Annotated in this window: 56 protein-coding genes, 1 tRNA gene and 1 riboswitch (2 of these 58 only partly in view); of the genes, 43 read left to right on the top strand and 14 right to left on the bottom strand. The window is 39.7% G+C overall.

The window, feature by feature from the left end; translation table 11 throughout:
* The 4 genes from atpA to HMPREF1125_RS09665 form a co-directional block, all read left to right on the top strand.
* On the top strand, window positions 1-515 hold the end of the coding sequence (atpA, locus tag HMPREF1125_RS09680) for a F0F1 ATP synthase subunit alpha (protein WP_000996624.1). The gene continues 991 nt to the left of window position 1, outside the view; only the last 515 of its 1506 coding nucleotides appear in the window; its start codon lies off the left edge, out of view; it ends in the stop codon at window positions 513-515.
* Window positions 516-530: 15 nt separating this feature from the next.
* The gene (locus HMPREF1125_RS09675) at window positions 531-1409 is read left to right on the top strand and encodes a F0F1 ATP synthase subunit gamma (protein WP_000301231.1); all 879 of its coding nucleotides are present in this window, start codon (window positions 531-533) and stop codon (window positions 1407-1409) included.
* Window positions 1410-1494: 85 nt separating this feature from the next.
* Window positions 1495-2901 carry a F0F1 ATP synthase subunit beta gene (gene atpD, locus HMPREF1125_RS09670; RefSeq protein WP_000094369.1) on the top strand — a complete coding sequence of 469 codons (1407 nt, stop codon included), beginning with the start codon at window positions 1495-1497 and terminating at the stop codon, window positions 2899-2901.
* 10 nt (window positions 2902-2911) lie between these two features.
* Window positions 2912-3331 carry a F0F1 ATP synthase subunit epsilon gene (locus HMPREF1125_RS09665; protein ID WP_000940837.1) on the top strand — a complete coding sequence of 140 codons (420 nt, stop codon included), beginning with the start codon at window positions 2912-2914 and terminating at the stop codon, window positions 3329-3331.
* A 43-nt stretch (window positions 3332-3374) separates the two neighbouring features.
* On the opposite strand, the gene HMPREF1125_RS09660 is transcribed toward HMPREF1125_RS09665, so the two are convergent.
* The gene (locus tag HMPREF1125_RS09660; protein ID WP_000665610.1) at window positions 3375-4388 is read right to left on the bottom strand and encodes a lactonase family protein; all 1014 of its coding nucleotides are present in this window, start codon (window positions 4386-4388) and stop codon (window positions 3375-3377) included.
* Window positions 4389-4532: 144 nt separating this feature from the next.
* Between HMPREF1125_RS09660 and HMPREF1125_RS09655 the strand changes: the two genes are divergently transcribed.
* The 5 genes from HMPREF1125_RS09655 to HMPREF1125_RS09635 all read left to right on the top strand — a co-directional run bounded on the left by HMPREF1125_RS09655 (window position 4533) and on the right by HMPREF1125_RS09635 (window position 9191).
* Window positions 4533-5699: an AI-2E family transporter gene (locus HMPREF1125_RS09655; protein WP_000400300.1), complete on the top strand. Its 1167-nt coding sequence runs from the start codon at window positions 4533-4535 to the stop codon at window positions 5697-5699.
* Window positions 5689-6918, top strand: coding sequence for a tetratricopeptide repeat protein (locus HMPREF1125_RS09650; protein WP_001065982.1), 1230 nt, complete (start codon window positions 5689-5691; stop codon window positions 6916-6918). The genes HMPREF1125_RS09655 and HMPREF1125_RS09650 overlap by 11 nt, the downstream gene beginning before the upstream one ends.
* Before the next feature lie 136 nt (window positions 6919-7054).
* A complete protein-coding gene (locus HMPREF1125_RS09645; protein ID WP_000121159.1) occupies window positions 7055-7696 on the top strand; it encodes an amino acid ABC transporter permease in 642 nt (213 codons plus the stop codon).
* A 10-nt stretch (window positions 7697-7706) separates the two neighbouring features.
* Entirely contained in the window at window positions 7707-8336 is a 630-nt protein-coding gene (locus tag HMPREF1125_RS09640) for an amino acid ABC transporter ATP-binding protein (protein ID WP_000891741.1), read from the top strand.
* Between the two features lie 15 nt (window positions 8337-8351).
* Window positions 8352-9191 (top strand): amino acid ABC transporter substrate-binding protein, encoded by an 840-nt coding sequence (locus HMPREF1125_RS09635; RefSeq protein ID WP_000823412.1) that lies wholly within the window; start codon window positions 8352-8354, stop codon window positions 9189-9191.
* A 75-nt stretch (window positions 9192-9266) separates the two neighbouring features.
* Here the strand turns inward: HMPREF1125_RS09635 and lysS are convergent, their stop codons facing one another.
* From lysS to HMPREF1125_RS09610, 5 genes are all read right to left on the bottom strand, one after another.
* Window positions 9267-10757 (bottom strand): lysine--tRNA ligase, encoded by a 1491-nt coding sequence (gene lysS / locus HMPREF1125_RS09630; protein ID WP_000102429.1) that lies wholly within the window; start codon window positions 10755-10757, stop codon window positions 9267-9269.
* 139 nt (window positions 10758-10896) lie between these two features.
* Entirely contained in the window at window positions 10897-11514 is a 618-nt protein-coding gene (locus HMPREF1125_RS09625) for a histidine phosphatase family protein (protein ID WP_000780794.1), read from the bottom strand.
* Window positions 11514-11996: an aminoacyl-tRNA deacylase gene (locus HMPREF1125_RS09620; protein ID WP_001085914.1), complete on the bottom strand. Its 483-nt coding sequence runs from the start codon at window positions 11994-11996 to the stop codon at window positions 11514-11516. Before HMPREF1125_RS09620 ends, HMPREF1125_RS09625 begins: the two co-directional genes overlap by 1 nt.
* A complete protein-coding gene (locus HMPREF1125_RS09615) occupies window positions 11996-12838 on the bottom strand; it encodes a DUF368 domain-containing protein (protein ID WP_000493301.1) in 843 nt (280 codons plus the stop codon). Before HMPREF1125_RS09615 ends, HMPREF1125_RS09620 begins: the two co-directional genes overlap by 1 nt.
* A gap of 105 nt (window positions 12839-12943) precedes the next feature.
* Complete coding sequence (locus HMPREF1125_RS09610) at window positions 12944-13744, bottom strand: glycoside hydrolase family 25 protein (RefSeq protein ID WP_001224381.1); 801 nt, start codon at window positions 13742-13744, stop codon at window positions 12944-12946.
* Window positions 13745-13899: 155 nt separating this feature from the next.
* Between HMPREF1125_RS09610 and glmU the strand changes: the two genes are divergently transcribed.
* From glmU to HMPREF1125_RS09575, 7 genes are all read left to right on the top strand, one after another.
* Window positions 13900-15279, top strand: a complete 1380-nt coding sequence (glmU, locus tag HMPREF1125_RS09605) for a bifunctional UDP-N-acetylglucosamine diphosphorylase/glucosamine-1-phosphate N-acetyltransferase GlmU (RefSeq protein ID WP_000073739.1) — start codon at window positions 13900-13902, stop codon at window positions 15277-15279.
* 9 nt (window positions 15280-15288) lie between these two features.
* Entirely contained in the window at window positions 15289-15834 is a 546-nt protein-coding gene (locus HMPREF1125_RS09600) for an NUDIX hydrolase (RefSeq protein ID WP_000393801.1), read from the top strand.
* 11 nt (window positions 15835-15845) lie between these two features.
* A complete protein-coding gene (macP, locus tag HMPREF1125_RS09595) occupies window positions 15846-16157 on the top strand; it encodes a cell wall synthase accessory phosphoprotein MacP (protein ID WP_000517855.1) in 312 nt (103 codons plus the stop codon).
* Window positions 16158-16173: 16 nt separating this feature from the next.
* Window positions 16174-16866, top strand: coding sequence for a 5'-methylthioadenosine/adenosylhomocysteine nucleosidase (locus tag HMPREF1125_RS09590; RefSeq protein ID WP_000689805.1), 693 nt, complete (start codon window positions 16174-16176; stop codon window positions 16864-16866).
* Between the two features lie 76 nt (window positions 16867-16942).
* Window positions 16943-17437 carry a chromosome segregation protein RocS gene (rocS, locus tag HMPREF1125_RS09585; RefSeq protein WP_000021251.1) on the top strand — a complete coding sequence of 165 codons (495 nt, stop codon included), beginning with the start codon at window positions 16943-16945 and terminating at the stop codon, window positions 17435-17437.
* Window positions 17438-17518: 81 nt separating this feature from the next.
* Window positions 17519-18112, top strand: coding sequence for a 3'-5' exonuclease (locus tag HMPREF1125_RS09580; RefSeq protein ID WP_000413634.1), 594 nt, complete (start codon window positions 17519-17521; stop codon window positions 18110-18112).
* Window positions 18113-18120: 8 nt separating this feature from the next.
* Window positions 18121-19884 carry a glycerophosphoryl diester phosphodiesterase membrane domain-containing protein gene (locus HMPREF1125_RS09575; RefSeq protein WP_000801708.1) on the top strand — a complete coding sequence of 588 codons (1764 nt, stop codon included), beginning with the start codon at window positions 18121-18123 and terminating at the stop codon, window positions 19882-19884.
* A gap of 38 nt (window positions 19885-19922) precedes the next feature.
* On the opposite strand, the gene HMPREF1125_RS09570 is transcribed toward HMPREF1125_RS09575, so the two are convergent.
* The gene (locus HMPREF1125_RS09570) at window positions 19923-20222 is read right to left on the bottom strand and encodes a YbaB/EbfC family nucleoid-associated protein (RefSeq protein WP_000981516.1); all 300 of its coding nucleotides are present in this window, start codon (window positions 20220-20222) and stop codon (window positions 19923-19925) included.
* 423 nt (window positions 20223-20645) lie between these two features.
* On the opposite strand from HMPREF1125_RS09570, the gene HMPREF1125_RS09565 reads away from it, so the two are divergent.
* From HMPREF1125_RS09565 to lacG, 17 genes are all read left to right on the top strand, one after another.
* A complete protein-coding gene (locus HMPREF1125_RS09565; RefSeq protein ID WP_000638520.1) occupies window positions 20646-21353 on the top strand; it encodes a 2-C-methyl-D-erythritol 4-phosphate cytidylyltransferase in 708 nt (235 codons plus the stop codon).
* 4 nt (window positions 21354-21357) lie between these two features.
* Complete coding sequence (locus HMPREF1125_RS09560; protein WP_000609919.1) at window positions 21358-22380, top strand: ribitol-5-phosphate dehydrogenase; 1023 nt, start codon at window positions 21358-21360, stop codon at window positions 22378-22380.
* Between the two features lie 16 nt (window positions 22381-22396).
* A complete protein-coding gene (locus HMPREF1125_RS09555; RefSeq protein ID WP_000413079.1) occupies window positions 22397-23254 on the top strand; it encodes a phosphotransferase family protein in 858 nt (285 codons plus the stop codon).
* A 1-nt stretch (window position 23255) separates the two neighbouring features.
* The gene (locus tag HMPREF1125_RS09550) at window positions 23256-24134 is read left to right on the top strand and encodes a DMT family transporter (RefSeq protein WP_000791838.1); all 879 of its coding nucleotides are present in this window, start codon (window positions 23256-23258) and stop codon (window positions 24132-24134) included.
* An 11-nt stretch (window positions 24135-24145) separates the two neighbouring features.
* A complete protein-coding gene (locus HMPREF1125_RS09545; RefSeq protein WP_000643949.1) occupies window positions 24146-24835 on the top strand; it encodes a sugar phosphate nucleotidyltransferase in 690 nt (229 codons plus the stop codon).
* Between the two features lie 190 nt (window positions 24836-25025).
* Entirely contained in the window at window positions 25026-25502 is a 477-nt protein-coding gene (locus HMPREF1125_RS09540; RefSeq protein ID WP_000521984.1) for a PTS sugar transporter subunit IIA, read from the top strand.
* A gap of 37 nt (window positions 25503-25539) precedes the next feature.
* Window positions 25540-25845 carry a PTS sugar transporter subunit IIB gene (locus tag HMPREF1125_RS09535; protein WP_000590551.1) on the top strand — a complete coding sequence of 102 codons (306 nt, stop codon included), beginning with the start codon at window positions 25540-25542 and terminating at the stop codon, window positions 25843-25845.
* Window positions 25846-25900: 55 nt separating this feature from the next.
* Window positions 25901-27376, top strand: a complete 1476-nt coding sequence (locus HMPREF1125_RS09530; RefSeq protein ID WP_000382524.1) for a PTS galactitol transporter subunit IIC — start codon at window positions 25901-25903, stop codon at window positions 27374-27376.
* A 102-nt stretch (window positions 27377-27478) separates the two neighbouring features.
* Window positions 27479-28375 (top strand): aldose 1-epimerase family protein, encoded by an 897-nt coding sequence (locus HMPREF1125_RS12640; RefSeq protein WP_000234164.1) that lies wholly within the window; start codon window positions 27479-27481, stop codon window positions 28373-28375.
* 283 nt (window positions 28376-28658) lie between these two features.
* Window positions 28659-29084: a galactose-6-phosphate isomerase subunit LacA gene (gene lacA / locus HMPREF1125_RS09520; RefSeq protein ID WP_000029277.1), complete on the top strand. Its 426-nt coding sequence runs from the start codon at window positions 28659-28661 to the stop codon at window positions 29082-29084.
* 30 nt (window positions 29085-29114) lie between these two features.
* On the top strand, window positions 29115-29630 hold the full coding sequence (lacB, locus tag HMPREF1125_RS09515; protein WP_001216921.1) for a galactose-6-phosphate isomerase subunit LacB: 516 nt from the start codon (window positions 29115-29117) through the stop codon (window positions 29628-29630).
* A gap of 10 nt (window positions 29631-29640) precedes the next feature.
* The gene (locus HMPREF1125_RS09510; protein ID WP_000604297.1) at window positions 29641-30570 is read left to right on the top strand and encodes a tagatose-6-phosphate kinase; all 930 of its coding nucleotides are present in this window, start codon (window positions 29641-29643) and stop codon (window positions 30568-30570) included.
* Between the two features lies 1 nt (window position 30571).
* The gene (lacD, locus tag HMPREF1125_RS09505) at window positions 30572-31552 is read left to right on the top strand and encodes a tagatose-bisphosphate aldolase (RefSeq protein ID WP_000244539.1); all 981 of its coding nucleotides are present in this window, start codon (window positions 30572-30574) and stop codon (window positions 31550-31552) included.
* Between the two features lie 235 nt (window positions 31553-31787).
* Entirely contained in the window at window positions 31788-32624 is an 837-nt protein-coding gene (locus tag HMPREF1125_RS09500; RefSeq protein WP_000285742.1) for a PRD domain-containing protein, read from the top strand.
* Window positions 32625-32659: 35 nt separating this feature from the next.
* Window positions 32660-32977, top strand: coding sequence for a PTS lactose/cellobiose transporter subunit IIA (locus HMPREF1125_RS09495; RefSeq protein ID WP_001078328.1), 318 nt, complete (start codon window positions 32660-32662; stop codon window positions 32975-32977).
* Entirely contained in the window at window positions 32977-34671 is a 1695-nt protein-coding gene (locus HMPREF1125_RS09490) for a lactose-specific PTS transporter subunit EIIC (RefSeq protein ID WP_001037312.1), read from the top strand. Before HMPREF1125_RS09495 ends, HMPREF1125_RS09490 begins: the two co-directional genes overlap by 1 nt.
* A gap of 84 nt (window positions 34672-34755) precedes the next feature.
* A complete protein-coding gene (gene lacG, locus HMPREF1125_RS09485) occupies window positions 34756-36162 on the top strand; it encodes a 6-phospho-beta-galactosidase (RefSeq protein WP_000169299.1) in 1407 nt (468 codons plus the stop codon).
* Between the two features lie 41 nt (window positions 36163-36203).
* On the opposite strand, the gene HMPREF1125_RS09480 is transcribed toward lacG, so the two are convergent.
* The 4 genes from HMPREF1125_RS09480 to nrdH all read right to left on the bottom strand — a co-directional run bounded on the left by HMPREF1125_RS09480 (window position 36204) and on the right by nrdH (window position 40729).
* Complete coding sequence (locus tag HMPREF1125_RS09480; protein WP_000917584.1) at window positions 36204-36971, bottom strand: DeoR/GlpR family DNA-binding transcription regulator; 768 nt, start codon at window positions 36969-36971, stop codon at window positions 36204-36206.
* Between the two features lie 139 nt (window positions 36972-37110).
* Window positions 37111-38073 carry a class 1b ribonucleoside-diphosphate reductase subunit beta gene (gene nrdF / locus HMPREF1125_RS09475; protein ID WP_000451378.1) on the bottom strand — a complete coding sequence of 321 codons (963 nt, stop codon included), beginning with the start codon at window positions 38071-38073 and terminating at the stop codon, window positions 37111-37113.
* A gap of 192 nt (window positions 38074-38265) precedes the next feature.
* Window positions 38266-40425 (bottom strand): class 1b ribonucleoside-diphosphate reductase subunit alpha, encoded by a 2160-nt coding sequence (gene nrdE, locus HMPREF1125_RS09470; protein WP_000523280.1) that lies wholly within the window; start codon window positions 40423-40425, stop codon window positions 38266-38268.
* Window positions 40426-40510: 85 nt separating this feature from the next.
* Entirely contained in the window at window positions 40511-40729 is a 219-nt protein-coding gene (nrdH, locus tag HMPREF1125_RS09465) for a glutaredoxin-like protein NrdH (RefSeq protein WP_000259240.1), read from the bottom strand.
* A gap of 651 nt (window positions 40730-41380) precedes the next feature.
* On the opposite strand from nrdH, the gene HMPREF1125_RS09460 reads away from it, so the two are divergent.
* From HMPREF1125_RS09460 to HMPREF1125_RS09435, 6 genes are all read left to right on the top strand, one after another.
* On the top strand, window positions 41381-42601 hold the full coding sequence (locus HMPREF1125_RS09460; RefSeq protein ID WP_000661900.1) for an alpha/beta hydrolase family protein: 1221 nt from the start codon (window positions 41381-41383) through the stop codon (window positions 42599-42601).
* A 454-nt stretch (window positions 42602-43055) separates the two neighbouring features.
* A complete protein-coding gene (locus HMPREF1125_RS09455) occupies window positions 43056-43319 on the top strand; it encodes a phosphocarrier protein HPr (RefSeq protein ID WP_000146948.1) in 264 nt (87 codons plus the stop codon).
* Between the two features lie 5 nt (window positions 43320-43324).
* On the top strand, window positions 43325-45058 hold the full coding sequence (gene ptsP / locus HMPREF1125_RS09450) for a phosphoenolpyruvate--protein phosphotransferase (protein ID WP_025172356.1): 1734 nt from the start codon (window positions 43325-43327) through the stop codon (window positions 45056-45058).
* 246 nt (window positions 45059-45304) lie between these two features.
* Complete coding sequence (locus HMPREF1125_RS09445) at window positions 45305-47872, top strand: pneumococcal-type histidine triad protein (RefSeq protein WP_000700231.1); 2568 nt, start codon at window positions 45305-45307, stop codon at window positions 47870-47872.
* A 196-nt stretch (window positions 47873-48068) separates the two neighbouring features.
* Window positions 48069-48986 carry a metal ABC transporter substrate-binding protein gene (locus tag HMPREF1125_RS09440; RefSeq protein WP_000747421.1) on the top strand — a complete coding sequence of 306 codons (918 nt, stop codon included), beginning with the start codon at window positions 48069-48071 and terminating at the stop codon, window positions 48984-48986.
* Window positions 48987-48999: 13 nt separating this feature from the next.
* Window positions 49000-52047 carry a pneumococcal-type histidine triad protein gene (locus HMPREF1125_RS09435; protein ID WP_000731462.1) on the top strand — a complete coding sequence of 1016 codons (3048 nt, stop codon included), beginning with the start codon at window positions 49000-49002 and terminating at the stop codon, window positions 52045-52047.
* A gap of 36 nt (window positions 52048-52083) precedes the next feature.
* Here the strand turns inward: HMPREF1125_RS09435 and pepT are convergent, their stop codons facing one another.
* Entirely contained in the window at window positions 52084-53307 is a 1224-nt protein-coding gene (gene pepT, locus HMPREF1125_RS09430) for a peptidase T (RefSeq protein ID WP_000121375.1), read from the bottom strand.
* Window positions 53308-53459: 152 nt separating this feature from the next.
* On the opposite strand from pepT, the gene hemH reads away from it, so the two are divergent.
* Window positions 53460-54554 (top strand): ferrochelatase, encoded by a 1095-nt coding sequence (hemH, locus tag HMPREF1125_RS09425; protein ID WP_000709265.1) that lies wholly within the window; start codon window positions 53460-53462, stop codon window positions 54552-54554.
* Between the two features lie 47 nt (window positions 54555-54601).
* Here hemH and mscL read toward each other — a convergent pair whose 3' ends face one another.
* Together mscL and HMPREF1125_RS09415 are read right to left on the bottom strand one after the other, a co-directional pair.
* Window positions 54602-54982, bottom strand: a complete 381-nt coding sequence (gene mscL, locus HMPREF1125_RS09420; protein WP_000910209.1) for a large conductance mechanosensitive channel protein MscL — start codon at window positions 54980-54982, stop codon at window positions 54602-54604.
* Between the two features lie 79 nt (window positions 54983-55061).
* Complete coding sequence (locus HMPREF1125_RS09415) at window positions 55062-55499, bottom strand: GtrA family protein (RefSeq protein WP_002883226.1); 438 nt, start codon at window positions 55497-55499, stop codon at window positions 55062-55064.
* 28 nt (window positions 55500-55527) lie between these two features.
* Window positions 55528-55624: riboswitch (PreQ1 riboswitch) on the top strand.
* Between HMPREF1125_RS09415 and HMPREF1125_RS09410 the strand changes: the two genes are divergently transcribed.
* The 3 genes from HMPREF1125_RS09410 to HMPREF1125_RS09400 all read left to right on the top strand — a co-directional run.
* Entirely contained in the window at window positions 55622-56131 is a 510-nt protein-coding gene (locus HMPREF1125_RS09410; RefSeq protein WP_000737307.1) for a QueT transporter family protein, read from the top strand. It overlaps the preceding riboswitch by 3 nt.
* Before the next feature lie 105 nt (window positions 56132-56236).
* Window positions 56237-56309 (top strand) — tRNA-Thr (locus HMPREF1125_RS09405).
* A 357-nt stretch (window positions 56310-56666) separates the two neighbouring features.
* Window positions 56667-57671: the 5' portion of an aspartate-semialdehyde dehydrogenase gene (locus tag HMPREF1125_RS09400; protein ID WP_000542486.1), read on the top strand. The gene runs 72 nt beyond the window's last position; only the first 1005 of its 1077 coding nucleotides appear in the window; its start codon is at window positions 56667-56669; its stop codon lies off the right edge, out of view.

Below are 57671 nucleotides of genomic sequence, written 5' to 3'. Positions count from 1 at the left end.
CAACCAACGTGATTTCAATCACAGATGGTCAAATCTTCCTTGGCGATGGTCTCTTCAATGCGGGTATTCGTCCAGCTATTGATGCGGGTTCATCTGTATCTCGTGTAGGTGGTTCTGCACAAATCAAAGCTATGAAGAAGGTTGCTGGTACACTTCGTATCGACCTTGCTTCATATCGTGAGTTGGAAGCCTTCACTAAGTTTGGTTCTGATTTGGATGCGGCTACTCAAGCTAAGTTAAATCGTGGACGTCGTACCGTTGAAGTTCTGAAACAACCAGTTCATAAACCATTACCTGTTGAGAAACAAGTAACCATTCTTTATGCTTTGACACATGGTTTCTTGGATACGATTCCTGTAGATGACATTGTTCGTTTTGAGGAAGAGTTTCATGATTTCTTTGATGCACAACATCCAGAGATTTTGGAAACTATTCGTGAAACAAAAGACTTGCCAGAAGAAGCAGTCTTGGATGCTGCGATTACAGAGTTTCTCAATCAATCCAGCTTCCAATAAGAATAGAGGTGTCAAATGGCAGTATCTCTAAATGATATTAAAACAAAAATCGCCTCAACAAAAAATACTAGTCAAATCACCAATGCCATGCAAATGGTATCGGCTGCCAAGTTAGGTCGCTCTGAAGAAGCAGCACGTAACTTTCAAGTTTATGCTCAGAAGGTTCGTAAGCTTTTGACGGATATTCTGCATGGTAACGGATCTGGTGGTTCTACCAATCCGATGCTCATTAGTCGCCCAGTTAAGAAAACAGGCTATATCGTTATTACTTCAGACCGTGGCTTGGTTGGAGGTTATAATGCTTCCATCCTTAAAGCTGTGATGGAGTTGAAAGAAGAATACCATCCAGATGGTACAGGTTTTGAGATAATCTGTATTGGTGGTATGGGAGCTGATTTCTTTAAGGCTCGTGGCATTCAACCAATCTATGAACTACGTGGCTTGGCTGACCAACCAAGTTTTGATGAAGTTCGTAAAATTATTTCAAAAACGATTGAAATGTATCAAAATGAACTTTTTGATGAACTCTATGTTTGTTACAACCATCATGTCAATACTCTCACAAGTCAAATGCGTGTGGAACAAATGCTGCCGATTGTTGACTTAGATCCAAATGAAGCGGATGAAGAGTATAGCTTGACATTTGAGTTGGAAACGAGTCGTGATGAGATTCTAGAGCAGTTGTTACCTCAGTTTGCAGAAAGTATGATATATGGGGCTATTATCGATGCCAAGACAGCTGAGAATGCTGCAGGTATGACAGCCATGCAAACGGCGACTGATAATGCCAAGAAAGTCATCAATGATTTGACAATCCAGTATAACCGTGCCAGACAGGCGGCGATTACACAAGAAATTACAGAAATTGTAGCGGGGGCTAGTGCCTTAGAATAAGGCTTTGCCTCCCTCATATCAAAATGAACTTAGGCCCTAGGTGAACTAGGAACCGACAGTATCTTATATAGAATAGGAGAAGGAGATGAGTTCAGGTAAAATTGCTCAGGTTATTGGACCCGTTGTCGACGTCTTGTTCGCAGCAGGGGAAACACTTCCTGAGATTAATAATGCACTTGTCGTCTACAAAAATGACGAAAGAAAAACAAAAATCGTCCTTGAAGTAGCCTTGGAGTTGGGTGATGGTATGGTTCGTACGATCGCCATGGAATCAACAGATGGTTTGACTCGTGAAATGGAAGTTTTGGACACAGGCCGTCCAATCTCTGTTCCAGTAGGTAAAGAAACTTTGGGACGTGTCTTCAATGTTTTGGGAGATACCATCGACTTGGATGCTCCTTTCGCTGAAGACGCTGAGCGTCAGCCGATTCATAAGAAAGCTCCAACTTTTGATGAATTGTCTACCTCATCTGAAATCTTGGAAACAGGGATCAAGGTTATCGACCTTCTTGCCCCTTACCTAAAAGGTGGTAAAGTTGGACTTTTCGGTGGTGCCGGAGTTGGTAAAACTGTCTTGATCCAAGAATTGATTCACAATATTGCCCAAGAACACGGTGGTATTTCAGTATTTACTGGTGTTGGGGAACGTACTCGTGAAGGGAACGACCTTTACTGGGAAATGAAAGAATCAGGTGTTATCGAGAAAACAGCCATGGTATTTGGTCAGATGAATGAACCACCTGGAGCACGTATGCGTGTTGCCCTTACTGGTTTGACAATTGCTGAATACTTCCGTGATGTAGAAGGCCAAGATGTGCTTCTCTTTATCGATAATATCTTCCGTTTTACTCAAGCTGGTTCAGAAGTATCTGCCCTTTTGGGTCGGATGCCTTCAGCCGTTGGTTACCAACCAACCCTTGCTACGGAAATGGGTCAATTGCAAGAGCGTATCACTTCAACTAAGAAGGGTTCTGTAACTTCTATCCAGGCTATCTATGTGCCAGCGGATGACTATACTGACCCTGCGCCAGCAACGGCCTTCGCTCACTTGGATTCAACAACTAACTTGGAACGTAAGTTGGTACAGTTGGGGATTTACCCAGCCGTTGACCCACTTGCTTCAAGCTCTCGTGCCTTGGCACCTGAGATTGTTGGTGAGGAGCACTATGCAGTTGCTGCTGAAGTCAAACGTGTCCTTCAACGTTACCATGAATTACAAGATATCATTGCTATCCTTGGTATGGATGAACTCTCTGATGAAGAAAAGACTTTGGTTGCTCGTGCCCGTCGTATCCAGTTCTTCTTGTCTCAAAACTTCAACGTTGCCGAACAATTTACTGGTCAACCTGGTTCTTATGTACCAGTAGCGGAAACAGTTCGCGGCTTTAAGGAAATCCTTGAAGGAAAACATGACCATCTACCGGAAGATGCCTTCCGTGGTGTCGGTTCAATCGAAGACGTCATTGCTAAGGCTGAGAAAATGGGATTTTAAGAGGTGATCTATGGCTCATTTAACTGTCCAGATCGTGACACCAGATGGCCTCGTCTATGATCACCATGCCAGCTTTGTATCGGTACGAACTCTGGATGGTGAGATGGGGATCTTGCCACGACATGAAAATATGATTGCGGTTTTAGCGGTTGATGAAGTAAAGGTAAAACGAATCGATGACGATACTCATGTGAACTGGATTGCAGTGAACGGAGGAATTATCGAGATTGCCAATGACATCATTACTATTGTAGCAGACTCAGCAGAACGTGCTCGTGATATCGATATTAGCCGTGCCCAACGTGCTAAACTTCGTGCTGAACGTGAGATTGAAGAAGCACAAGATAAACACTTGATTGACCAAGAACGGCGAGCTAAGGTTGCTTTGCAACGTGCCATTAACCGTATCAATGTCGGAAATAAATTATAAAATAAAAATGAACTTGCTTAAGCAAGTTCATTTTTATTTTATATTAATGTTTAAATGTGATGCAAACGGCTTCGGGAACTCGGAAATCGTTAGAAAGCTCAGCTAATCGACCAGTTTCAGGATTACGTTTAAAGACGGTTGCATTATCTGAATCTTGGTGAACTGCAATTAGAAATTCTTGGTCAGGAGTTAGGTCGAAATCACGTGGTGTTTTACCATGACTTGGAACAATCTCTAATAATTCCAAACTACCATCAGCTAGGATGCTAAATACAGCAATGGAATCATGACCTCGGTTGGATGCATAGAGGTATTTGCCGTCTTTTGAAAGACGAATGGCAGCAGTAGCATTAAATTCCTCATATCCATCTGGCAAAGTCGAAATGACTTGCATGCGTTCAAATTCACCAACACCATCGTAAATCAAGACTTCAATGGTACTGTTGAGTTCACAGATGAGGTAGGCAATCTTATAATGATGATGGAAAACGATGTGGCGAGCACCTGCTCCAGCTTGGCTGTGATAAGTGTAGAGTTTACTTAGTTTTCCTTCGGGGCTAACATCGTAGGTCGTTACTTCATCCGTTCCTAGATCACATGTGACGAGATACTGGTCAGGTGTTAGATCCGTAAAGTGTACATGTGGGGAAGATTGGTTTTCATGAGGACCTTGTCCGCTATGCTGATCTAGATCTGTTTGGATGAGGCTACCATCCGATTGACGTTTATAAACTAGAACTTGACCTTTATGATAGTTGGCCCCATAAACGAGACCACGTTTTTCATCTACTGCCACATAACAATGAGGAGCGCCTTCTTCCACCACATGATTTAACAAAGTGCCGTCGGTCTTGTAAGCAGCGATTCCACCTAAGCCATCCTGGCTCCCTACGGTGTATAAGTGTTGCTGTTGGTCAAAGGCAAGGTAGGTCGGACTTGGTTCAGCAGCAAAGAGTTCAAGATTTGTAAGCTGGCCTGTTTCTGTATTAAAATCAGCTTTGTAAATCCCTTTAGATAAGCGACGAGTGTAAGTTCCAAAATAAACAGTTTCTTTCATGTCCATACCTCTTAATAATGATAAATTTATTATACCACAAAATGTCAGTCAGGAAGTGTTCATTTAATCTATGTAAGCACTTTAAAAAAGAGTTATTTTAGTCTAAAAATGGTATAATGAGAGAATGACAGAAAGGATGTATTTATGGAACATAAAGAGAAACATTTTAGCCTATCTTGGTTTTTTAAGTGGTTTTTAGATAACAAAGCTATCACTGTATTTTTAGTGACCTTGTTACTGGGCTTGAACCTTTTCATTCTAAGTAAGATTAGTTTTATCTTTTTACCAGTTTTGGATTTTCTAGGAGTTGTCATGTTGCCAGTTATTTTATCTGGTTTACTTTATTACCTCCTCAATCCGATTGTGGACTGGATGGAGAAGCACAAGATCAATCGTGTCCTTGCCATTAGTATTGTTTTTGTTATTATTGGACTCTTTATCATTTGGGGATTGGCAGTCGCAATTCCTAATCTGCAACGTCAAGTCTTAAATTTTGCGAAGAATGTGCCGACATACCTGGAAGATGCTGATAAGGTGATCAATGATCTTGTAACCAAACGTTTGCCCGATGATTTTAGACCACAGTTGGAGCAGGTTCTTTCCAATGTTTCTAGTGAGGCGACTATGTGGGCCAGCAAAATCTCTTCTCAAGCTGTTAACTGGGTTAGCGCCTTTATCAGTAGCGTTTCCCAGGTCATTGTAGCGGTTATTATCGTACCATTCATGCTCTTTTATCTTTTGAGAGATGGGAAAGGCTTGCGGGATTACCTAACTAAATTCATCCCAAACAAGTTAAAAGAACCTGTCGGACAAGTTTTGTCAGATGTTAATAAACAGTTATCAAACTATGTTAGAGGCCAGGTTACAGTTGCTATTATCGTGGCAATTATGTTTATTATCTTCTTTAAGATTATTGGTCTCAGATATGCTGTGACTCTTGGTATCACGGCTGGTATCCTCAATCTAGTACCTTACCTGGGTAGTTTTCTAGCGATGTTGCCTGCTCTGGTTTTGGGCTTAATAGCGGGGCCTGTCATGCTTTTAAAAGTAATTATTGTCTTTATTGTTGAACAAACGATTGAAGGTCGCTTCGTTTCTCCGCTTATTTTAGGTAGTCAGCTAAACATCCATCCGATCAATGTCCTCTTTGTTCTCCTAACTTCAGGTTCTATGTTTGGTATTTGGGGAGTCTTGCTGGGAATTCCTGTCTATGCTTCTGCCAAGGTCGTTATCTCAGCTATCTTTAACTGGTATAAAAAAGTCAGCGGTCTGTATGAAGAAGAAGGGGAGGAAATCAAGAGTGAACAATAGTCAACGCATGCTCCAGGCTCTGGATGAACAGGATTTAACCAAGGCGGATCAGTATTATCACAAAGCCCTCGAAACAGATTCAAGTGAAGTTCTTTACGAACTAGCAAGCTATCTAGAGGGAATTGGCTTTTATCCTCAAGCAAAAGAAATTTACCAAGATATCGTTACAGAATTCCCAGAAGTGAATCTGAATTTAGCAAGCATTGCTAGTGAGGATGGCAATGTTGAGGAAGCCTTTGCTTACCTTGAGGAAATCACACCCGAAAGTGACTGGTACGTATCGGCCTTGGCCTTGAAGGCAGACCTCTATCAGTTGGAAGGATTGACAGATGTTTCGCGTGAAAAGTTACTGGAAGCCCTAAACTACTCAGACGATCCCTTATTAGTTTTTGGTTTGGCTGAGTTGGATAGCGAGTTAGGGAATTATCAGGAAGCCATTCAGGGCTATGCTCAGTTAGACAATCGCTCTATCTATGAGCAAACGGGTGTCTCAACCTATCAACGAATTGGTTATGCTTATGCCCAGTTAGGTAAGTTTGAAGCTGCAACTGAATTCTTAGAAAAAGCTTTAGAATTAGAATACGATGACCAAACTGCCTTTGAACTGGCTAGTCTTTACTTTGATCAAGAAGAGTATCAAAAATCTGTTCTTTACTTTAAGCAGATTGATACCATTTCACCAGATTTTGAAGGATATAAGTATGGTTATAGTCAAGCCTTGCATAAGGAACATCAGGTGGAAGAGGCCCTTCGTATCGTTAAAAAAGGACTGCAGAAAAATCCATTTGAAACCCGTCTCTTGCTAGCTGCTTCTCAGTTTTCGTATGAATTGCATGATCCTAGTGGTGCAGAGCAGTTTCTCCTTACTGCTAAAGAAGATGCAGAGGATACAGAAGAAATTTTTCTTCGCCTCGCAACCATTTATATGGAACAAGAGCGGTATGAAGATATCATCGCTCTCCAAAGTCAAGAACCTGAAAACCTCTTGACCAAGTGGATGATTGCACGCTCTTACCAGGAAATTGAGGATTTAGATAAGGCCTATGAGCTCTATCAGGAACTATCGTCTGACCTCAAGGATAATCCTGAATTTCTGGAGCAGTATACTTATCTTTTGCGTGAATTAGGATATTTTGAAGAGACCAAGATACAAGCTGAAGCCTATTTAAAACTCGTTCCAGATGATGTTCAGATGCAAGAACTCTTAGAAACACTTTAAAAGTTATCTCTCTAAAAACGTATCCGTCAATTTGGCAGATACGTTTTTTTGGAAGAAATAGAATTTTTTTACAATTACTCTTGCTAAATTGTTTATTTATGCTATAATAGGAACAATTATTTTTAGGAGGTGCAGTATGTCTTATATGTTTGAGATATTACCAAGTTTATTGAACGGTGCAAGTATGACTCTTCAAGTCTTTGCTCTGGTCTTGATCTTTTCAATTCCTTTAGGTATTGTCGTTGCCTTTGCTTTGCAAGTCCGTTGGAAACCCCTCCATTATCTGATTGACCTTTATATTTGGGTGATGCGAGGGACTCCTTTGCTCTTGCAATTAATCTTTATTTACTATGTTCTTCCTAGCATTGGGATACGTTTAGATCGTTTGCCTGCTGCTGTGATCGCTTTTGTATTGAACTATGCAGCCTACTTTGCAGAAATCTTTCGTGGTGGGATTGAAACCATTCCAAAAGGGCAGTATGAGGCTGCAAAAGTGTTAAAATTTAGCTCCTTTGATACAGTTCGCTATATCATCCTTCCTCAGGTTACAAAGATTGTCTTACCGAGTGTTTTTAATGAAATTATGAGTTTGGTCAAGGATACTTCTTTGGTCTATGCTTTGGGGATTTCAGATTTGATTTTGGCTAGTAGGACTGCAGCCAATCGAGATGCCAGTCTTGTTCCTATGTTTTTAGCTGGAGCGATTTATTTGATTATGATCGGTCTTGTAACCATTGTAGCGAAAAAACTTGAGAAGAAGTACAGTTATTACAGATAGGAGGATTGCTATGTTAGAATTACGAAACATCAACAAGGCCTTTGGTGGCAAACAAATCTTAACCAATTTCAGCCTATCAATTCCTGAAAAGCAAATCCTCGCAATCGTAGGTCCTTCAGGAGGAGGCAAGACCACCTTGTTACGTATGCTAGCTGGACTGGAAACCATCGATTCTGGAGAAATCTACTATAACGGCGAATCGTTAGCTATAGACGAACTAGAAAAGCGTAATTTTCTGGGATTTGTTTTCCAAGATTTTCAACTCTTTCCGCATTTGTCAGTTCTAGAAAACTTAACTCTGTCTCCCATAAAAACCATGAGCATGGAGAAGGAAGTTGCTGAGAAGAAGGCGCGTGGTTTGTTAGAACAACTTGGGTTAGCTGGGCATGCAGATGCCTTTCCTTTCTCATTATCTGGTGGGCAAAAACAACGGGTGGCCTTAGCACGCGCCATGATGATAAACCCAGAAATTATTGGATATGATGAACCTACATCGGCCTTAGACCCAGAATTGCGATTAGAAGTAGAAAAACTTATCCTTCAAAATAAAGAGCGTGGGATGACCCAGATTGTTGTGACGCACGACCTTCAGTTTGCAGAAAATATTGCTGATCAGATCCTTAAGGTTGATCCAAAGTAGGAGTAGGAGGTGCCTATGAAGAGAAAGAAAATTGCCCTTGTACTTGCTCTGTTCTTTAGCTTCTTCCTGACGGCTTGTACTCAGAAGGCAAGTGATCCAAATCAGGATAACTGGGCCAAATATCAAAAGCAGGGTAGCATTACTATTGGATTTGACAATACCTTTGTTCCCATGGGATTTGAGGAAAAGAATGGCCAGTATGCGGGCTTTGATATTGACCTAGCCCAAGCTGTCTCTGAAAAGCTAGGGATTCAGATTAAATTTCAACCCATCGACTGGGATATGAAAGAAACCGAACTACAAAATGGTACCATTGATGCCATCTGGAATGGCTATACAGCTACAGATGAACGGAAAGAGAAGGTTGCCTTTACTATTCCTTACATGGAAAATCAACAAGTTTTGGTCTCTAAAAAGTCTCAAAATATCCACTCAATTCAGGATATGACAGACAAAATTTTAGGGGCCCAGGCTGGATCTTCTGGCTATTTGAATTTTGAAGGACAACCAGAACTACTCAAGAACCGAGTGAAAGACCAGAAGGCTAATCAATACCAAAGTTTCAATGAAGCCTTAATTGATTTGAAAAATGACCGGATTGATGCCTTGTTGATTGACCGGGTATATGCTAATTATTATCTCCAGTCTGAAGGGATATTAAGTGACTACAATGTCTTTTCAGCTGAATTTGAAAGTGAAGCTTTTGCAGTGGGTGTTAGACCTGCTGATAAAACTTTGTTAGCCGCTTTGAACCAAGCCTTTATCTCACTATACCAAGAAGGAAAATTCCAGGAAATCAGCCAGAAATGGTTTGGAGAAGATGTAGCCACCAGTCAAGTTAAAAATCAAGAATAAGAAAAGAGATTGAGTTTTTCCTCAATCTCTTTTTGCATCAAAAAATCCTCTGGCAAGTACCAGAGGATAAGAGTATTATTTCATTGTTGGGAAGAGCAATACATCACGGATAGTAGTTGTATCAGTGAGGAGCATGCAGAGACGGTCGATACCGATACCCAAACCACCTGTTGGTGGCATACCGTATTCAAGAGCCTCGATGTAGTCGTAATCGATACCTGTTGCTTCATCGTCCCCAAGTTCTTTAGCTTTGGCTTGAGCTTCGAAACGGCTAAGTTGATCGATTGGATCATTCAACTCAGAATAGGCATTTCCGTATTCTTTGGTCATAATGAAGAGCTCGAAACGGTCAGTAAAGCGTTCATCTTCAGGGTTTTTCTTAGCGAGTGGAGATACAGCTACTGGATGTCCATAAACGAAGGTTGGTTGGATCAATGTTTCTTCGACAAATTCTTCAAAGAAGGCATTGATGATGTGACCAACTTCAGTGTAATGCTTTTCAACAGGTACATGTTTTTCATTGGCAAGAGCTACGGCTTCTTCGAAAGTCAAATCTTGCCAGAAGTCAACACCAGTAATTTCCTTGATAGCATCCACCATGTGAACACGTTTAAATGGTTCATTAATCTTGATTTCAGTGCCTTGATAGTTTACTGGACCATCTCCTTTGACAGCCTTTGCAGCATGCTGGATAATACCTTCTGTCAAATCCATAATATCATGGAAATCGGCATAAGCTTGGTAAACCTCAATCATAGTAAATTCAGGATTATGAGTTGCATCCATTCCTTCGTTACGGAAGATACGGCCAATCTCATAGACGCGTTCCATACCACCGACAATTAGACGTTTGAGATGAAGTTCTAGAGCTATCCGAAGCACCATATCAATATTTTGAGCATTGTGGTGTGTAATAAATGGTTTGGCAGCAGCACCACCGGCCTCGTTGTGAAGTACAGGTGTTTCCACTTCAAGAAAATCATGTCCATCTAGATAACGACGAATTTCAGAGATGATTTTTGAACGAGTGACAAAGCGTTCAAAACTTTCGCGATTTGAAATTAAATCAAGGTAACGTTTACGGTAGATAGTTTCAACGTCAGTCAAACCATGGAATTTCTCTGGAAGTGGGCGAAGTGCTTTAGACAAGTGTGTAATATGAGTTGCCTTGATAGAGAGCTCTCCCATATCTGTCCGCATGACTTCACCTTCGACACCGAGGAAGTCTCCTAGGTCAGCCTTCTTAAAGATTTCGTAGTTTTCTTCACCCACAGCATCTTTACGAACATAGATTTGGATTTGGCCATCACGGTCTTGTAAATGAGCAAAGCCGACTTTCCCTTTCCCACGTTTACTAACTAAACGTCCAGCGATAGTAGCAGTTTCGTTTAATTCATGTAGTTGTTCTTTATCAAGGTCAGCAAATTTATCTTTTAGTTCTTGAGAGTTAGCAGTACGTTCAAAACGTTTTCCGAAGGGATCGATTCCTTGTTCACGGAGCGCAGCCATTTTTTCACGGCGAACGATCTGCTGGTCATTTAGTTCTTCCATATGTTCTGTAGACATGGGTTCCTCCTAATTTTTAATCAAATTTTGAAATAATAAATCAATTTTTCACGATACTCCCATTTTATCATAAATAGTCAAGAAATTCACGGATATTCTATAAAAACTAAAAAGAACTTGACCATTAAGATCAAGTTCTTTATTGATAAGAGGTATCATTCCAAGTATCAAGAGTGAATGTTTCAAAATCATGGGTTTCAAGAATTGTCAGGCTGGCATTTGCTAGACCGCCATCTTTACGAAGAAGAGGTTCTTTATAGCCTAGAAGAGTACGAAGACTGGCAGTAAGATTAGCTCCATGGCCAATAATTAGAACTCTCTCAGCCTGACTCCTCTTCAGAGATTTGATAAATTGAATGGTACGTTGAGTTGTACTGTAGAGGGATTCCGCTTCAAACATTCTTGTATCAAACTTAGCTAAGTTTGTACGAAAAGCCTTGATTTGTTGTGGGTAGATGGCCTCTAATGTTGCAATTTTTAATCCCTCTAGTTTTCCGAGATGCCATTCACGCAGGTCAGGAATAGTCTCTAAAGGACATTGCGTTTGGAGTTGACTTTGGATAATTTCAGCAGATTTGACCGCTCTTGGTAAATCACTTGAATAAATCTCATCGAAAGGAATATTGCTGAGATATTGACCGAGAGCCTTTAAGGTATCAATAGACTCAGGAAGAAGAGGTGAGTCCCCTCCGGCACCTTGGAAACGTCCTTCAAGATTCCAGATAGTTCGGCCATGACGCACAAAATAGAGTTTCATCAGTTGTTTTCCTCCAAGATATCTGCAAAATCTGCTTTCACAAAGCTAGCCAAGTCTTGTGGAGCAATAATGATACTATGCCCGACTTCCCCAGCAGAGACGATCATTTTGTCTAAATCTAAAGCTGTTTTATCAATAAAAATAGGATAGTTGTGTTTTTGGCGAATGCCGACGGGGTTATTAGCTCCATGAATGTAGCCTGTCGTTTTTTCTAGGTCTTTTTGTGGAATCATACTCACTTTTTTATTACCAGAAACCTTTGCTAATTTTTTTTCAGCGAGGTGTTCTGTTATGGGGACGATTCCGATAATTGGGCCTGTCTTGTCCCCCAGCAGAGCCAAGGTTTTAAAGATATGTGTTCGATCATATTCCGAAGGAAGTTCACCCTCAAGCGCATTGATTTGAATCCCTGTATGCTCAATTCCTGCTTTGGTTAAGATTTGCTCGACAAGAGTTTTTTTAATTTTTACTTTTTTTGCCATTATTTATACTTATCCTCCAATTGACTCATCCAGATACCAAGCCAAATGCCAAGTGCAAAGAAGAAGGCGATGAGAACATAGCTTACGATGGAAAGTCCAGTGTATTGGATACTTTCAGCACTTCCAGCATTTGGAATCAAAATCAAGAGGGTGCTTGATAGCACAATTCCAATAATAAAGTGATAAACACGGGAGTGGTAGTTGTTCAAGGCATGGTCCATTAATTTTGAAAAGATAATAAGAGTTGCTCCTGCACCAATCCCGATAGGAAGGAAGGTACCAAATAAATCAAAGGTCTTAAAGCCAGTTAGCATCGGAGCGTACAGTCCTAAAATCAAGAGTAGATTTGATGGACTTAAACCAGGCACCAAGACACCTAGAGCTAAAAGAACACCTGCCAAGATGAAACTAGCGAAACTGGCGCTGAGAGAACCAACAACAAAGTTTAGCGCGTAGAGCCCTAGACCTGAAAGGATAAAGGTAGTCCAGAACCAGACTAGGTCAACCTTGTCACGATCAGATTCTCGAGTAGATTCTCTAAGGAGGCTAGGAACTGTACCGATGATAGCTCCAGCAAAACTCCACAAAACATAGACTTGGTAATTTTCTAGCAAATACTCAATCGGATAAGAAAATAAACCAATACCTAGCAACATCCCGATGGCTACTGGGATAAAGTATAGGACATTCTCTTTAAAATCTTTAAAGGGATGAGCAAGAAAGCCAATCATTCGCTCGTAGATCCCCAAAATCGCTGCCAGAACACCGCCAGAAATTCCAGGTAGGATAAATCCTAAGGCGATGACGATTCCTTTAATAACTCGTGCAATCCATGAAAACATATTAGACTCCTCAATTTCATAAATTTCTTTCTCTGTCTTATCAATTATAACACAGACGGCAAAAAAATGAAAAAGCAAGTGAAAAAGTTGCGATTTTCACTTGCTTTATGGTCTTAAAAATAGCTTTCTGAAGGTTTCTTCTTTTTCCTTATCAGTAGAAATGAGATTGATATCTAGGTGATGTTCAAATCCTGCAATTTTTCCTTTGGAAGTATACTGATGGAGGTCATAGTCTAAATCAGTATTAGGCGTGGTTTCAAAGTAACCTGAATCCGTCCCATAAGATGGAATCCAGACAGCAGAGAACTTCTCTGTATTGATACTATGCTCTTGCATGAAATAAACACCAATGTAAATCCCGATATTTTTAGCGCCCAGCGATTCAAGTTTAGCCCGAAAAGCTTCGACTCCGTCATTCATATCGGCCATTGTTTTTTGCTCAACGTCAAGCCAGTAATAACTAGGATTGTATGGAGAAGCAGAATTGTAGAAAACTTCAGCCGCTTTTTCCATTTCTTCTTTGTTCGTACCAGCTAGATAAGCATAGACGGCTACGGGAACATTGCGCTTTTGAAATTCTGAAATGTGATTTTTATAGGCTTTATCGACCCCGTTGATAAAGGCTGCATCATTTGCTTCCGTGTGTTGAGTACCACTGTGTACGCGAACAATAGCTCCAGAAATATTTTGAGATAAAATATCGTAGTTTATCTCCTCCGGTCTTTGCCAACCAGAAATGTCAATAATAGGTTTATCAAGATTATGCAAGGCCTGGTTTTCAACTTGGACAGTGTTGCTTTTTGACTTGACCGAATGGTCTTCATAAGCTGGTTTATTAAAGATTAAAATAGCTATAACAATGGTGAATAGACTAAAAATAATAGCTGGATGAATCTCTTTTCTCATATCTAATTAGTTTAACGTAAATAGATAAAAAAATCAAAGAAAACGTTGAAAAGATGAATGAACTAGCATGTTTTCCCCTATTTCTCTGTTTGTTTACTCCTAAGGAAGTAAATTATGGTATAATATAAGGGAATTTTTACAGAAAAGAGAATAGTATGTCAAATTATGCCATTATCTTAGCAGCGGGTAAAGGTACTCGCATGAAATCAGATCTTCCAAAGGTACTTCATAAAGTAGCAGGAATTTCGATGTTGGAGCATGTTTTTCGTAGTGTTGATGCTATTCAACCTGAAAAAACAGTCACTGTTGTGGGACACAAGGCGGAGTTAGTTGAGCAAGTATTGGCTGGTCAGACAGACTTTGTCATTCAATCGGAACAACTAGGAACTGGGCATGCCGTTATGATGGCAGAACCCATTCTCCAAAATCGCTCTGGGCACACCTTGGTTATCGCTGGAGATACTCCTCTGATTACAGGTGAAAGCTTGAAAAATCTCTTGGATTTCCATATCAATCACAAAAATGTGGCGACTATTTTAACGGCTGAAGCAGCAGATCCTTTTGGGTATGGTCGTATCGTCCGTAACGATAATGCTGAAGTTCTTCGCATTGTGGAGCAGAAAGACGCCACAGACTTTGAAAAGCAAATTAAGGAAATCAATACAGGAACATATGTATTTGACAATGAACGTCTTTTTGAAGCACTTAAAAATATCAACACTAACAATGCTCAAGGAGAATACTATATTACTGATGTGATTGGTATTTTCCGTAACGCAGGTGAGAAGGTTGGCGCCTATACTCTCAAGGATTTTGATGAAAGTCTTGGAGTAAATGACCGTGTGGCTCTTGCCACTGCGGAAGCAGTGATGCGCCGCCGTATCAATCAAAAGCACATGGTTAATGGTGTTAGCTTTGTCAATCCTGAAGCAACTTACATTGATATTGATGTCGAGATTGCACCTGAAGTTCAAATCGAAGCCAACGTTACCTTGAAAGGTCAAACGAAGATTGGGGCGGAAACTGTTTTAACAAATGGAACTTATATCGTGGATAGCGCTATCGGAGCTGGAGCTGTGATTACGAATTCCATGATTGAGGAAAGTACAGTTGCAGATGGTGTGACAGTCGGTCCGTATGCTCATATTCGTCCAGGCTCAAGTCTAGCTTCCCAAGTTCACATTGGAAACTTTGTTGAAGTAAAAGGATCTTCAATCGGTGAAAATACCAAGGCAGGTCATTTGACCTATATCGGAAACTGTGAGGTAGGTAGCCATGTTAACTTTGGCGCAGGTACGATTACAGTTAACTACGACGGGAAGAATAAGTACAAGACTGTCATTGGCAATAATGTCTTTGTTGGATCAAACTCAACCATCATTGCTCCAGTGGAACTTGGTGATAATTCACTAGTTGGAGCTGGTTCAACGATTACAAAAGATGTTCCAGCTGACGCCATTGCTATTGGACGTGGACGTCAAGTTAATAAAGATGAATATGCACTACGTTTGCCTCATCATCCTAAGAATCAGTAGGAGTCTATTATGGAATTTGAAGAAAAAACGATTAGCCGGAAGGAAATCTACCAAGGTCCTATTTTTAAGCTAGTGCAAGATCAGGTGGAACTACCAGAAGGGAAGGGAACTGCCCAACGTGATCTGATTTTTCACAATGGAGGCGTATGTGTTCTAGCTGTAACAGCTGAGGACAAAATCGTCCTTGTTAAGCAATACAGAAAAGCTATTGAAGCTATCTCTTATGAAGTTCCTGCTGGTAAACTGGAAATTGGTGAAAATGCAGATCCCATGTCGGCGGCCCTTCGTGAATTGGAGGAGGAGGTTGCCTATACGGGTAAGTTAGAGCTTCTATATGATTTCTACTCTGCTATTGGTTTTTGTAACGAAAAATTAAAACTCTACCTCGCAAGAGATTTAACTAAGGTAGAAAATCCTCGCCCGCAAGATGATGATGAAACCTTGGAAGTTCTAGAGGTCAGCCTTGAGGAAGCAAAAAACTTAATTCAGTCTGGCCATATCTGTGATGCCAAGACGATTATGGCAATCCAGTACTGGGAATTGCAAAAGAAATAGAGGAGTAGCCCATGGGAAAACCTTTGTTAACAGATGAAATAATCGAACGTGCCAATCGTGGGGAGAAAATCTCTGGGCCACCTCTTCAAGATGACGAGGAAACTAAAATTTTATCAACTTCTTCACAAAACTTTGGTTATTCACGTTCTAGAGACTATAATTCTATTCAAGATACTTTAACAATCGAAGTAGAGCCAACGATTCATAAGAGCCGTCGCATTGAGAATACCAAGAGAAATGTTTTCAACTCGAAACTCAATCGCATCTTGTTTGCAGTCATCCTACTCTTGATTTTACTTGTGTTGGCGATGAAACTTTTGTAATAGAAAAGGAAATAAAATGAAAATTGGAATCATTGCAGCAATGCCAGAAGAGCTCGTACACTTGACTCAGAATTTAGATCGAGCACAAGAAGTCCAAGTCCTCGGAAATACTTACTACACTGGCACTGTTGGCAAGACAGAGGTTGTTCTAGTTCAGAGTGGGATTGGAAAGGTCATGTCAGCTATGAGTGTAGCGGTGTTAGCTGACCATTTCCAAGTAGATGCCGTTATCAATACAGGATCGGCAGGTGCAGTTGCAGAAGGGATTGCTGTTGGAGATGTAGTGATTGCGGATAAGTTGGCTTACCATGATGTGGATGTAACTGCTTTTGGCTATGCTTATGGACAAATGGCTGGTCAACCTCTTTACTTTGAATCCGATAAGAAGTTCATCGCTAGGATTATAGAAAACTTATCTCAATTAGAGCAGACATGGCACCTAGGCTTGATTGCTACAGGGGACAGTTTTATAGCTGGGGAGGATAAGATTGCTAGTATTAAGTCCCACTTTCCAGATGTTTTAGCTGTTGAAATGGAGGGTGCAGCCATTGCTCAAGCGGCTCAGGCTCTTGGCCTACCTTTCTTAGTCATTCGTGCCATGAGCGACAATGCCAATCACGAAGCTTCTATCTCTTTTGATGAGTTTATCATTGAAGCTGGACGTAGTTCTGCCCAAGTTTTACTGGCCTTTTTAAAGGCTATGGATTAAGCGAAAATTTGACAGTTTATCTAGCTTATGATAAGATTTAAGTAAAGAAAAGCTAGAAAACGTTTCAGAGGATATTATGAGTATTGAAATGACCGTCAGTGAGATTGCAGAGGTCCTAGGACTTTCTCGTCAAGCAATCAACAATCGTGTCAAAGAACTTCCAGAAGAGGACACGAAAAAAAATGACAAAGGTGTAACTGTAGTTACTCGAAGTGGCTTGATTAAGCTAGAAGAAATCTACAAAAAAACGATTTTTGAGGATGAACCAGTCAGTGATGATGTCAAACAACGTGAACTGATGGAAATCTTGGTCGATGAGAAGAATGCTGAAATTCTTCGATTGTACGAGCAACTTAAGGCCAAAGACCAGCAGTTGACAGAAAAAGATGAGCAGATGCGTGTTAAAGATCGACAGATTGCTGAAAAGGACAAACAATTGGACCAACAGCAACAATTAACTCTTCAAGCCATGAAGGATCAAGAAAGTTTGAAACTAGAGTTGGATCAAGCAAAAGAAGAAGTTCAAGCAACCAAAAAAGGCTTTTTTGCTCGCTTATTTGGAGGAAAATAAAGAAGCTGTTTGGGTTATTCACTAACCTGATAGCTTCTTTTATTATTTATAGTTTAAATCGAGTTGAAATTGAGGTAAAATATGGAAAAATTAAGAGATTATATTGCCTTTGATTTGGAGTTCAATCAATACGAAGGGGTTACCCATTTAATTCAAGTATCAGCAGTTCGCTTTCAAAATGGTCAAGAAATAAGTGCCTTTGATTCTTATGTTCATACTACAGCACCTTTGAAGAGTTTTATCAATGGCTTAACTGGAATCACAGCTGAAACCTTGAAAGATGCGCCAATGGTGGAACAAGTTTTAAGAGATTTTCAGACCTTTGCTGGTAATTTACCTATGGTTGGTTACAATGCGGCCAAGAGTGATCTGCCTATTCTCTTGGAGCACGGTATCGATTATCGTGACCAGTATAAGGTTGATCTATATGATGAGGCTTTTGAACGGCGTAGTTCTGACCTACACGGGATAGCTAATCTTAAATTACAAACTGTCGCGAATTTTTTAGGTTTTCACGGGAAGTCTCATAACAGTTTAGAGGATGCCCGCATGACGGCGCGTGTTTACGAAGCCTTTCTGGAATCGGATGAAGGAAAGTTATTAATAGAAGACCAGAGTAGTTTTTCTCTGAATAGTCCTTTCGGTGGCTTAGATTTATCTCAATTTTTAGACTAGGAGTGCCTATGAAACCTGAAAAACCTAAAAAGCTAGGTTTTAGGAAGATATACTATAACCTAGATAAGATTTTATTTCTATTTTTCTTGATATTTATGATGGTAGAGTTTGTTTGGTTGCCATTGAATTCATGGATAGCTGGCATACTTCTAAGACAAACAGGTTACTTGTTTATCTCCTACAATAACTTTTGGGCGATTATACAAGGCTCGCCTTTTGTCAGTTTAGCCTTTCTCATTTTAATAGCAATCAATCTTTTAGTGGCTTATTTTCAAATCTGTCTTTTGTTTATCGGGGCGCGTCACCTCCTCTACCATGAAAAGAGAACCCTGATTGAATATAGTCGAAAAGTCTTTCACCAGAGCTTTCTATTTGTCAAACGATTGAGCTTTTGTAAGATGGCCTTTGTCTTCTTTTATGTAGCTCTACTTTTTCCTTTTATTAGGAAAATTTTAAAAATCTACTATCTCAATAAGATTATTATCCCTGATTTTATCGTTACATACCTAGAAGATAAGAACTGGCTGGTAGGGCTGTTGATCATAGCATCCGCTTGGATCTTTCTCTACATTTCTGTTCGCTTCATGTTTGCCCTTCCTAAGATTCTCTTTGAAAGAAAGACAGTAAGAGAAAGTGTGAAATATAGTCTCCAAAAGACGAAGAAAAACGTCCTTTTCTTCTCTTGGCATCTCCTACTCATTATCATTAAAACCTATCTCTTCTTCTTTGTTTTGTTAATTCCCTTGCTCTTTGCTCAGGCGGTAATGGATAATTTTACTCAAAAAGAATCCTTGATTCTTGGTGTGATTAATTTTATCTTGATTAAAAACCTCCATTACATGACTCTGACTTATTTCCTAGTGAAGTTTGTTTCCTTCCTGACAGGAGAAGAGTTGGAGATCATGCCAAGGCGAAAGAAAGACCATTTGATGAGGTGGGGAGTCATGGGGTGTGCAAGTATCTTCTTTGCTTTAGAAGGTTACATCTATTTGGAGTCTCCGGATACCAATACACCTTTAGTGATTTCGCACAGAGGAGTAAGTAATAAAAATGGTGTTCAAAATACTGTGCAGTCTTTGGAAAAAACAGCTCAACTAAAACCAGATCTCATTGAAATGGATGTTCAGGAAACGAAAGACGGTCAGTTCGTGATGATGCACGATGCTAACCTTAAATCGCTAGCAAGAATTAATGCTACACCGCAAGACTTAACTCTGGATGAATTAACAAATACAGATATTTACGAGAATGGTTATCAAACAAAGATTTCAAGTTTTGATGCCTATTTAGAGCGAGCAAATGCTTTAAACCAAAAATTGTTGATTGAGATTAAAACCAGTAAAAAAGATAGCCCACAAATGATGGACCATTTCCTTGAAAAGTATGGAACGACGATCAAGAAATATGGCCACCAGATGCAGTCACTAGACTATCATGTGATTGATAAGGTCTTGGCTTACGATCCTGAAATTCCAGTGTACTTCATTCTGCCATATAATAGTGTGTTTCCGAGAACCAAGGCGACTGGTTATACCATGGAATATTCAACTTTGGATGAATACTTTGTCAATAAACTTTGGACAACAGATCAGAAACTATATGTTTGGACTGTGAATAGTTCTGAGTCCTTTGATAAGGCAGTCAGACTTGGAGCAGATGGCATGATAACGGATAATCTTGAAATGGTCCAGTCACAAGTCACAATGGCTCAAGATGATCCGGAATACACGGAATTACTCTTAAAGAAAGCAATGGAATTCTTTGATTTCTAAGAAAAAAAGAGAAACAGATGTTTCTCTTTTTTTGTGGATTAGAAAGGCAATTTTCCAGCGAAAGCACCGAGTTTCTTCTTAGTCGTTTCATCAATTTGTTCAAGTGCAGCGTTAATCGCTTGAACAGTCATGTCAGAAAGGGTTTCAAGATCTTCTGGATCTACAACTGCTGGATTAAAGTCAATGCTGACCACTTTCTTATCACCAGTTAGAGTTGCTTGGACAAGGTCTTGAGCTGATTTTCCAACAAATTCCATGGCAGCGAGTTCTGCTTGACTTTGTTCCATTTGTTTTTGAAGTTTTTGTGCTTGGCGCATCATGTTCTGCATGTTCATCATAGCGGTTTATAGTTTCCTTTTTCTATTATTTTCTTTTTTATTTTACCAATTTTAGGAGCAAAAGTCTAACAATAGTTTAAAACATCGTAGAGATTGCTTTCTTAAATTTACAAAAATGGATGCCACAATTTTCCTAGCTTTTTCTTGTATTTCTAAAAATATGTTTAAGTTTTCTTTAAGGTTTCTATTATATTCTAAAGAACTATATATTAACCGAACGTTGAATGAGGGGTATAGAGAATAACCTAAATTTATTTCTTAATTTATTATAATTTTTCAGATTTTGTTGAATATTGTTCATTTTTCATCCTAAATAATGAGCCGATTCACATGGTGGCTCTTTATCTTTTCTTCATGATAGGCATATATTGTGATATAATAGATAGTAATGATTTTTTTAGAATAAACTAAAGGAGAATATAAATGATCTATGCAGGAATCCTAGCCGGAGGAACTGGCACACGCATGGGAATCAGTAATTTACCAAAACAATTCTTGGAGTTGGGTGATCGACCCATTTTGATCCACACAATCGAAAAATTTGTTTTGGAACCAAGTATTGAAAAAATTGTAGTTGGAGTTCATGGAGACTGGGTGTCATACGCTGAGGACTTGGTTGACAAGTATCTTTCTCTCCACAAGGATCGCATCATCATTACCAAGGGTGGTGCTGATCGCAATACAAGTATTGAGAAAATTATAGAAGCCATTAATGCCTACCGTCCAATCACTCCAGAAGATATCGTGATTACCCATGACTCTGTTCGTCCTTTTATTACACTTCGCATGATCCAGGACAATATCAAACTCGCCCAAAATCATGATGCGGTTGACACAGTAGTAGAAGCGGTTGATACCATTGTTGAAAGTACCAATGGTCAGTTTATCACGGATATTCCAAATCGTGCTCACCTCTATCAAGGTCAAACACCTCAGACTTTCCGTTGCAAGGATTTCATGGATTTGTATGGTTCCCTATCTGATCAAGAAAAGGAAATCCTAACGGATGCATGTAAGATTTTTGTTATCAAAGGGAAGGATGTTGCCTTAGCCAAAGGTGAGTATTCAAACCTTAAAATCACAACTGTAACAGACTTGAAAATCGCAAAAAGCATGATTGAGAAAGACTAAGGCTATGATTAATCAAATTTATCAACTGACAAAACCAAAGTTTATCAATGTACAATACCAAGAAGAGGACATTGATCAGGAGAACCATATCCTGATTCGTCCAAATTATATGGCGGTTTGTCATGCGGATCAACGATACTATCAAGGGAAGCGTGATCCAAAGATATTGGCTAAAAAACTTCCTATGGCCATGATTCATGAGTCTTGTGGAACTGTTATTTCAGATCCGACTGGGACTTATGAAGTCGGTCAAAAGGTGGTCATGATTCCAAATCAACCGCCTATGCAGAGTGACAAGGAATTCTACGAGAACTACATGACAGGGACCTACTTCCTATCTAGTGGTCACGATGGTTTTATGCGAGAATTTGTCTCTCTTCCAAAAGACCGAGTCGTTTCTTATAATGATATCGAAGATACAGTTGCAGCAATTACTGAGTTTGTAAGTGTTGGTATGCATGCTGTGGATCGATTCCTGCATCTTGCTCATAGCAAGCGAGAGCGCATCGCTGTTATTGGAGATGGTAGTTTGGCCTTTGTGGTTGCCAATATTATCAATTACACACTACCGGAAGCAGAGATTATCGTGATTGGTCGCCATTTGGAAAAATTGGAGCTCTTCTCTTTTGCAAAAGAGTGCTATATCACGGATAATATCCCAGAGGATTTGACCTTTGATCATGGATTTGAGTGTTGCGGTGGTGATGGTACAGGACCAGCTATCAATGACCTGATTCGCTATATTCGTCCACAGGGAACGATCCTCATGATGGGAGTGAGCGAGTACAAGGTTAATATCAATACACGAGATGCTTTGGAAAAAGGATTGCTATTAGTGGGATCGTCTCGCTCTGGACGTGTCGATTTTGAGAAAGCCATTCAAATGATGGAAGTCAAGAAGTTTGCGAATCGTCTGAAAAATATTCTTTATGTTGAAGAACCCGTGAGAGAAATCAAGGACATTCACCGTGTCTTTGCTACAGACCTAAATACTGCTTTTAAAACAGTATTCAAGTGGGAAGTTTAGAAGATGGAGGTTATTTGTGGAGAAACTCATCAAAGAAAAAATTTCTTCTTTACTAGCTGAAGAAGAGGAAGTCCTCAGTGTTGAACAGCTGGGAGGCATGACCAACCAAAACTATTTGGTCAAAACAACCAACAAACAGTATATTGTGAAATTTTTTGGTAAAGGGACTGAAAAACTCATCAATCGTCAAAATGAAAAGTACAATCTTGAACTTTTAGAGGATTTAGATTTAGATGTCAAAAATTACCTCTTTGATATTGAGTCAGGGATTAAAGTAAATGAATACATCGAATCGGCAGTAACTCTTGATTCAATATCTATCAAGTCCAAGTTTGAAAAGATTGCACCAATTTTACAAACCATCCACGCTTCAGGGAAAGAATTAAGAGGAGAGTTTGCTCCTTTTGAGGAAATCAGCAAATATGAATCCTTGATTGAGGGACCTATCCCCTATGAAAACTATGAAGCTGTGAGAAAAGAAGTATTCTTGCTAGAGAAAAGATTGGCTGATTTGGGTGTTGATAGAAAATCCTGTCATATCGATTTGGTTCCAGAAAACTTTATCGAGTCACCACAAGGTCGTTTGTATTTGATTGACTGGGAATACTCTTCCATGAATGACCCGATGTGGGATTTGGCAGCACTTTTCTTAGAGTCTGAATTTACAAAGCAAGAGGAAGATGCTTTCCTTTCCTACTATGAAAGTGACAAAACGCCTGTGTCACGTGAGAAGATTCGTATCTATAAAATCTTGCAAGATACTATCTGGAGTTTGTGGACAGTGTACAAAGAAGCTCAAGGAGCTGATTTTGGAGATTACGGTGTTAGTCGTTACCAAAGAGCTGTCGAAAGTTTGACTTATTATGGAGGTTAGGATGAAGAATAAAAATGGTGTTTCTTTTGGTCTGCTCTCTGGTATTTTCTGGGGATTAGGTCTAACGATTAGTGCTTATATCTTTTCAATTTTTACAAATCTTTCGCCTTTTGTGGTGGCTGCTGCTCATGATTTCTTGAGTATCTTTATCTTGTTAGCTTTTCTTTTAGTAAAAGAAGGAAAAGTTCGACTTTCTATTTTCTTAAATATTCGAAATGTCAGTGTTATTATTGGAGCTTTGCTAGCTGGACCAATTGGTATGCAAGCCAATCTTTATGCGGTTAAATATATTGGTAGTTCTCTAGCTTCATCTGTATCTGCTATTTACCCGGCAGTTTCAGTTTTACTCGCCTTCTTCATTTTGAAACACAAGGTTTCAAAGAACACAGTATTCGGTGTTTTCTTGATTATTGCAGCTATCATTGCTCAAACCTACAAGGTTGAACAAGTTAACTCGTTTTACATTGGAATTCTTTGCGCCCTTATCTGTGCCATTGCCTGGGGGAGTGAAAGTGTTCTCAGCTCCTATGCTATGGAAAGTGAATTAAGTGAAATTGAAGCCTTGTTAATCCGACAAGTAACTTCATTCTTGTCCTATCTTGTGATTGTACTCTTTTCTCACCATTCATTTGCAGAAGTGGCAAACGGACAATTACTAGGGCTCTTGATTGTCTTTGCGGCCTTTGATATGATTTCCTATTTAGCTTATTATATCGCTATTAATCGTTTGCAACCTGCGAAAGCAACAGGTTTGAATGTGAGCTATGTAGTTTGGACTGTCTTATTTGCAGCTGTTTTCTTAGGTGCACCGCTAGATATGCTGACAATTATCACTTCACTTATTGTTATGGCTGGTGTTTATATTATTATTAAAGAATAAAGGAGATTCATGTGAAAGCGATTATTTTAGCAGCGGGATTAGGAACTCGTCTGCGCCCTATGACTGAAAATACCCCAAAAGCTTTGGTTAAGGTTAATCAAAAACCTTTGGTAGAATACCAAATCGAGTTTTTGAAAGAGAGAGGAATTGATGAGATTATCATCGTTGTCGGTTACCTAAAAGAACAATTTGACTACCTAAAAGAGAAATATGGTGTCCGTTTAGTCTTTAACGACAAGTATGCTGATTACAATAACTTTTACTCACTTTATCTAGTAAAAGAAGATTTGGCTAACAGCTACGTCATCGATGCAGATAACTATCTTTTCAAAAATATGTTTAGAAACGATCTAAAACGTTCTACCTATTTTAGCGTTTATCGTGAAGACTGTACGAATGAGTGGTTCTTGGTTTATGGTGATGACTATAAGGTTCAAGACATCATTGTTGACAGCAAAGCTGGTCGCATTTTGAGTGGGGTTTCATTCTGGGATGCTCCAACTGCAGAGAAGATTGTTGGCTTTATTGACAAAGCATATGCAAGTGGTGAATTTGTAGATCTCTACTGGGACAACATGGTTAAGGATAATATCAAAGAATTAGATGTGTATGTTGAAGAATTAGAAGACAATAGCATTTATGAAATTGATAGTGTAAAAGATTACCATAAGTTAGAAGAGATTTTATCTACTATTGAGTAAGGAAAGAGAAGAAGGCTTGAGCCTTCTTTTTTTGTAGATTTTAAAATAGAAATGTTTGATATTGATTATATTCTTTAAACAAAACAAAAATTACAAAAAAATGAACAAAATAAAACAAAAAATATTGACAACGATTTCATATAGTGTTATACTTATACCATAAAAGATAATTGAAAGAAGGGAAAAGGTTATGGGATTAGATCATTTCTTTGACAAAAACCTGGTGTTTTGCTTAGAAGCGGATAATCAAGAACAACTTTTTAATCAGGTGGCAACCTTATTGGAAGAACGAGAAATCGTTACTCCAACTTATCGTGAAGCCTTGATCGCGCGTGAGAAGTCATTTCCAACTGGCTTAGATATGGAATTTTTGGGGAAAGATCTACCAAATGTTGCGATTCCTCATACAGATATTGTTCATAATCTAGCTGAGAAAGTAGTGGTTGTTCGATTAGAAAAACCAGTAACTTTTCACAATATGATTGCTCCTGATAGAGAGGTTGAAGTTTCACTGCTCTTCTTTATCATTAACAATTCAAGTTCAAGTCAAACGAATATTCTGGCTCAGTTGATGGATTTCTTTACAGGGAAGGATCATCTAGAAGATCTATCAAAAATTTCTGAACCAGAAAGACTTTATGCTTATATTGCTGAAGCAACAGCTTAATCTTGTCTATTAAAAAATAAAATCGGAGGAAATCCAAATGATTAAAATTCTTGCTGCCTGCGGTGCAGGTGTTAACTCAAGTCACCAAATTAAAAGTGCTCTAGAAGAAGAACTCTCAAATCGTGGTTATGACGTTCACTGTGATGCAGTCATGGTAAAAGATGTAAACGAAGACCTTATCAAGGGATACGATATCTTCACGCCAATCGCTGCAACTGACCTTGGTTTTGAACCAGGAATTCCAGTAATTGAAGCTGGACCAATCTTGTTCCGTATTCCAGCGATGAGTGCTCCAGTATTTGACAATATTGAAGCAGCTATCAAAGAACATGGACTAAGCTAATTTATCCTTTATCTTGTTAACATTCATATAACTTAGAAAAACGGGAGGAACTATTATGGATGTCATTATCAATCTGGCCAACGATATCTTCAAACCTATCTTGGCTATGGGTGGCCCTATCATCATGCTGATCATTTTGACAGTATTGGCTCTACTTTTTGGAGTGAAATTCTCCAAAGCGCTTGAAGGTGGTATCAAGCTTGCTATCGCCCTTACAGGTATCGGTGCCATCATCGGTATGCTCAACGGAGCTTTCTCAGCTTCACTTGCGAAATTCGTTGAAAACACTGGTATTCAATTGAACATCACTGACGTTGGTTGGGCACCACTTGCTACCATCACTTGGGGTTCTGCCTGGACACTTTACTTCTTGCTTGTGATGTTGATTGTCAACGTTGTGATGCTTGCAATGAAGAAAACAGACACACTTGACGTTGATATCTTCGATATCTGGCACTTGTCAATAACTGGTCTTTTGATTAAATGGTACGCAGACAACAATGGAGTTAGCCAAGGGGTTTCCCTTTTCATCGCAACTGCAGCAGTTGTCCTTGTAGGTATTTTGAAAATCATCAACTCTGACTTGATGAAACCAACATTCGACGACCTTCTTAATGCACCAAGTTCATCACCAATGACTTCAACTCACATGAACTACATGATGAACCCAGTTATCATGGTTTTGGATAAGATTTTTGATAAAGTATTGCCTGGTCTTGATAAATACGACTTTGACGCTGCAAAATTGAATAAAAAAATCGGTTTCTGGGGATCTAAATTCTTCATCGGTTTCATCCTTGGTATTGTTATCGGTTTGATGGGGACTCCACATCCAGTTGCTGGAGTAGAAGAAGCAGCATCTTGGGAACTTGTTATTAAAGGTTGGTTGAGCCTTGGTTTGACTGCCGGTGTCTGCTTGGAGCTCTTCTCACTTATCGGATCTTGGTTTATTGCAGCCGTAGAACCACTTTCACAAGGTATTACAAACGTTGCTACTAAACGTCTTCAAGGACGTAAATTTAACATCGGTCTTGACTGGCCTTTCATCGCTGGTCGTGCTGAAATCTGGGCTTGTGCCAACGTACTTGCTCCAATCATGCTAGTAGAAGCTGTACTTCTTTCTAAAGTCGGAAATGGTATCTTGCCACTTGCAGGTATCATCGCAATGGGTGTAACTCCAGCTCTCTTGGTTGTTACTCGTGGTAAATTGCTCCGTATGATTATCTTCGGAACTCTCTTGTTGCCACTCTTCCTTCTTTCAGGTACACTTATTGCACCATTTGCAACTGAACTTGCTAAAGGTGTGGGTGCCTTCCCAGAAGGTGTGAGTCAAACTCAATTGATTACTCACTCAACTCTTGAAGGACCAATCGAAAAACTTCTTGGTTGGGCAATTGGTAATGCCACAACAGGTGATATTAAAGCAATCCTTGGCGCAGTAGTCTTCCTAGTATTCTATGTAGGTATCTTTGCTTGGTATAGAAAACAAATGATTAAACGTAATGAAGAATACGCAGCAAATGCTAAATAATTCGCTCCTATAAAATGTAAATTGTGAAAACTAGGTTGTCAGTTTCCTAATGTGGAGTGACAGCCTAGTTTTTTATAAACTATCAAGAAATCGGAGAAAATAATGGTAATTGAAATAAAATCAGAGCAATTGACGGTCCAATTTAAAACTTTTGGTGGTGCCTTGTCGTCGATCAAGGATCGAGATGGCGTTGAGTACTTGTGGCAAGGAGATGCCACCTATTGGAGTGGGCAAGCTCCAGTACTTTTCCCAATCTGTGGCTCTTTAAGAGAAGATACAGCCTTATACAGTCATGCAGATGGAACGGAGACGAAAGGAAACATTCCTCGTCATGGTTTGGTCCGTAAAAAAGAATTTGAATTAGTTGAACAAACAGAAAACAGTGTAACCTTTGCTATCGAAGATGATGAGAATACTTATCAAAACTATCCTTATCATTTTCGACTTGAAATCACTTATAGGGTTACTGGCAAGACCGTTCGTACCCAATACAAAGTCTTTAATAAAGAAACTAGCAAAGTCATGCCATACTTTATCGGAGGCCATCCAGGGTTTAATTGCCCTCTGCTAGATGGCGAAACTTATGAAGACTACTATTTAGAGTTTGAGAAGGAAGAGACTTGCTCTGTTCCGCGTCCATTCCCAGAAACAGGCATGCTGGATTTCCGAGATAGAAGTCCATGGATGAATTCACAAAAGGAAGTGGATCTCAGTTACGATCTGTTTAGTGTTGATGCAGTGACTTTGGATGAGTTGCAATCCAGAACAATTGCCCTTCGTTCTCGTAAGCATGAGAAGGGATTAAAAGTACACTTCCAAGAGTTCTCAAATCTCATCATTTGGTCAACTTTGAATAAGGGACCTTTCATTGCGTTTGAACCATGGTCTGGCTTGTCAACATCTCTTGAAGAAGGAGATCATTTAGAAGATAAGAAGAATGTCCGTCTCTTAGAACCAGGTCAAGTTGATCAGATTGGTTTTGATATTGAAATATTTTAGATAAAAAACCACAAAAACAAACATTTACTGTTGACTTTTTCTGTAAATAGGAGTATATTATGTTTGTAAGCAACAAATTATGTTTGTAACAAACAAATAATCGCTTGTTATATTCTCTTCGGAAGGAGATTATTTCTAGGGACTTGATTTCCTAAACTTGAATAAGGTGTTATTCATCTCATTCAATCAAATTTGTCAATAAACTGCTAGAAAGTCTTTTGTAGGTAAACTGCTAGCTATAAAAGTCTTTACTAGCCTAGAATAATAAAAAGGAGTAAACAATATGTCTATTGTTATCGGTGCAGATGCTGCAGGTTTGAGATTGAAAGAAGTTGTGAAAGACTTCTTGGAAAAAGAAAACTTCCACGTTGTGGATGTTACAGCTGAAGGTCAAGACTTTGTTGATGTGACTCTTGCTGTTGCTGCAGAAGTAAACAAAGAAGAACAAAACCTTGGTATCGTGATTGATGCCTATGGTGCTGGTCCATTCATGGTCGCAACTAAAATCAAAGGAATGGTTGCTGCAGAAGTTTCAGATGAACGTTCAGCCTATATGACTCGTGGCCACAACAACTCACGTATGATCACTATGGGTGCACAACTTGTTGGTGATGAATTGGCTAAAAATATTGCTAAAGGTTTTGTTAACGGTAAATACGACGGTGGTCGTCACCAAATTCGTGTTGATATGTTGAACAAAATGTGCTAATTAGATTACAGTAAGAAAGGTAAGATAAAAATGAGAATTGCAATTGGATGTGACCACATCGTGACAGATGAAAAAATGGCGGTTTCAGAATTTTTGAAATCAAAAGGATATGAAGTCATCGACTTTGGTACCTATGACCACACACGTACTCACTACCCAATCTTTGGTAAAAAAGTTGGTGAAGCCGTTACAAGCGGTCAAGCTGATCTTGGAGTATGTATCTGTGGTACTGGTGTTGGTATCAACAACGCTGTAAATAAAGTTCCAGGAGTTCGTTCTGCCTTGGTTCGTGATATGACAACAGCTCTTTATGCAAAAGAACAATTGAACGCTAACGTTATCGGTTTTGGTGGTAAAATCACTGGTGAGTTGCTTATGTGCGATATCATTGAAGCTTTCATCAATGCTGAATACAAGCCATCAGAAGAAAACAAAAAATTGATTGCGAAAATTGAGCACGTTGAAACTCACAATGCTCATCAAGCAGATGCAAACTTCTTTACAGAATTCCTTGAAAAATGGGATCGCGGTGAATACCACGACTAAGAGGTGACGCATGATTTTAACAGTCACAATGAATCCATCCATTGATATTTCTTATCCTTTGGATGAATTGAAAATTGATACTGTCAACCGTGTGGTGGACGTGACCAAGACAGCTGGTGGTAAAGGGCTCAATGTTACACGAGTTCTTTCAGAATTTGGTGATTCTGTTGTTGCTACCGGTTTGGTCGGTGGTAAACTTGGTGAGTTTTTAGTAGATCATATTGACGATAAAGTAACGAAACGTTTCTTCTCCATTCAAGGAGAGACTCGTAACTGTATCGCTATTCTGCACGGAGACAACCAAACAGAAATCCTTGAAAAAGGGCCTGAAGTTCTGGAGCAAGAAGGGCAAGATTTCTTGGTTCATTTCGAGAATCTTCTCGACACTGTGGAAGTAGTTGCTATCTCGGGTAGTCTGCCAGCTGGTCTTCCAGTTGACTACTATGCAAGCTTAGTAGAACTTGCTAATCGCGCAGGAAAACCAGTTGTTCTGGATTGCTCAGGTGCTGCCCTTCAGGCTGTCCTTGAATCACCACACAAACCAACAGTAATCAAACCAAATAACGAAGAATTGTCTCAGCTTCTTGGGAAAGAAGTTTCTGAGGATTTGAATGAATTAAAAGAAGTTCTTCAAGAGCCTCTATTTGCAGGGATTGAGTGGATAATCGTTTCACTTGGAGCAAATGGTGCTTTTGCAAAACATGGTGATACTTTCTACAAGGTAGATATTCCTAGAATTCAGGTAGTCAACCCTGTCGGATCTGGAGATTCTACTGTAGCAGGAATTTCTTCAGGGCTTCTTCACAAAGAATCAGATGCAGAATTACTCATCAAGGCAAATGTCCTTGGTATGCTCAATGCTCAAGAAAAAATGACTGGTCATGTCAACATGGCCAACTATCAAGCTTTATATGATCAATTAATAGTAAAAGAGGTATAAAATGGTTTTAACAGAAAATAAACGCGCATGCTTGCAAAAACTCTCTGACGAGAACGGCATTATCTCAGCTCTTGCCTTTGACCAACGTGGTGCTTTGAAACGCCTCATGGCTCAATACCAAACGGAAGAGCCGACTGTTGCTCAAATGGAAGAACTCAAAGTCTTGGTTGCAGATGAATTGACAAAATACGCATCATCTATGCTTCTTGACCCTGAGTATGGTCTTCCAGCTACAAAAGCGCTTGATGCCAACGCCGGCCTTCTTCTTGCTTATGAGAAAACTGGCTACGATACAACAAGCACCAAACGCTTACCAGACTGCTTGGATGTTTGGTCTGCAAAACGCATTAAAGAACAAGGTGCGGATGCAGTCAAATTCTTGCTTTACTACGATGTAGACAGCTCTGACGAACTCAACCAAGAAAAACAAGCCTACATCGAACGCATCGGTTCTGAGTGTGTAGCGGAAGACATTCCTTTCTTCCTTGAAATCTTGGCTTACGATGAAAAAATTGCTGACGCAGGTTCTGCAGAATACGCAAAAGTGAAACCACACAAGGTCATCGGTGCTATGAAGGTCTTCTCAGACCCACGCTTCAACATCGATGTCTTGAAAGTGGAAGTTCCAGTCAACGTTAAATACGTTGAAGGCTTTGGTGATGGTGAAATTGTGCATACACGCGAAGAAGCGGCAGCTTTCTTCAAAGCACAAGATGAAGCAACTAACTTGCCATACATCTACTTGAGTGCAGGTGTGTCAGCTAAACTCTTCCAAGAAACACTTGTCTTTGCCCACGAATCAGGCGCAAACTTCAATGGAGTTCTTTGTGGCCGTGCTACATGGGCAGGATCAGTTGAAGCCTACATCAAAGACGGTGAAGCAGCAGCTCGTGAGTGGTTGCGTACAACTGGATTTGAGAACATTGACGAACTCAACAAAGTTCTCAAAACTACAGCGACTTCATGGAAAGAACGCGTGTAAAATCTTTCTCCTAGTTTAGGAACATGAATCTAAAAAAATTTTTAAAAAAAGTTACATGTAAAGGTTTACAAAATAACTTACTTGTGCTATACTTAAATCACAAGTTAATACAAGGTGAGTGTTACTAAGTAATATTAGGCATGATCACAGGTGGATTAGAAATCAAAGGATTTTCTAGTTCATTTGTGGTCATTTTTTGTACTCATATACCTTTAAGATATAAAAGGAGGTTGACATGTATCGAATTCTAAATCCAATGAATCACAATGTTTCACTTGTCAGAAATGATAAAGGAGAAGAGGTGATTGTAATTGGTAAAGGGATTACATTTGGAAAGAAGAAGGGGGATTTGATTGCTGAAAATCAGGTTGAGAAAATTTTTCGGATGAAGACCGAAGAGTCCAGAGAAAACTTTATGGCTCTTCTCAAAGATGTTCCGCTTGATTTTATCACAGTGACCTACGAGATCATTGATAATCTTTCTAAGAAATATCACTATCCGATTCAAGAATATCTCTATGTGACCTTGACAGATCATATTTACTGTTCCTATCAAGCTCTAACACAAGGAAGGTACAAGGATAGCAATCTACCAGATATTTCTACTAAGTATCCTGTCGCTTTTCAAATCGCAAATGAAGCATTTGAAATTTATCGTCAGAAGTTGACAGATCATTTTCCTGAGGACGAAATTATTCGGATTGCTTATCATTTCATTAATGCCGAAGGGGAGAATGAAGTGGAAGTTGTTGAGTCGATTGATAAAAGGAAAGAAATTCTCAGGAATGTCAAAGAAGTGCTGAAAAGTTACGCTATTCAACGAACCAAAGAGAATAACCATTTCTATGATCGCTTTATGATTCATCTCAACTATTTTTTGGATTATTTAGACCGTTCCAGAGATGATAATCAATCGCTTCTAGATATGGAAGACCATATTAAACAATCCTATCCAAAGGCATTTGAGGTCGGTTCCAAGATCTATGATGTGATTACGAAACATACGGGTCTTGATTTGTATAAAAGTGAACGAGTTTATCTAGTTCTACATATCCAACGTTTATTGTCATAAAAATTTAATTAAAAATACATAAGGAGAATTCTATCATGAATAGAGAAGAAGTAACATTGTTAGGTTTTGAAATCGTAGCCTATGCTGGCGATGCTCGTTCAAAACTATTGGAAGCCTTGAAGGCTGCTGAAGCTGGCGATTTTGCGAAAGCTGATACTCTCGTGGAGGAAGCAGGTGGTTGCATCGCGGAGGCACACCACGCGCAAACAAGTCTATTAACTAAGGAAGCTTCAGGTGAGGACTTAGCTTATAGCGTAACCATGATGCACGGTCAGGATCACTTGATGACAACTATCTTGTTAAAAGATTTGATGCACCATTTAATCGAACTTTACAAGAGAGGAGTTAAGTAATGAACAAACTAATTGCATTTATTGAGAAAGGAAAACCTTTCTTTGAGAAATTATCTCGTAATATCTATCTTCGTGCTATTCGTGATGGTTTCATTGCAGGGATGCCTGTTATTCTCTTCTCAAGTATCTTTATCTTGATTGCTTTTGTACCAAACTCATGGGGCTTTAAATGGTCTGATGATGTTGTTAATCTCCTCATGAAACCTTATAGCTATTCAATGGGGATTCTAGCTCTCTTGGTAGCTGGTACAACAGCTAAGTCATTGACGGACTCAGTTAACCGTAGCATGGAAAAAACCAATCAAATCAACTATATGTCAACATTGTTGGCAGCAATTGTTGGTTTGTTGATGTTGGCAGCTGATCCTATCGAAAATGGCCTAGCTACTGGATTCTTGGGGACAAAAGGTTTGCTTTCAGCCTTCCTTGCTGCCTTTGTTACTGTAGCCATCTATAAGGTTTGTGTTAAGAACAACGTCACTATTCGTATGCCTGACGAAGTTCCACCAAATATTTCACAAGTCTTTAAAGATGTGATTCCATTCACTCTATCAGTTGTTTCTCTTTATGCTCTTGATTTACTAGCTCGTCATTTTGTGGGTGCAAGCGTAGCTGAATCAATCGGTAAATTCTTTGCACCATTATTCTCTGCTGCTGATGGTTATCTAGGTATTACGATTATCTTTGGTGCCTTTGCCTTCTTCTGGTTTGTTGGTATCCATGGTCCATCTATCGTTGAACCAGCAATCGCAGCTATTACCTATGCAAATGCCGAAGTCAACTTGAACCTTCTCCAACAAGGTATGCACGCTGACAAGATTCTTACTTCTGGTACACAAATGTTTATCGTTACCATGGGTGGTACTGGTGCGACACTGGTTGTTCCATTCATGTTCATGTGGTTGACCAAATCGAAACGAAACCGTGCAATCGGACGTGCGTCAGTAGTACCAACCTTCTTCGGTGTGAACGAACCAATCCTGTTTGGTGCTCCGCTAGTCTTGAACCCAATCTTCTTTATTCCTTTCATCTTTGCTCCAATCGCAAACGTATGGATCTTTAAATTCTTCATTGAAACGCTCGGCATGAACTCATTTACTGCCAACCTTCCTTGGACAACACCAGGTCCGCTCGGTATTGTTCTCGGTACAAACTTCCAAGTTCTATCGTTCATCCTTGCTGCCCTTCTAATCGTTGTTGACATTGTCATTTACTATCCATTCCTTAAAGTCTATGATGAACAAATCCTTGAAGAAGAGCGTTCTGGTAAAGTTAATGATGAATTAAAAGAAAAAGTAGCTGCAAACTTCAATACTGCCAAAGCAGATGCTATTCTTGAAAAAGCAGGTGTAGAAGCAGCTCAAAACACAATCACAGAAGAAACAAATGTTCTCGTTCTCTGTGCTGGTGGAGGTACAAGTGGTCTCCTTGCAAACGCTCTAAACAAAGCAGCTGCAGAGTACAAGGTTCCTGTGAAAGCAGCAGCTGGTGGCTATGGAGCTCACCGTGAAATGTTGCCAGAGTTTGATCTGGTTATCCTTGCTCCTCAAGTTGCTTCTAACTTTGAAGATATGAAAGCAGAGACCGACAAACTTGGTATCAAACTTGCCAAGACAGAAGGTGGCCAATACATTAAACTGACTCGTGACGGAAAAGGCGCTCTTGCCTTTGTTCAAGCGCAGTTCGAAGAATAAAATGTAAATAGCGAAGAAGTGAGATGGAGGAACTCCTCCCAACTATACCCCCATCTCATTTCTATTTCTTGAAAGGTGAATCAAATGACAAAAACACTTCCAAAAGACTTTATTTTTGGTGGGGCAACAGCAGCCTACCAAGCAGAAGGTGCTACACATACTGATGGTAAAGGGCCAGTCGCCTGGGACAAATACCTCAAAGATAACTACTGGTACACTGCTGAACCAGCCAGTGATTTCTATCACAAATATCCAGTTGACCTCAAACTTGCAGAAGAATATGGTGTCAATGGTATCCGTATTTCAATCGCTTGGTCACGTATCTTTCCAACGGGTTATGGGAAGGTTAATGACAAGGGGGTTGAGTTCTATCATAATCTATTTGCAGAGTGCCACAAACGGCATGTTGAGCCCTTCGTGACCCTCCATCACTTTGATACACCAGAAGCACTTCATTCAAACGGAGATTTTCTGAATAGAGAAAATATCGATCACTTTGTGGATTATGCAGCCTTCTGTTTTGAAGAATTTCCTGAAGTAAACTATTGGACAACCTTTAATGAAATTGGGCCGATAGGAGATGGTCAGTATTTGGTTGGGAAATTTCCTCCAGGTATCCAGTACGACCTTGCCAAAGTCTTCCAATCTCATCACAATATGATGGTGTCGCATGCGCGTGCAGTAAAACTTTTCAAGGATAAGGGATATAAGGGTGAAATTGGTGTGGTTCATGCACTGCCTACTAAGTATCCTCTGGATCCAGATAATCCAGCAGATGTTCGTGCAGCCGAGTTAGAAGATATCATTCACAATAAATTTATTTTGGATGCGACTTATCTTGGACGCTATTCAGATGAAACGATGGAAGGTGTCGACCATATCCTAGCAGTCAATGGTGGTAGCTTAGATCTGCGTGAAGAAGATTTCACAGCATTAGAAGCTGCAAAAGACCTGAATGACTTCCTTGGAATTAACTACTACATGAGTGATTGGATGCAATCCTTTGATGGCGAAACAGAAATCATTCACAACGGTAAGGGTGAAAAAGGAAGCTCTAAGTATCAGATTAAGGGAGTTGGACGTCGAGTGGCGCCTGACTATGTCCCACGTACGGACTGGGACTGGATTATCTATCCTCAAGGTTTGTATGATCAAATCATGCGCGTGAAGAAAGATTACCCAAATTACAAGAAAATCTACATCACAGAGAATGGTCTCGGATACAAAGATGAGTTTGTGGATGGGACAGTCTACGATGATGGACGGATTGATTATGTTAAGAAACATATGGAAGTGATTGCAGATGCAATCTCTGATGGAGCCAATGTCAAAGGCTACTTTATCTGGTCTCTGATGGATGTCTTTTCTTGGTCAAATGGCTATGAAAAGCGTTACGGCCTCTTCTATGTTGATTTTGAGACCCAGGAGCGCTATCCAAAGAAATCAGCTCACTGGTACAAGAAACTAGCTGAGACACAGCTTATCGATTAAACTTTAATATAAAAATTCCCCACCAAAAGGCAGGGGAATTTTTATGGTTTTGATAAAAGAATGGTTGTTTGTTTCGACAGATCTTCAAATGTCTCCTGACTCAGTTTGGCATCTGAAACGATAGTATCAATCTCTGAGATATTGTAGAAAGTGTAAAAATCAAACTTATTAAACTTGCTGTGGTCTGCCAGTAAGTATTTTTTATTGGCATTGTTCAAGGCGATTCGTTGTACCTCGCCCTCTTCTTCACTGAAAGTAGCAATTGCCTTATCCTTAATACCATTACAGCTAACAAATGCCTTAGAGAACTGAAGATTGGTCAAATCCTGCAAGGTAAGTGTCCCTACAAAAGCACCAGTGATAGAGCGATAATTTCCGCCAATCAAGATCAAATCTGTTAGTTTTCGTTCGTTTAGGATGAGAAAAACAGGAAGACTGTTTGTTACAACACGAATGTTATCGATAGGGAGCTCACGAGCAAAACATTCTAAGGTTGTTCCTGGTCCGATAAAAATGGTTTCACCTTCGTCAATCAAATGACCGGCAAAACGGCTAATTTCTTGTTTTTCAGCAATCTGCAAGCCTTGTTTTTCGACGTTTGAGCGTTCGTTGTTTAATAGAGAACCTGTACGAAGTTTTTCAGCACCACCATGCACACGAACCAGCAAATCTTTATCTGCCAATTCTTGTAAGTAGCGGCGAGCTGTCATATCTGATACATCAAGACTCTCCATAATCTCTTTTACAGTAATAGTGCCTTTTGTGTTTACTGCTTCTAGAATACTATCTAGTTTTTCTTGCTTTAGCATCCTTATCACCTCGATTTCTACTATTATTATCTTACCATAAAACACTCAATCAATCAAATAGAAAAAAACAAAATAAAACAAAAACAAAAATACCATGGTTGTTTTAAACAAACCATGATATTTTGAACGATTGATCAAATTAGTCTAAACCGTAGTTGTAATCCTCATCTTGCATAGCTTCAACTTCACCAAGGAGGTAACCATTTCCGACTTGAGAGAAGAAGTCGTGGTTAGAAGTTCCTGTTGAAATACCGTTCATGACGATAGGATTGACATCATCAGCTGAATCTGGGAAGAGAGGATCTTGTCCTAGGTTCATAAGGGCCTTATTGGCATTGTAACGAAGGAAGGTTTTAACTTCTTCGGTCCAACCAACACCGTCATAGAGACTTTCAGTATAACCTTCTTCGTTCTCGTAGAGGGTATAGAGCAGGTCGTACATCCATTCTTTAAGTTTTTCTTGCTCTTCTTCAGGCAATTCATTGAAACCAAGTTGGAATTTGTAACCAATGTAAGTTCCGTGAACAGACTCATCACGGATGATTAGTTTAATGATTTCCGCAACGTTGGCCAGTTTGTTGTTACCGAGATAGTAGAGTGGTGTAAAGAAACCAGAGTAGAAGAGGAAGGTTTCAAGGAAAACGCTGGCAACTTTCTTTTCTAGTGGGCTACCATTGAGGTAGATTTCATTGATAATTTCCGCTTTTCTTTGTAGGTAGGGATTAGTGTTGGTCCATTCAAAGATTTCTTCAATTTCAGCCTTGGTATTCAACGTCGAAAAGATAGAAGAGTAAGATTTTGCGTGGACAGATTCCATAAACTGGATGTTGTTGAAAACAGCTTCCTCATGCGGTGTACGGATGTCTGAGCGAAGCGCTTGAACCCCTGTTTCTGATTGCATGGTATCCAAAAGGGTCAAACCACCAAAGACTTTTCCAACCAAGTCTTTTTCTTTGTTTGATAGTTTTCTCCAGTCGTCTAGATCATTTGACAAGGGGATACGCGTATCGAGCCAGAATTGCTCCGTTAGCTTTTCCCAAGTTGATTTGTCGATGACATCTTCGATGGCATTCCAGTTAATGGCTTTGTAGTAAGTTTCCATTTGAAATCTCTTTCTGTATGTAATAATGCGATTGTCGAATCATCTCTATTTTATCATAGTCTGAGAAGAGTATCGCACAAAAAGTCGGGAGACCGACTTTTTATTTTTCATAGTATTCAGATACTTATCAAGTTTTGTCTGGCGGGTAATTTAATCAGTAGTCTGAGAAAATGTGGTTGCCTCAGATAAAAATTAAATCACACAGCTTTCACATTGGTTAGCACCGACTTCTCCACCGTCGTCTGTAAAGGTACGGACGTAGTAAATTGACTTGATACCCTTGTTAAAGGCATAGTTACGAAGGATAGACAAGTCACGTGTCGTTTGTTTGTTCTCTTTCTTCCATTCGTAAAGACCTTTTGGAATGTCGCTACGCATGAAGAGAGTGAGTGAAAGCCCTTGGTCCACGTGCTCAGTCGCAGCAGCGTAAACATCAATCACCTTACGCATATCCATGTCATAAGCAGAAGTGTAGTAAGGAATGGTATCTGTTGACAAGCCTGCAGCAGGGTAGTAGATTTTACCGATTTTCTTCTCTTGACGTTCTTCGATACGTTGCGTAATCGGGTGGATAGAAGCAGAAACATCGTTGATGTAGCTGATCGAACCATTTGGAGCTACAGCAAGGCGGTTTTGGTGGTAAAGACCATCTGCTTGAACCTTTTCGCGAAGTTCAGCCCAGTCAGCAGCGCTTGGAATAAAGATATCTTTAAAGAGTTCTTTAACACGGTCTGATTTTGGAATAAACTCGCCTGTCACATACTTGTCAAAGTAGCTTCCATTAGCATAGTCTGATTTTTCAAAGTTGTGGAAGGTGATACCACGTTCGCGCGCTATATTGTTTGATTCCACCAAGGTCCAGTAGTTCATAAGCATAAAGTAGATGCTTGTAAATTCAATTGACTCAGGTGATCCGTACTCAATCAGTTGTTGGGCAAGGTAACTATGAAGTCCCATGGCACCAAGACCAAAGGTGTGAGCCAAACTGTTTCCGTGGTCGATAGTAGGGACAGCTACGATGTGTGAACTATCTGTAACGAAAGTCAAAGCACGAACCATCGCACGGATAGAACGACCAAAGTCAGGTGAAGTCATCATGTTGACCACGTTGGTTGAACCGAGGTTACATGAGACATCTGTTCCTAATTTTAAATATTCCTGTGCATCGTTGATCAAGCTTGGTTCTTGGACTTGGAGAATCTCAGAACACAAGTTACTCATGATGATCTTACCATCAACAGGATTTGCACGGTTAGCTGTATCAATGTTGACTACATAAGGGTAACCAGATTCTTGTTGCAATTTAGAGATTTCAGTTTCCAAATCACGCGCCTTGATTTTTGTCTTGCGGATGTTTGGATTTGCTACTAATTCATCGTATTTTTCAGTGATATCGATGTAGTTGAATGGTACACCGTATTCAAGTTCTATAGAGTATGGGCTAAAGAGATACATTTCTTCATTTTTACGGGCCAATTCGTAGAATTTATCGGGTACTACAACACCGAGTGAAAGCGTCTTAACACGAACTTTTTCATCGGCATTTTCTTTCTTAGTGGAAAGGAAGGCGATGATATCTGGGTGAAAGACGTTGAGGTAGACTACACCAGCACCTTGACGTTGACCCAATTGGTTAGAGTAAGAGAAGCTGTCTTCAAAAAGCTTCATAACTGGAACGACACCAGACGCAGCTCCTTCGTAGCCCTTGATAGGTGCGCCCGCTTCACGAAGGTTGCTGAGGGTAATTCCCACACCACCACCGATACGAGAAAGTTGAAGAGCTGAGTTGATAGAACGTCCGATAGAGTTCATGTCATCCGTCACTTGGATCAAGAAGCAAGATACCAACTCCCCACGACGAGCACGACCAGCGTTCAAGAAGGAAGGAGTAGCAGGTTGGTAGCGTTGGTGGATGATTTCATTGGCAATATCAATCGCAACAGCTTCATTACCATCTGCGAAATAAAGTGCGTTAAAGAAGACACGGTCTTCCATGCTTTCAAGATAATATTCACCATCGTTAGTCTTCAAGGCGTACTGGTTGTAAAATTTATAGGCAGCCATGAATGACTTGAATTGGAAGTTTTGGTCTTTGATAAATTGATGCAATTCTTCCAAAAACTCTGGACGGTATTTCTTGAGAAATGCAGTTTCGATATAGTTGTGTTCAATGAGGTAGTTGATTTTATCAGTAATTGAATCAAAAACCATAGTGTTTGGAACTACATTTTCTTTAAAGAAAGCATCCAAGGCTTCCTTATCTTTATGAAGCATGATTTGTCCATTAACAGGACGGTTGATTTCGTTATTGAGACGGAAGTAAGTCACGTCTTCAAGATGTTTTAATCCCATAAAATTTTCCTTATCTAACCTGATTACAAAAGAAAGGCCTCTAAGTTAGCCCTAGAAGCAATTTCTTCTGGATGATGTACTAAAATTATGCTAACTGTTTTAGTTTTCCTGGTTGGAAACCTGAAAAGACTTCAGTTGGTGTTTGGATGACAGGAGCAGCGCTGAAACCGAGCTCTTTAACTTGATCGATGTACTCTGGTTGCTCGTCGAGATTGATCTCACGATAAGCGACATTGTTGCTGTCCAAGAAACGCTTGGTCATCTTACATTGGACACAGTTGTTTTTAGAATAAACGGTTACCATTTTCGTAACTCCTCTTTCAAAATAGATTACTTTCTTAGTATATCAGAAAAAAAAACTTTGTCAAACTTTTTAAACTAAATCTTGTGCCAAAAAGTTACGGTTTTGAAATCAAAACACAAGATATAGTGTTTTCGAAAACATAAATTTTGATTTCCGTTGAACTGTCAAACTTTCTCAAAATAAAAAAACTACATACTGTATATTGGCAATATAAATAGAAGATTTTCAGCAAGTTATCAGAAAGGAAATCGAAGAAAATAGCAAAAATCGTAAGAACAGTAATAAGTATAGCTGAGATAATACTTTAACAAAATAGAAACTGTAATATTTACGAAAAAAGAAATTTTCTACACAAGATGTCCCAATATTTGTATTAGAATATCTAAAATATAACCAAAATGGAAATGACAGATTATGATGTATTCATAAAAATGGATCATTGGTTAATTTTATATAGGATACTTATGAGTTTCGTATCCTTTCATAAGGAGTATATAAATACAATGTTTGAAAAAGTTCATTTTATGTGATACACTATCTGTGATTATAAGATTAAAAAATGGATATCTGGATACTTTTGTTTGATAGAGAATGTTATCAGATTATAATTAGATTAAATGAATGAAAGAATACAGAATTAGGAGGCGCGTGGTGAAAGAAAATGATGTTATTTTAAAACGGCAATCGACTCAAATATTTTTTAAGAATGGTGATACGGATTTTTTCTTCAATTGGTTGTTAGGAATCGGTGAAATTTTTGGTTTCTCTCATGGAGAGCTTTATTATCTTGCTCAAAGATTGGGGAACTCACCAAAGCCTGATGACTGGAAAAATGTATTTTTATCGCATGTAAACTACCTTGAACAAGAAGCAAGTAATTCAGGGTTGAGTGAACAAACAAAGGCGCAGTATTATCTTGCACAGACCTACTCACTTCGCTCGGCAATCCAATTTACCGATCCATTTTCTGAAGAGTATTTACCGACCGTTCGTCAAATGGAGAAGGTGTTTTCTAGTGCAATTCATTCACTAGGTGCACCGATTGAAAAATTAACTATTACCTATCAGGGTTCTTACTTGCCTGGTTATTATCTTCATAGTGGCGATAATTGCCCAACGCTAATCATGATTGGTGGAGGTGATACTTATCGCGAAGATTTATTTTACTTTGCAGGATATCCTGGATGGATACGAAATTATAATGTTTTAATGGTTGACCTTCCCGGTCAAGGGAGCAATCCTAGTAGAGGGCTGGTCTTTGATGTGGATGCCTCTATTCCAATTTCATTATGCATAGACTGGTTGGAAAATAGAAATCCCAAACTAAATTATTTAGCCATTTATGGTGTCAGTGGAGGGGGATATTTTACCGCACAAGCTGTTGAAAAGGATCCAAGAATTCATGCTTGGATTGCTAGTACCCCTATTTACGACGTTGCAGAACTTTTCAGAAAAGAATTTGGATCAAGTTTGAAAGCACCTAGTTGGTTAATAAATGCCATTTTAAAATTCGCTGGAAATTTGAATGAATCAGCAAATTTGAATCTTAAAAAGTATGCATGGCAGTTTGGTACTTCTGATTTTAAGAGTGCTATTGATGATGTATTTAACCGTGCAAAGATTGTGGATTATCAAAAAATTCAATGCCCATGCCTGTTTATCATGGGAAAGGGCGAGGGTGCTGAACTGCAGCATCAAACCAAGGTGATTTATGAATCACTTAAATCTAAAAATCAGCAAACTAAACTTCAAGTATTTGAGGCGGAAAGTGGTGCGGACGCTCATTGCCAAGTCAATAATTTAAGGCTCTCCCATAATGTCGTTTTTGATTGGTTGGATACTTTATTTGAATGGAATCAATCAAAGTTTTAGTTCTACTTATACCACTTAGATATATCTACCTTTTTACTGTTAGGTGCTACAAGCTTATTTTACTTTAAGTAGCAAATTGGATAAATTCTCTATTGTTGATGGTAAGAGTAGGTTTTAGAATCTCAGTATTTGATGAAGCCTTTTCAAATAATAGATTTGCTGAGTTATATCAATTATGACTAAATAGTATTATTTTTTCATTGTTTACTAGGATTATCTTCTGATTGATATTAAGAGAAAATAGCTTTGAAAATTGGAATTTTGAGGGTAATATTCTTTTAATAATTAGTGCCCAAATTTCCCATAGTACCTGTATGATAGAAAAAGAAGCAAGTTCATTTTCAGTAAAAGTCCATAAAATACTTGAAAAATTATCTAGAAGGTGATATAATACAGTCTTGTAAGGGTTATCACATATAATCCAAATAAGAAACAATTAAAGGAGAGTCAAACTATGGCTTCTAAAGATTTCCACGTAGTGGCAGAAACAGGTATCCACGCACGTCCAGCAACATTGTTGGTTCAAACAGCTAGCAAATTTGCTTCAGATATCACTCTTGAGTACAAAGGTAAATCAGTAAACCTTAAATCAATCATGGGTGTTATGAGTCTTGGTGTTGGCCAAGGTGCTGATGTTACAATTTCAGCTGAAGGTGCAGATGCTGACGACGCAATCGCTGCTATCACTGAAACTATGGAAAAAGAAGGATTGGCATAAGGAAAATGACAGAAATGCTTAAAGGAATCGCAGCATCAGACGGTGTTGCAGTTGCAAAAGCATATCTACTCGTTCAACCGGATTTGTCATTTGAGACTATTACAGTCGAAGATACAAACGCAGAAGAAGCTCGCCTTGATGCCGCTCTAAAAGCATCACAAGACGAGCTTTCTGTTATTCGTGAGAAAGCAGTAGGTACGCTCGGTGAAGAAGCTGCTCAAGTTTTTGACGCTCACTTAATGGTTCTTGCTGACCCAGAAATGATCAGCCAAATCAAGGAGACAATCCGTGCGAAGAAAGTGAATGCAGAAGCAGGTCTGAAAGAAGTGACAGACATGTTTATCACTATCTTTGAAGGCATGGAAGACAACCCATACATGCAAGAACGTGCAGCGGATATCCGCGACGTGACAAAACGTGTATTGGCAAATCTCCTTGGTAAAAAATTGCCGAACCCAGCTTCTATCAATGAAGAAGTGATCGTGATTGCGCATGACTTGACTCCTTCAGATACAGCTCAATTGGACAAAAACTTTGTAAAAGCTTTTGTAACCAACATCGGTGGACGTACAAGCCACTCAGCTATCATGGCGCGTACACTTGAAATTGCGGCAGTATTGGGTACAAACAACATCACTGAAATTGTTAAAGATGGTGATATCCTTGCTGTTAACGGTATCACTGGTGAAGTGATTATCAACCCAACTGATGAGCAAGCGGCAGAATTCAAGGCTGCTGGTGAAGCTTATGCGAAGCAAAAAGCTGAATGGGCACTTTTGAAAGATGCTCAAACAGTGACTGCTGATGGCAAACACTTCGAATTGGCTGCCAACATCGGTACCCCAAAAGACGTTGAAGGTGTCAATGCCAACGGTGCCGAAGCTGTTGGTCTTTACCGTACAGAGTTCTTGTACATGGATTCTCAAGACTTCCCAACAGAAGACGAGCAATACGAAGCCTACAAAGCTGTACTTGAAGGAATGAACGGTAAACCTGTTGTTGTTCGTACAATGGACATTGGTGGAGATAAGGAACTTCCTTACTTCGATATGCCTCACGAAATGAACCCATTCCTTGGATTCCGTGCCCTTCGTATCTCTATCTCTGAGACTGGAGATGCTATGTTCCGCACACAAATCCGTGCCCTTCTTCGTGCGTCTGTTCACGGTCAATTGCGTATCATGTTCCCAATGGTTGCGCTCTTGAAAGAATTCCGTGCAGCGAAAGCAGTCTTTGACGAAGAAAAAGCAAACCTTCTTGCTGAAGGTGTTGCAGTTGCGGATAATATCCAAGTTGGTATCATGATCGAGATTCCTGCAGCAGCAATGCTTGCAGACCAATTTGCTAAAGAAGTTGACTTCTTCTCAATTGGTACAAACGACTTGATCCAATACACAATGGCAGCAGACCGTATGAACGAACAAGTTTCATACCTTTACCAACCATACAACCCATCAATCCTTCGTTTGATTAACAACGTTATCAAAGCAGCTCACGCTGAAGGTAAATGGGCTGGTATGTGTGGTGAGATGGCTGGTGACCAACAAGCTGTTCCACTTCTTGTAGGAATGGGCTTGGATGAGTTCTCTATGTCAGCAACATCTGTACTTCGTACGCGTAGCTTGATGAAGAAATTGAATACAGCTAAGATGGAAGAGTACGCAAACCGTGCCCTTACAGAATGCTCAACAATGGAAGAAGTTCTTGAACTTCAAAAAGAATACGTTAATTTTGATTAATCGAAAAGTCCTTGCAACCCAGTTGCAGGGACTTTTTTAAAGAATTTTCAAGAAAATCTTTTTTATATAAAGTCCATTCTAGAGAAAGTAGCGGTGAAGAATAAAAAAATACTTAACTGGTTCATAAAATTCTTGACAAGTTGCGAATTTAGGAGTAAACTATTAACCAGTTAAGTAATAGAGAGGAGTTTCTGCAATTTAGAAATGAATTGCAAATAGAAATATTAAAAAAGAAAGAGAGTTTCGATGAAAATTAATAAAAAATACCTTGCAGGTTCTGCGGCAGCTTTAATTTTAAGTTTTTGTTCTTACGAGTTGGGACTGTATCAAGCTAGAACAGTAAAGGAAAATAACCGCGTGTCTTACGTTGATGGTAAACAAACTGCGCAAAAAACAGAGAATCTGACTCCTGATGAGGTTAGTAAGAAAGAAGGCATCAATGCGGAGCAAATCGTCATCAAGATAACAGACCAGGGCTATGTCACTTCACATGGCGACCACTATCATTATTACAATGGGAAGGTTCCTTATGATGCTATCATCAGTGAAGAGTTGCTGATGAAGGATCCAAACTACCAGCTCAAGGACGAGGATATTATCAGTGAAATCAAGGGTGGTTATGTTATCAAGGTAGATGGAAAATACTATGTTTACCTTAAGGATGCAACCCATGCGGATAATGTCCGTACAAAAGAAGAAATCAATCGGCAAAAACAAGAGCATAGTCAGCATCGTGAAGGAGGAACTTCAGCAAACGATGGTGCGGTAGCCTTGGCGCGTTCACAGGGACGCTACACCACAGATGATGGTTATATCTTTAATGCCTCTGATATCATAGAAGATACAGGTGATGCCTATATCGTTCCTCATGGTAATCACTTCCACTATATTCCTAAGAGTGACTTGTCTGCCAGCGAATTGGCTGCTGCAGAAGCCTTTCTATCTGGTAGAAGTGGCCAATCAAATACGCCTACTTATCGCCGTACCAATGGCAACAGTGCTAGCAGTGATATAGATAGATGGACCCCATCCTATAATAATCAAGGTAGTGGCTATACGAACACGAACACAGCTAACAACAGTAGCGACGATAACCAAGCAAGTCAGAGTGATGAGGATATTGATAGCCTTCTGAAACAACTTTACGCCTTGCCGCTCAGCCAACGACACGTAGAATCTGATGGCCTTGTCTTTGACCCAGCACAGATTACAAGTCGAACAGCTAGAGGAGTTGCTGTTCCTCATGGGAACCATTACCATTTCATCCCTTATTCACAGATGTCTGAATTGGAAGAACGAATCGCTCGCATCATCCCGCTTCGCTATCGTTCGAACCATTGGGTGCCGGATTCAAGACCAGAACAACCAAGTCCACAACCGACTCCGGAACCTAGTCCAAGCCCGCAACCTGCACCAAATCCTCAACCAGCTCCAAGCAATCCAATTAACGAAAAATTGGTCAAACAAGCGGTTCGAAAAGTAGCTGATGGTTATGTCTTTGAGGAGAATGGAACCTCACGTTATATTCCTGCTAAGGAACTTTCAGCAGAGACAGCAGCAGCCATTGATAGTAAACTAGCCAAGCAAGAAAGTTTGTCTCATAAGCTAGGAGCTAAGAAAACCAACCTCCCATCTAGTGATCGAGATTTTTACAATAAGGCTTATGACTTACTAGCAAGCATTCATCAAGATTTAATTTCCAATAAAGGGCGTCAAGCTGAATTTGACGCTTTGGATAAGCTCTTGGAACGACTCAACGATGCCTCAAGTGATAAAATCCAGTTGGTGGATGATATCCTGGCCTTTCTAGCACCGATTCATCATCCAGAACGTCTAGGAAAACCAAATGCGCAAATTGCTTATACTGATGATGAGATTCAAGTAGCCAAGTTGGCAGGCAAGTATACAACGGAAGATGGCTATATCTTTGATCCTCATGATATCACCAGTGATGAGGGGGATGCCTATGTAACTCCGCATATGACCCATAGTCATTGGATTAAGAAAGATAGTTTGTCTGAAGCTGAAAGAGCAGCAGCCCAGGCTTATGCTAAAGAGAAAGGTTTGACACCTCCCTCGACAGACCATCAGGATTCAGGAAATACTGAGGCTAAGGGAGCAGAAGCTGTCTACAATCGCGTGAAAGCAGCTAAGAAGGTACCACTTGATCGTATGCCTTACAATCTCCAACATACCGTGGAAGTTAAAAACGGAAGTTTGATCATACCTCATTATGACCATTACCATAACATAAAATTTGAGTGGTTTGACGAAGGTCTTTATGAGGCACCTAAGGGGTATACTCTAGAGGATCTCTTTGCGACTGTGAAGTACTATGTTGAACATCCAAACGAACGTCCGCATTCTGATAGTGGATGGGGCAATGCAAGCGACTATGTTCAAAGAAACCAAAATGGTCAAGCTGATAACAATCATACGGAAAAACCATCAGAGGAGAAACCTCGGACAGAAAAACCATCAGAGGAGAAACCTCGGACAGAAAAACCTGAGGAAGAAAAACCACGCGAAGAGAAACCTCAAAGTGAGAAACCAGAGTCTCCAAAACCAACTGAGGAGCCAGAAGAAGAATCGCCAGAGGAATCAGAAGAACCTCAGGTTGAAACTGAAAAGGTTAAAGAAAAACTGAGAGAGGCTGAAGATTTACTTGCAAAAATCCAGGATCCAATTATCAAGTCCAATGCTAAAGAAACTCTTACGGGATTAAAGAATAACTTGCTATTTGGCGCCCAGGACAACAATACCATTATGGCAGAAGCTGAAAAACTATTGGCTTTGTTAAAGGAAAGTAAGTAAAGGTAGCAGCATTTTCTAACTCCTAAAAACTGGATAGGAGAGCTAGAAAAGATAAAATCGAAAAATGAGAGCAGAATGTGAGTTCTAGTTCTCATTTTTTTCATGAAAATATGTAAAATATCTTGACATATAGTGTAAATAAAGATAAACTATTTACTAGTTAATTAAACGGTTAAATACTAGTTAAGGAGCAATGATGAAAAAAAGAACATTTCTATTATTAATGGCCAGTGTGTTGGCTCTTGTCTTAGGAGCATGTAGCCAAAAAGAAAAACAAGAAGCAAAAGGGATGAAGATTGTAACAAGTTTTTACCCAATCTATGCCATGGTCAAAGAGGTATCGGGTGACTTGAATGATGTTCGGATGATTCAGTCAAGTAACGGGATTCACTCCTTTGAACCGTCAGCAAATGATATTGCTGCCATCTATGATGCGGATGTCTTTGTCTACCACTCGCATACACTGGAGTCTTGGGCAGGAAGTCTGGATCCTAGCTTGAAAAACTCAAAAGTTAAAGTTTTGGAAGCTTCTGAAGGAATGACATTGGAGCGTGTACCGGGCTTAGAAGATGTAGAAGCTGGTGACGGTATTGATGAAAAAACACTCTACGACCCTCACACTTGGTTAGATCCAGAAAAAGCAGGTGAAGAAGCTCAGATTATTGCGGACAAACTTTCGGAGATTGACAGTGCCAATAAGGAAGCGTATCAAAAGAATGCCAAAAACTTTATCGCTAAAGCCCAAGAATTGACTAAGAAGTACCAGCCTATTTTTGAAAAAGCGAGTCAAAAGACTTTTGTTACGCAACATACAGCCTTTTCTTACCTCGCTAAACGATTTGGATTGAAACAGCTTGGTATAGCGGGGATTTCCCCTGAACAAGAGCCAAGTCCGAGACAACTAACAGAAATTCAGGAATTCGTTAAAACCTATAAGGTTAAAACTATCTTTACTGAGAGCAATGCTTCTTCTAAAGTCGCTGAGACCTTGGTCAAATCAACAGGAGTTAATCTAAAAACACTCAATCCTTTGGAAGCAGACCCTGAAAACGACAAAACGTACTTAGAAAATCTAGAAGAAAATATGAAAGTTCTTGCAGAAGAATTAAAATGAGGAGATTATGAAAATGAAGAAAAAGTATCTTGCGGTGGGATCGGCTTTAGTCCTTTCCCTGAGTCTTTGCATCTATGCACTGAACCAACACCAGCTAGAAGGAAACAAAGATAATAATCGTGTGTCTTATGTCGATGGGAAGCAAGACTCTCAAAAAACAGAGACACAGACACCAGATCAAGTTAGCAAAAAAGAAGATATTCAGGCAGAACAAATTGTCGTGAAAATTACCGATCAAGGTTATGTGACTTCACACGGTGATCATTTCCATTATTACAATGGTAAAGTTCCTTTTGACGCGATTTTCAGCGAAGAGCTTTTGATGAAAGATGCCAATTATCAACTGAAAGATGCTGATATTGTCAATGAAATCAAAGATGGTTATATTATCAAGGTGGATGGCAAGTATTATGTCTACCTTAAAGATGCGGCTCATGCTGATAATATTCGTACGAAGGACGAAATTGAGCGCCAAAAACAAGGTCATACTCATGATGCACCAACTTCTAACAGTGCAGTGGCGCTTGCTCAATCTCAAGGTCGTTATACTACCGATGATGGCTACATCTTTAATCCATCTGATATTATAGAAGATACTGGTGATGCTTATATCGTTCCTCACGGTGGACATTACCACTACATTCCAAAGAGTTCCTTGTCTGCTAGCGAATTAGCTGCTGCCCAAGCCTACCTCTCTGGAACTAGAAAACAACCGAGTGTGACTGACTATCGTCCAAGTCAAAATGGAACCAGTCAAACCACTAATCCTAGTCAACAAACTGAAACACCAAGCAATCCAGAAGAGAGCTTACAGAGTCTATTGCAGCAACTCTATGCACTTCCAAGTAATCAACGTTATGCAGAATCTGATGGCTTGATTTTTGACCCTGCTAAGATTTCAAGCAGAACGCCAAGTGGCGTAGCGATTCCTCATGGAAATCACTATCATTTCATCCCATATACAAAGCTTTCTGCCTTGGAAGAAAAGATTGCGCGAATGATTCCTTTATCTAGCGACAGTGGGAAACCAACACCTTTGGAAAATCCAAGCAAACCAGCAGAGCATCCAGCTCAATCGGATCATCATCATGACCAAGACGGTGACCATGGAAGTCAGGATACCAACCATGAAGATCATGACCATGATGGAGAGGAGCATGACCACCATCACGGTGAAGAACATGATCATGGTTTTGCAGCTGACCGTGTCATCAGTGAGGATGAGCAAGGGTTTGTAGTTTCTCATGGAGATCACGCTCATTATTTCTTTAAGAAAGACTTGACTGCAGCTCAAATCAAAACTGCCCAAGATCACTTGAAAGAAAATCATCAGTCTGAGCCGGTTCAACCACTTGCAAAGACTGTGGAAAGTTTCTCAAGAGATGCTAGCGATGAAGAAAAAATTAAGTATATCTCACAGACCTACGGGGTTCCGCTCGAAGCGATTCGTATTTCAAATGGATTCTTTGTCTTTGGAAATCCGGATCAAGCCTATGATCCAACCCATATCCATCCCTATGCTGTTCGAAAAGAACATGTTCGTATTCCTCTCCAAACTGGGAATCCAGAACTGGATTTCCTAAATGAACTTTATACGACTGCCCTACGTGATGGGGTGTCTCCTTATAGTTTACAGGTAGAAAGTGGTAGTTTTGTGATTCCTCACGGAGACCACAATCACTACATCAAGGTTCAAACTAAGGGCTATGAAGTAGCTTTGAAAAACAAGATTCCAGCCCTACAATCGACCTATCAACCTGGAGCATTTGATGAACAAACTGTTCTATCTAAAGTTGATCAACTGTTAGCAGATAGCAGAAGTCTCTACAAAGACCAGCCAATCATGCAGAGACGTGTTGAACTTGCTTTGGGGCAGTTCACCGAAAATATGAAAAAACTGGCGACCAACTCAACCGCTGGATATCTAGCAGCCTTGGATCTCTTTGATAAGCAATATATCCATGTGGATCAAAGTGTGGCACCAGTTGAAACTTCACCTTTAGATAAGAAGTACCAAGCCCTTGTAGATAAGATCAATACACTGGATACGGACACTTATGGCTTGTCTAAGAAAGATCTTTTGGTACATTTGCAGGAAGCAAAACTAGCACAAGATGAGACAGAGTTGGCTGCCATTGAAGCGAAACTTCAGGCCTTGCAAGATTTCCGTGATCGGACAGGGGTTACAACAGTAGAGTACATCAAGTATTTCTATGAACATGTATCTGATGGTCGTTTGAGAGAAGAACTTCGGAACAGTGTTGCCAAGTTGACATGGGAACTTTACCAGTCACAATCTTTCCTCAAAGCAACCGACTTGAACAAGCTATTCCCAACTATTTACCAAACTAAGCTAGAAGTAGAAGAAGCTCTCAAAGAAGAACCAGTTTCTACAAAAGCTGGTAAGACTATTCTAGATACGGAAAAAGTAGATAGTCAAACCGCTAAGACAGCCATCTATGAATTCCTAAAAGAACTCTACGGTGATTTTATGCCAGAAGAGCGGGTTAGCCATGTTAAGAAGGAAGAAGTGGATGCTCTCCTAACTAAAGTTGCCCAACTCCTAGCGCGTGTCAAAGAAGATGGGGTCAAACAATCCCTAGCTGAAGAAGCAGCTAATATCAAAGCAGCCGCAGAAAAGGAAAATGCAGACCTTGACGAAGCTAAAACACAGCTTGAGGATCTTTTGAATCGTATTGCAGCAACTATCCAACGAGAGGAAAAACAAGCAGAACAGGATCCACAAACCGTGATCATCTACCAAAAACTCTATAATGTCTTGCTTTCTCTTCACAAGTACTTAGAGGATAATAAAGGATCCGATGCTGACTTTGAACGTGTTGATGCCCTATTTGATCAACTTGCAGCCAAAAGCAGCGATAAAGAAGGTCTCCTCACTCTAGCTAAAGAGATCATTAGCTTGAACCAGGAACTCCGTTCAAAAGCAAGTGAAACTGATAGCCAATCTAAGTCTGAGAAAGACGGTGAAACAGCTACTTCTCAAGCGACAGAAAAGCAAGCGCAAAGCGAGTCTGAGCCAAGTGCTCAATCAAACGAATAAAAAGAAAGGCGAAGTAGCTAAGCTACCTCGTCTTTTTTAGTCTTTATAGGATACAATACCAATGATGGTATCTACTGCGCGCTCCATGGTCTGAAGGCTGACGTATTCAAAACGTCCGTGCATGTTTTCACCCCCAGCAAAGATATTTGGAGTTGGGATTCCCATGAAGGAGATTTTAGATCCATCTGTCCCACCACGGATTGGTTCAATGATTGGCGTGATACCAAGATCTTCCATAACGGCTTTGGCAATGATAACAGGTGTCATATCTTTCTCAATGACTTCCTTCATATTGTAGTACTGGTCTGTTAAAGTCAAGCTAACTCGATCATTTCCAAGCTCTTGGTTCATCTTATTAGCGATAGACTGCATAGCTGCTTTACGAGCTTCAAATGCATCTTTTTCAAAGTCGCGAATGATATAGTTTGCACGCGCCTCCTCGACACTACCTGAAACATCCATGAGATGATAGAAACCTTGATAACCATCTGTCAACTCAGGTCGGTCATTCTCAGGAAGTTGATTATGAAAATCAATTGCTAACTGAAGGGCATTGACCATCTGACCTTTGGCTGTTCCAGGGTGGACATTGCGCCCTTGGAAATGGAGCTCAGCACCAGCTGCTGAGAAAGTTTCGTACTGGAGTTCCCCTAGTGGCCCACCATCAACAGTGTAGGCAAAGTCCACATCAAAGTCATCTGCATCAAATTTATTAGCACCGACACCGATTTCTTCATCTGGTCCAAAACCAACACGAATCTCACAATGCTTGATTTCAGAATGAGCAGTCAGGTATTCGATAGCAGTCATAATTTCAGCAATCCCTGACTTGTCATCAGCACCTAGCAAGGTCGTGCCATCTGTTGTGATAAGGGTTTGATCATGATATTTTTCAAGACTTTTGAAGTCAGAGGGATCTAGTTTAAAACCAGAAGTACCTAAGTCGATAACTCCACCATCATAGTTTTCGATGACTTGCGGATTAACGCCCTCAGCATTAAAGTCAGCAGTATCCATGTGGGAGATGAAGCCAATCTTGCGTGTCAAGCTCGGATCATTAGCTGGTAAGGTACCAATAGCAAAACCATTTGGTAGGTAGTAAACATTTTGCAGGCCAACACGTTTCATCTCAGGAATAAGAACAGTGGTCGCAAAATCTACCTGGCTTTGCGTACTTGGAGTAGTAGTAGAGTGTTCATCAGAACGCGTGTTGACCTTAACGTAGGTCAGAAAACGTTCCAAAAGGTTCGGATAAGACATAAAAACTCCTTTATTATTATTTTTTTCATTGTATCATAGAATAGAGAGAAAGACAAAGAGAAGTAAATAAAAATAAAATGAATGAAAGCGTTTATTTATTATATATTTCATGGTAAAATGGTAATTGAAAAAAATATCACAAGGACATATCGATGAAAAAAGCAATTTTAATGATGACATTCGGTTCGCCAGAAGAGATTACCTTTGAGAGTGTGGCGGATTTTTTTACCAACATTCGTCGTGGAATCAGGCCCAAGGATCACGAGATTCAGACTCTTTATGACAATTATGTTCGTATAGGTGGTACGCCCCTGCAGAGGATTACACGTGAGGAGGTCAGTCTAGTCAAGGAACGTTTAGGAGAAGAGTATGGCATCTACTTTGCCAACAAATTTTCTCGGCCCTTTATCCCTGATGTGATCAAGCAGATGGAGGCTGATGGTGTTGAAGAATGTATTTGCTTGATTTTAGAACCTCATTATTCCTTTTACTCAGTCATGGGGTATGAGAAGTTTCTGGAAAGCCAGCAGATCCGATTTTTAGTCATTAAGGACTGGTATCAACAACAGGCTTTGTTGGACTTTTGGACAGATGAGATTAGCAAAATTTTACGAAACGATGTGAGAGAAGAGTCCTTTAAGGTGATTTTCTCAGCCCATAGTGTTCCAATTTTTGCCTTGGACTTTGGGGATCCTTATATCGATCAGATTTTTGATAATAGCAAGCTAATCGCTGAACAACTCGGATTGACGGGCGATCAGTATACCAATACTTGGCAGAGCGAAAGCGATATTGGAATCCCTTGGATCAAGCCAGATGTACTCGAGTATTTGAGAGAACAGAAACAACATCCAGAGCATTATATTTTTGTACCAATTAGCTTTATCAGTGAACATATCGAAGTTCTTTTTGATAACGATGTAGAATGTTATGAATTATGTCGAGAATTAGGTATAACCTATCATCGACCACCTATGCCAAACACAGACTCTCGTTTAATTGACGCTTTAGTTGCTACTGTAAGAGCCAATGAACAAAAAGAATTTAAAGCTTTTCTCCCAGAAGAAGAAACCTTTGATGAGTTAGCGCCTTCGGCAACTACAAAGGACATCATGGAGGAGACAGACGACCTTCAGATGCCAGAATTTGTCAAAAAACTCATTGAGAAAAAAGGTCGTGAAAATGTGAAGATGCCTTACTTGATTAAGAAAATGCTAGAAAAGGCTGGTAAATTGCCGAAAGAGTAAAGAGTAAAGAAAAAGGATTTAGCATGAAGCTAGATCCTTTATTTGTCTTATTTTTTCTCAAGAAGAGCTTTGATTTCTTGAAGGACTTCAAGTTCAGTTGGAGCAGCAGGTGTATCTTCAGCTGGCTCTTCTTTCTTAGTAAGGTTTTGAGCTTTTTCAACAGCTTTGATAACGAAGAAAAGAACAGTACCAATCACTAAGAAGTTGATAACAGCACTCAAGAAGCTACCGTAACCAACACCATTCCATGAAAGTTCAGCAATACGTTCAACGTTCGCAGCTTTCAAAGCTGGGTTCAAGATAAGTGGAGTGATGATATCGTTAACGAGTGAAGTCACGATAGCACCAAAAGCAGAGGCGATGATTACACCGACAGCAAGGTCAACGACATTACCGCGAAGCAAGAATTCTTTTAGATCCTTTAACATTTTCATAAATTCCTTTCCTAATTTTCTAACTTATTATATCCTAAATTGTGACAAGAGGCAACCTGGATGCTTAAGGAGATCAGTTGCTCCTTTTAAAAATATAGATTTTACTGAAAATATAATTAAGCACAATAATCAAAATTTGTGCTAGGATAGTTTCAACCGTATTAACCCTGTCTATATTATATTCGACAAACTGACCAATAAGATCAGGAAAGGTTGTAACGAAGATATAAGTTAAAAGAACGTCAAGTCCAAGTGTTGAGAGACGAGCTAAGAAAAACTTAGCCAGGCGAGTTGGCCAATTTCTTCTCTCTTGTTTAAAGACGATTGTATCATTTGTGAGAAAGGCAAAGAGAATCCCGATAAGATTTGCGAGTACGGTTGCTAGGATTTCCTGGTGGCTGATGTGGTAAATAACCAAGCGCGATAAAATAGAAACCAAAGTAGTAGCACCACCGAAAAATAGGTAGGAGAGGATTTCGTTATCGAAGAATGCCTTTATTATTCTTTTCATGGTTTTAGTATAGCATAAAGTCATATAATGTGCTATACTGGTAAGGTTGATTCACTCAACCCTTGGTGCTTAGCTTCTTTCACCAAGCATATTTTACGCGGGAAACCGCTAAAGGAGAAAACATGAAAAAATTAACTGTTCGTGATATGGCAGATATTGCTATCGTTGCTGCTATCTATGTGGTTTTGACCATTACCCCACCGCTGAATGCCATTAGCTACGGCGCCTACCAGTTTCGTATTTCTGAGATGATGAATTTTTTGGCCTTCTACAACCCTAAATACATCATCGGTGTGACGATTGGTTGTATGATTGCTAATTTCTTTAGCTTTGGTCTGATAGACGTCTTTGTCGGAGGGGGTTCTACTCTAGTTTTCCTTAGTCTGGGTGTTTGGCTCTTTAGCAAGTACAAGAAAGACTATTTGTTCAATGGTTTGATTCGAAAAGATCATTTCTTCTTTTCAATCCTATTCTCTATTTCAATGATTACCATTGCAGCAGAACTCTATATTGTTGCAGAAGCTCCATTCTTCTTTACATGGTTCTCTACGGGAATTGGTGAGTTTGCATCACTCATCGTAGGTGCTATTTTAATCGGAAAATTAGGACGCCGAATCGATCTAACAAGATAAGAAGTTTATAAGCTAGATTCTTGATAAATCTAGCTTTTTTCATTCCATAAAATTAAAAGAGAGCGCTTGACAAGAACTAGGAACTATAGTATACTTTTTAGGTAGGCTGATTTAGCTCAGTTGGCAGAGCGCATCCATGGTAAGGATGAGGTCGCCGGTTCAATCCCGGCAATTAGCATGATAGAAACGAAATAACCTTGGGAAACCAAGGTTTTTCTTGTACACTTGTATAAATGAAGCGAAGAGTTTTGGCAGTTGACAAAAGTGACTCTATCTAGTAGAATAGTAGTTGCGATGAGTCGATAGGTAGTCTTCGGACTACTATTGAGCATAAGGAGGTCATAACGCAGGAGCGGACCTTGATGAGTTGTGTGAACCTGCTCATCACATGAAGATGCCTCTTAGTCCCTGGTCGAATGGCTAGGGATTTTTAGTTTTCAGAAAATATAGTCTAAAAGTGCTTTTCAATTTCTGGAAAAAGTAGTATAATACATCTATTATAGAAATTTTTAGAAAATTCCGAAAGAGGTTATTTATGGGATATACAGTTGCTGTAGTCGGCGCGACAGGTGCTGTCGGAGCTCAGATGATAAAAATGTTGGAAGAATCAACACTTCCAATCGATAAAATTCGTTACCTTGCTTCTGCACGTTCAGCAGGCAAAACTTTGAAATTTAAAGACCAAGATATTACGATTGAAGAAACGACCGAAACAGCTTTTGAAGGAGTTGATATTGCACTCTTTTCAGCAGGTGGTTCGACATCAGCTAAGTATGCACCATACGCAGCTCAAGCTGGAGCGGTAGTAGTGGATAATACATCTTATTTCCGCCAAAATCCAGACGTACCATTGGTTGTCCCAGAGGTCAATGCTCATGCACTTGATGCTCATAATGGGATTATTGCCTGCCCTAACTGTTCAACAATCCAAATGATGGTGGCTCTTGAGCCGGTCCGCCAAAAATGGGGCTTGGACCGCATCATCGTTTCAACTTACCAAGCAGTCTCTGGTGCTGGTATGGGTGCGATTCTTGAAACACAACGTGAACTTCGTGAAGTCTTGAATGATGGTGTGAATCCACGTGATTTGCATGCGGAAATCTTGCCTTCAGGTGGTGACAAGAAACACTACCCTATCGCCTTTAACGCTCTTCCACAAATCGATGTCTTTACTGACAATGATTACACTTACGAAGAGATGAAGATGACTAAGGAAACTAAGAAAATCATGGAAGATGATAGCATCTCGGTATCTGCAACCTGTGTACGTATTCCAGTCTTGTCAGCTCACTCTGAGTCAGTTTATATCGAAACAAAAGAAGTGGCACCAATCGAAGAAGTCAAAGCAGCCATCGCAGCCTTTCCAGGTGCTGTTCTTGAGGATGACGTAGCGCACCAAATCTATCCTCAAGCTGTCAATGCAGTGGGTTCGCGTGATACTTTTGTTGGTCGTATCCGTAAAGACCTAGATGCAGAAAAAGGAATCCACATGTGGGTTGTTTCAGACAACCTTCTCAAAGGTGCTGCTTGGAACTCAGTT

The organism is Streptococcus oralis SK304, from assembly GCF_000287715.1.
Taxonomy (GTDB): Bacteria; Bacillota; Bacilli; order Lactobacillales; family Streptococcaceae; genus Streptococcus; species Streptococcus oralis_Y.
Note: the sequence above shows the minus strand (reverse complement) of the source record. Positions and strands in the feature narration are given on the sequence as shown.

Bases quoted from the DNA above. Each gene is read 5' to 3' on its own strand.
- HMPREF1125_RS09675 (WP_000301231.1), top strand. From the start codon at position 531: ATGGCAGTATCTCTAAATGATATTAAAACAAAAATCGCCTCAACAAAA.
- atpD (WP_000094369.1), top strand. From the start codon at position 1,495: ATGAGTTCAGGTAAAATTGCTCAGGTTATTGGACCCGTTGTCGACGTC.
- HMPREF1125_RS09665 (WP_000940837.1), top strand. From the start codon at position 2,912: ATGGCTCATTTAACTGTCCAGATCGTGACACCAGATGGCCTCGTCTAT.
- HMPREF1125_RS09660 (WP_000665610.1), bottom strand. From the start codon at position 4,388: ATGAAAGAAACTGTTTATTTTGGAACTTACACTCGTCGCTTATCTAAA.
- HMPREF1125_RS09655 (WP_000400300.1), top strand. From the start codon at position 4,533: ATGGAACATAAAGAGAAACATTTTAGCCTATCTTGGTTTTTTAAGTGG.
- HMPREF1125_RS09645 (WP_000121159.1), top strand. From the start codon at position 7,055: ATGTCTTATATGTTTGAGATATTACCAAGTTTATTGAACGGTGCAAGT.
- HMPREF1125_RS09640 (WP_000891741.1), top strand. From the start codon at position 7,707: ATGTTAGAATTACGAAACATCAACAAGGCCTTTGGTGGCAAACAAATC.
- HMPREF1125_RS09635 (WP_000823412.1), top strand. From the start codon at position 8,352: ATGAAGAGAAAGAAAATTGCCCTTGTACTTGCTCTGTTCTTTAGCTTC.
- lysS (WP_000102429.1), bottom strand. From the start codon at position 10,757: ATGTCTACAGAACATATGGAAGAACTAAATGACCAGCAGATCGTTCGC.
- HMPREF1125_RS09625 (WP_000780794.1), bottom strand. From the start codon at position 11,514: ATGAAACTCTATTTTGTGCGTCATGGCCGAACTATCTGGAATCTTGAA.
- HMPREF1125_RS09620 (WP_001085914.1), bottom strand. From the start codon at position 11,996: ATGGCAAAAAAAGTAAAAATTAAAAAAACTCTTGTCGAGCAAATCTTA.
- HMPREF1125_RS09615 (WP_000493301.1), bottom strand. From the start codon at position 12,838: ATGTTTTCATGGATTGCACGAGTTATTAAAGGAATCGTCATCGCCTTA.
- HMPREF1125_RS09610 (WP_001224381.1), bottom strand. From the start codon at position 13,744: ATGAGAAAAGAGATTCATCCAGCTATTATTTTTAGTCTATTCACCATT.
- glmU (WP_000073739.1), top strand. From the start codon at position 13,900: ATGTCAAATTATGCCATTATCTTAGCAGCGGGTAAAGGTACTCGCATG.
- HMPREF1125_RS09600 (WP_000393801.1), top strand. From the start codon at position 15,289: ATGGAATTTGAAGAAAAAACGATTAGCCGGAAGGAAATCTACCAAGGT.
- macP (WP_000517855.1), top strand. From the start codon at position 15,846: ATGGGAAAACCTTTGTTAACAGATGAAATAATCGAACGTGCCAATCGT.
- HMPREF1125_RS09590 (WP_000689805.1), top strand. From the start codon at position 16,174: ATGAAAATTGGAATCATTGCAGCAATGCCAGAAGAGCTCGTACACTTG.
- rocS (WP_000021251.1), top strand. From the start codon at position 16,943: ATGAGTATTGAAATGACCGTCAGTGAGATTGCAGAGGTCCTAGGACTT.
- HMPREF1125_RS09580 (WP_000413634.1), top strand. From the start codon at position 17,519: ATGGAAAAATTAAGAGATTATATTGCCTTTGATTTGGAGTTCAATCAA.
- HMPREF1125_RS09575 (WP_000801708.1), top strand. From the start codon at position 18,121: ATGAAACCTGAAAAACCTAAAAAGCTAGGTTTTAGGAAGATATACTAT.
- HMPREF1125_RS09570 (WP_000981516.1), bottom strand. From the start codon at position 20,222: ATGATGAACATGCAGAACATGATGCGCCAAGCACAAAAACTTCAAAAA.
- HMPREF1125_RS09565 (WP_000638520.1), top strand. From the start codon at position 20,646: ATGATCTATGCAGGAATCCTAGCCGGAGGAACTGGCACACGCATGGGA.
- HMPREF1125_RS09560 (WP_000609919.1), top strand. From the start codon at position 21,358: ATGATTAATCAAATTTATCAACTGACAAAACCAAAGTTTATCAATGTA.
- HMPREF1125_RS09550 (WP_000791838.1), top strand. From the start codon at position 23,256: ATGAAGAATAAAAATGGTGTTTCTTTTGGTCTGCTCTCTGGTATTTTC.
- HMPREF1125_RS09540 (WP_000521984.1), top strand. From the start codon at position 25,026: ATGGGATTAGATCATTTCTTTGACAAAAACCTGGTGTTTTGCTTAGAA.
- HMPREF1125_RS09535 (WP_000590551.1), top strand. From the start codon at position 25,540: ATGATTAAAATTCTTGCTGCCTGCGGTGCAGGTGTTAACTCAAGTCAC.
- HMPREF1125_RS09530 (WP_000382524.1), top strand. From the start codon at position 25,901: ATGGATGTCATTATCAATCTGGCCAACGATATCTTCAAACCTATCTTG.
- HMPREF1125_RS12640 (WP_000234164.1), top strand. From the start codon at position 27,479: ATGGTAATTGAAATAAAATCAGAGCAATTGACGGTCCAATTTAAAACT.
- lacA (WP_000029277.1), top strand. From the start codon at position 28,659: ATGTCTATTGTTATCGGTGCAGATGCTGCAGGTTTGAGATTGAAAGAA.
- lacB (WP_001216921.1), top strand. From the start codon at position 29,115: ATGAGAATTGCAATTGGATGTGACCACATCGTGACAGATGAAAAAATG.
- HMPREF1125_RS09510 (WP_000604297.1), top strand. From the start codon at position 29,641: ATGATTTTAACAGTCACAATGAATCCATCCATTGATATTTCTTATCCT.
- lacD (WP_000244539.1), top strand. From the start codon at position 30,572: ATGGTTTTAACAGAAAATAAACGCGCATGCTTGCAAAAACTCTCTGAC.
- HMPREF1125_RS09500 (WP_000285742.1), top strand. From the start codon at position 31,788: ATGTATCGAATTCTAAATCCAATGAATCACAATGTTTCACTTGTCAGA.
- HMPREF1125_RS09495 (WP_001078328.1), top strand. From the start codon at position 32,660: ATGAATAGAGAAGAAGTAACATTGTTAGGTTTTGAAATCGTAGCCTAT.
- HMPREF1125_RS09490 (WP_001037312.1), top strand. From the start codon at position 32,977: ATGAACAAACTAATTGCATTTATTGAGAAAGGAAAACCTTTCTTTGAG.
- lacG (WP_000169299.1), top strand. From the start codon at position 34,756: ATGACAAAAACACTTCCAAAAGACTTTATTTTTGGTGGGGCAACAGCA.
- HMPREF1125_RS09480 (WP_000917584.1), bottom strand. From the start codon at position 36,971: ATGCTAAAGCAAGAAAAACTAGATAGTATTCTAGAAGCAGTAAACACA.
- nrdF (WP_000451378.1), bottom strand. From the start codon at position 38,073: ATGGAAACTTACTACAAAGCCATTAACTGGAATGCCATCGAAGATGTC.
- nrdE (WP_000523280.1), bottom strand. From the start codon at position 40,425: ATGGGATTAAAACATCTTGAAGACGTGACTTACTTCCGTCTCAATAAC.
- nrdH (WP_000259240.1), bottom strand. From the start codon at position 40,729: ATGGTAACCGTTTATTCTAAAAACAACTGTGTCCAATGTAAGATGACC.
- HMPREF1125_RS09455 (WP_000146948.1), top strand. From the start codon at position 43,056: ATGGCTTCTAAAGATTTCCACGTAGTGGCAGAAACAGGTATCCACGCA.
- ptsP (WP_025172356.1), top strand. From the start codon at position 43,325: ATGACAGAAATGCTTAAAGGAATCGCAGCATCAGACGGTGTTGCAGTT.
- HMPREF1125_RS09445 (WP_000700231.1), top strand. From the start codon at position 45,305: ATGAAAATTAATAAAAAATACCTTGCAGGTTCTGCGGCAGCTTTAATT.
- HMPREF1125_RS09440 (WP_000747421.1), top strand. From the start codon at position 48,069: ATGAAAAAAAGAACATTTCTATTATTAATGGCCAGTGTGTTGGCTCTT.
- HMPREF1125_RS09435 (WP_000731462.1), top strand. From the start codon at position 49,000: ATGAAGAAAAAGTATCTTGCGGTGGGATCGGCTTTAGTCCTTTCCCTG.
- pepT (WP_000121375.1), bottom strand. From the start codon at position 53,307: ATGTCTTATCCGAACCTTTTGGAACGTTTTCTGACCTACGTTAAGGTC.
- hemH (WP_000709265.1), top strand. From the start codon at position 53,460: ATGAAAAAAGCAATTTTAATGATGACATTCGGTTCGCCAGAAGAGATT.
- mscL (WP_000910209.1), bottom strand. From the start codon at position 54,982: ATGTTAAAGGATCTAAAAGAATTCTTGCTTCGCGGTAATGTCGTTGAC.
- HMPREF1125_RS09415 (WP_002883226.1), bottom strand. From the start codon at position 55,499: ATGAAAAGAATAATAAAGGCATTCTTCGATAACGAAATCCTCTCCTAC.
- HMPREF1125_RS09410 (WP_000737307.1), top strand. From the start codon at position 55,622: ATGAAAAAATTAACTGTTCGTGATATGGCAGATATTGCTATCGTTGCT.